54 protein-coding genes (1 of these 54 running past the window's edge) are annotated in these 57,671 nt (G+C 68.1%); 23 read left to right on the top strand and 31 right to left on the bottom strand.

Annotated features, from left to right (window positions below):
- The 5 genes from ABZX92_RS11580 to ABZX92_RS11560 form a co-directional block, all read left to right on the top strand.
- Positions 1–797 carry the 3' portion of an ABC transporter permease gene (locus ABZX92_RS11580; RefSeq protein WP_355556818.1) on the top strand. The gene continues 4 nt to the left of window position 1, outside the view, so 797 of the gene's 801 nt are visible here — the last part of the coding sequence; its start codon lies off the left edge, out of view; it ends in the stop codon at positions 795–797.
- A gap of 48 nt (positions 798–845) precedes the next feature.
- On the top strand, positions 846–1,520 hold the full coding sequence (locus ABZX92_RS11575) for a hypothetical protein (RefSeq protein ID WP_355556815.1): 675 nt from the start codon (positions 846–848) through the stop codon (positions 1,518–1,520).
- A 10-nt stretch (positions 1,521–1,530) separates the two neighbouring features.
- Positions 1,531–2,709, top strand: a complete 1,179-nt coding sequence (locus ABZX92_RS11570; RefSeq protein WP_355556812.1) for an RtcB family protein — start codon at positions 1,531–1,533, stop codon at positions 2,707–2,709.
- A 69-nt stretch (positions 2,710–2,778) separates the two neighbouring features.
- Entirely contained in the window at positions 2,779–3,366 is a 588-nt protein-coding gene (locus tag ABZX92_RS11565) for a hypothetical protein (RefSeq protein ID WP_355556809.1), read from the top strand.
- Positions 3,359–3,955 carry a hypothetical protein gene (locus ABZX92_RS11560; RefSeq protein WP_355556806.1) on the top strand — a complete coding sequence of 199 codons (597 nt, stop codon included), beginning with the start codon at positions 3,359–3,361 and terminating at the stop codon, positions 3,953–3,955. The genes ABZX92_RS11565 and ABZX92_RS11560 overlap by 8 nt, the downstream gene beginning before the upstream one ends.
- 59 nt (positions 3,956–4,014) lie before the next feature.
- Here the strand turns inward: ABZX92_RS11560 and ABZX92_RS11555 are convergent, their stop codons facing one another.
- From ABZX92_RS11555 to ABZX92_RS11530, 6 genes are all read right to left on the bottom strand, one after another.
- A complete protein-coding gene (locus ABZX92_RS11555) occupies positions 4,015–4,356 on the bottom strand; it encodes a hypothetical protein (RefSeq protein ID WP_355556803.1) in 342 nt (113 codons plus the stop codon).
- A 152-nt stretch (positions 4,357–4,508) separates the two neighbouring features.
- Complete coding sequence (locus ABZX92_RS11550) at positions 4,509–8,039, bottom strand: hypothetical protein (RefSeq protein ID WP_355556801.1); 3,531 nt, start codon at positions 8,037–8,039, stop codon at positions 4,509–4,511.
- A 33-nt stretch (positions 8,040–8,072) separates the two neighbouring features.
- Positions 8,073–8,840, bottom strand: coding sequence for a GntR family transcriptional regulator (locus ABZX92_RS11545; RefSeq protein ID WP_045309440.1), 768 nt, complete (start codon positions 8,838–8,840; stop codon positions 8,073–8,075).
- A gap of 31 nt (positions 8,841–8,871) precedes the next feature.
- Positions 8,872–9,705, bottom strand: a complete 834-nt coding sequence (locus ABZX92_RS11540; RefSeq protein WP_355556797.1) for a glutamate ABC transporter substrate-binding protein — start codon at positions 9,703–9,705, stop codon at positions 8,872–8,874.
- A gap of 147 nt (positions 9,706–9,852) precedes the next feature.
- Entirely contained in the window at positions 9,853–12,510 is a 2,658-nt protein-coding gene (locus tag ABZX92_RS11535) for a GNAT family N-acetyltransferase (protein ID WP_355556794.1), read from the bottom strand.
- A 6-nt stretch (positions 12,511–12,516) separates the two neighbouring features.
- Complete coding sequence (locus tag ABZX92_RS11530) at positions 12,517–13,689, bottom strand: acetoin utilization protein AcuC (RefSeq protein ID WP_355556792.1); 1,173 nt, start codon at positions 13,687–13,689, stop codon at positions 12,517–12,519.
- 185 nt (positions 13,690–13,874) lie between these two features.
- Between ABZX92_RS11530 and ABZX92_RS11525 the strand changes: the two genes are divergently transcribed.
- On the top strand, positions 13,875–14,474 hold the full coding sequence (locus tag ABZX92_RS11525; RefSeq protein WP_355556789.1) for a hypothetical protein: 600 nt from the start codon (positions 13,875–13,877) through the stop codon (positions 14,472–14,474).
- A 267-nt stretch (positions 14,475–14,741) separates the two neighbouring features.
- Here ABZX92_RS11525 and ABZX92_RS11520 read toward each other — a convergent pair whose 3' ends face one another.
- The gene (locus ABZX92_RS11520) at positions 14,742–15,629 is read right to left on the bottom strand and encodes a sulfurtransferase (RefSeq protein WP_355556788.1); all 888 of its coding nucleotides are present in this window, start codon (positions 15,627–15,629) and stop codon (positions 14,742–14,744) included.
- Positions 15,630–15,707: 78 nt separating this feature from the next.
- Here ABZX92_RS11520 and ABZX92_RS11515 point away from each other — a divergent pair, with 78 nt between their 5' ends.
- Genes ABZX92_RS11515 through ABZX92_RS11500 form a run of 4 tightly spaced genes read left to right on the top strand, consistent with a single transcriptional unit; the run spans position 15,708 to position 20,578 of the window.
- On the top strand, positions 15,708–16,400 hold the full coding sequence (locus ABZX92_RS11515) for a metal-dependent transcriptional regulator (RefSeq protein WP_355556785.1): 693 nt from the start codon (positions 15,708–15,710) through the stop codon (positions 16,398–16,400).
- Complete coding sequence (gene galK / locus ABZX92_RS11510; protein WP_355556782.1) at positions 16,397–17,569, top strand: galactokinase; 1,173 nt, start codon at positions 16,397–16,399, stop codon at positions 17,567–17,569. The genes ABZX92_RS11515 and galK overlap by 4 nt, the downstream gene beginning before the upstream one ends.
- A gap of 36 nt (positions 17,570–17,605) precedes the next feature.
- The gene (gene galE / locus ABZX92_RS11505) at positions 17,606–18,568 is read left to right on the top strand and encodes a UDP-glucose 4-epimerase GalE (protein WP_355556779.1); all 963 of its coding nucleotides are present in this window, start codon (positions 17,606–17,608) and stop codon (positions 18,566–18,568) included.
- Between the two features lie 6 nt (positions 18,569–18,574).
- Positions 18,575–20,578, top strand: coding sequence for a S9 family peptidase (locus tag ABZX92_RS11500; protein ID WP_355556776.1), 2,004 nt, complete (start codon positions 18,575–18,577; stop codon positions 20,576–20,578).
- On the opposite strand, the gene ABZX92_RS11495 is transcribed toward ABZX92_RS11500, so the two are convergent.
- Positions 20,548–21,591 carry a DUF4192 domain-containing protein gene (locus ABZX92_RS11495; protein ID WP_355556773.1) on the bottom strand — a complete coding sequence of 348 codons (1,044 nt, stop codon included), beginning with the start codon at positions 21,589–21,591 and terminating at the stop codon, positions 20,548–20,550. The genes ABZX92_RS11500 and ABZX92_RS11495 overlap by 31 nt on opposite strands.
- Before the next feature lie 178 nt (positions 21,592–21,769).
- Positions 21,770–23,569, bottom strand: a complete 1,800-nt coding sequence (locus tag ABZX92_RS11490; protein WP_355556771.1) for a Xaa-Pro dipeptidyl-peptidase — start codon at positions 23,567–23,569, stop codon at positions 21,770–21,772.
- A gap of 106 nt (positions 23,570–23,675) precedes the next feature.
- Between ABZX92_RS11490 and add the strand changes: the two genes are divergently transcribed.
- Together add and cutA are read left to right on the top strand one after the other, a co-directional pair.
- A complete protein-coding gene (add, locus tag ABZX92_RS11485; RefSeq protein WP_355556769.1) occupies positions 23,676–24,677 on the top strand; it encodes an adenosine deaminase in 1,002 nt (333 codons plus the stop codon).
- Positions 24,674–24,988 (top strand): divalent-cation tolerance protein CutA, encoded by a 315-nt coding sequence (gene cutA / locus ABZX92_RS11480; protein WP_355556766.1) that lies wholly within the window; start codon positions 24,674–24,676, stop codon positions 24,986–24,988. Before add ends, cutA begins: the two co-directional genes overlap by 4 nt.
- Here cutA and ABZX92_RS11475 read toward each other — a convergent pair.
- The 5 genes from ABZX92_RS11475 to ABZX92_RS11455 form a co-directional block, all read right to left on the bottom strand.
- Positions 24,971–26,995, bottom strand: a complete 2,025-nt coding sequence (locus tag ABZX92_RS11475; RefSeq protein ID WP_355556764.1) for a UvrD-helicase domain-containing protein — start codon at positions 26,993–26,995, stop codon at positions 24,971–24,973. The genes cutA and ABZX92_RS11475 overlap by 18 nt on opposite strands.
- A gap of 79 nt (positions 26,996–27,074) precedes the next feature.
- Positions 27,075–27,878 (bottom strand): carbohydrate ABC transporter permease, encoded by an 804-nt coding sequence (locus ABZX92_RS11470; protein WP_355556762.1) that lies wholly within the window; start codon positions 27,876–27,878, stop codon positions 27,075–27,077.
- Positions 27,875–28,741 (bottom strand): sugar ABC transporter permease, encoded by an 867-nt coding sequence (locus ABZX92_RS11465; protein ID WP_355556760.1) that lies wholly within the window; start codon positions 28,739–28,741, stop codon positions 27,875–27,877. The genes ABZX92_RS11470 and ABZX92_RS11465 overlap by 4 nt, the downstream gene beginning before the upstream one ends.
- Positions 28,742–28,754: 13 nt before the next feature.
- Positions 28,755–29,960: an extracellular solute-binding protein gene (locus ABZX92_RS11460; RefSeq protein WP_355556758.1), complete on the bottom strand. Its 1,206-nt coding sequence runs from the start codon at positions 29,958–29,960 to the stop codon at positions 28,755–28,757.
- On the bottom strand, positions 29,957–30,859 hold the full coding sequence (locus ABZX92_RS11455; RefSeq protein WP_355556755.1) for a carbohydrate kinase family protein: 903 nt from the start codon (positions 30,857–30,859) through the stop codon (positions 29,957–29,959). The genes ABZX92_RS11460 and ABZX92_RS11455 overlap by 4 nt, the downstream gene beginning before the upstream one ends.
- A 99-nt stretch (positions 30,860–30,958) precedes the next feature.
- Between ABZX92_RS11455 and ABZX92_RS11450 the strand changes: the two genes are divergently transcribed.
- Genes ABZX92_RS11450 through lspA form a run of 5 tightly spaced genes read left to right on the top strand, consistent with a single transcriptional unit; the run spans position 30,959 to position 37,059 of the window.
- The gene (locus ABZX92_RS11450; RefSeq protein ID WP_355556753.1) at positions 30,959–31,753 is read left to right on the top strand and encodes a DeoR/GlpR family DNA-binding transcription regulator; all 795 of its coding nucleotides are present in this window, start codon (positions 30,959–30,961) and stop codon (positions 31,751–31,753) included.
- Complete coding sequence (locus ABZX92_RS11445) at positions 31,750–33,045, top strand: 6-phospho-beta-glucosidase (protein ID WP_355556751.1); 1,296 nt, start codon at positions 31,750–31,752, stop codon at positions 33,043–33,045. Before ABZX92_RS11450 ends, ABZX92_RS11445 begins: the two co-directional genes overlap by 4 nt.
- Complete coding sequence (locus ABZX92_RS11440; RefSeq protein ID WP_355556748.1) at positions 33,035–36,016, top strand: glycoside hydrolase family 38 C-terminal domain-containing protein; 2,982 nt, start codon at positions 33,035–33,037, stop codon at positions 36,014–36,016. Before ABZX92_RS11445 ends, ABZX92_RS11440 begins: the two co-directional genes overlap by 11 nt.
- 33 nt (positions 36,017–36,049) lie before the next feature.
- Positions 36,050–36,535 carry a nuclear transport factor 2 family protein gene (locus ABZX92_RS11435; protein ID WP_355556745.1) on the top strand — a complete coding sequence of 162 codons (486 nt, stop codon included), beginning with the start codon at positions 36,050–36,052 and terminating at the stop codon, positions 36,533–36,535.
- A gap of 38 nt (positions 36,536–36,573) precedes the next feature.
- Positions 36,574–37,059 carry a signal peptidase II gene (gene lspA, locus ABZX92_RS11430; protein ID WP_355556742.1) on the top strand — a complete coding sequence of 162 codons (486 nt, stop codon included), beginning with the start codon at positions 36,574–36,576 and terminating at the stop codon, positions 37,057–37,059.
- On the opposite strand, the gene ABZX92_RS11425 is transcribed toward lspA, so the two are convergent.
- The 3 genes from ABZX92_RS11425 to ABZX92_RS11415 are packed head-to-tail and all read right to left on the bottom strand — an operon-like array spanning position 37,031 to position 39,409.
- Positions 37,031–37,696 (bottom strand): endonuclease V, encoded by a 666-nt coding sequence (locus ABZX92_RS11425; RefSeq protein WP_355556740.1) that lies wholly within the window; start codon positions 37,694–37,696, stop codon positions 37,031–37,033. The two genes, lspA and ABZX92_RS11425, sit on opposite strands and share 29 nt — an antisense overlap.
- Complete coding sequence (locus tag ABZX92_RS11420; RefSeq protein WP_355556737.1) at positions 37,674–38,639, bottom strand: DUF3500 domain-containing protein; 966 nt, start codon at positions 38,637–38,639, stop codon at positions 37,674–37,676. The genes ABZX92_RS11425 and ABZX92_RS11420 overlap by 23 nt, the downstream gene beginning before the upstream one ends.
- On the bottom strand, positions 38,639–39,409 hold the full coding sequence (locus tag ABZX92_RS11415; RefSeq protein WP_355556736.1) for a Tat pathway signal sequence domain protein: 771 nt from the start codon (positions 39,407–39,409) through the stop codon (positions 38,639–38,641). Before ABZX92_RS11415 ends, ABZX92_RS11420 begins: the two co-directional genes overlap by 1 nt.
- 161 nt (positions 39,410–39,570) lie before the next feature.
- Here ABZX92_RS11415 and ABZX92_RS11410 point away from each other — a divergent pair, with 161 nt between their 5' ends.
- Both ABZX92_RS11410 and ABZX92_RS11405 read left to right on the top strand, forming a co-directional pair.
- Positions 39,571–39,918 (top strand): metalloregulator ArsR/SmtB family transcription factor, encoded by a 348-nt coding sequence (locus ABZX92_RS11410; protein ID WP_355556733.1) that lies wholly within the window; start codon positions 39,571–39,573, stop codon positions 39,916–39,918.
- On the top strand, positions 39,911–40,459 hold the full coding sequence (locus tag ABZX92_RS11405) for an SRPBCC domain-containing protein (protein ID WP_355556730.1): 549 nt from the start codon (positions 39,911–39,913) through the stop codon (positions 40,457–40,459). The genes ABZX92_RS11410 and ABZX92_RS11405 overlap by 8 nt, the downstream gene beginning before the upstream one ends.
- A gap of 106 nt (positions 40,460–40,565) precedes the next feature.
- On the opposite strand, the gene ABZX92_RS11400 is transcribed toward ABZX92_RS11405, so the two are convergent.
- From ABZX92_RS11400 to ABZX92_RS11385, 4 genes are all read right to left on the bottom strand, one after another.
- Positions 40,566–41,495, bottom strand: a complete 930-nt coding sequence (locus tag ABZX92_RS11400) for an MBL fold metallo-hydrolase (RefSeq protein WP_355556728.1) — start codon at positions 41,493–41,495, stop codon at positions 40,566–40,568.
- A gap of 27 nt (positions 41,496–41,522) precedes the next feature.
- A complete protein-coding gene (locus ABZX92_RS11395) occupies positions 41,523–41,951 on the bottom strand; it encodes a CBS domain-containing protein (protein ID WP_355556726.1) in 429 nt (142 codons plus the stop codon).
- A gap of 137 nt (positions 41,952–42,088) precedes the next feature.
- The gene (locus tag ABZX92_RS11390) at positions 42,089–42,271 is read right to left on the bottom strand and encodes a hypothetical protein (protein ID WP_355556724.1); all 183 of its coding nucleotides are present in this window, start codon (positions 42,269–42,271) and stop codon (positions 42,089–42,091) included.
- A 187-nt stretch (positions 42,272–42,458) separates the two neighbouring features.
- Positions 42,459–43,412, bottom strand: a complete 954-nt coding sequence (locus tag ABZX92_RS11385) for a hypothetical protein (protein WP_355556722.1) — start codon at positions 43,410–43,412, stop codon at positions 42,459–42,461.
- Positions 43,413–43,727: 315 nt separating this feature from the next.
- On the opposite strand from ABZX92_RS11385, the gene ABZX92_RS11380 reads away from it, so the two are divergent.
- Complete coding sequence (locus ABZX92_RS11380; protein ID WP_355556719.1) at positions 43,728–44,486, top strand: DUF4239 domain-containing protein; 759 nt, start codon at positions 43,728–43,730, stop codon at positions 44,484–44,486.
- Here the strand turns inward: ABZX92_RS11380 and ABZX92_RS11375 are convergent.
- From ABZX92_RS11375 to ABZX92_RS11350, 6 genes are read right to left on the bottom strand one after another with little or no spacing between them, the layout of a single operon-like run.
- Positions 44,483–45,142 (bottom strand): EcsC family protein, encoded by a 660-nt coding sequence (locus ABZX92_RS11375; RefSeq protein WP_355556717.1) that lies wholly within the window; start codon positions 45,140–45,142, stop codon positions 44,483–44,485. The genes ABZX92_RS11380 and ABZX92_RS11375 overlap by 4 nt on opposite strands.
- Before the next feature lie 10 nt (positions 45,143–45,152).
- Complete coding sequence (locus ABZX92_RS11370) at positions 45,153–45,989, bottom strand: tetrahydrofolate dehydrogenase/cyclohydrolase catalytic domain-containing protein (protein WP_355556715.1); 837 nt, start codon at positions 45,987–45,989, stop codon at positions 45,153–45,155.
- On the bottom strand, positions 45,989–48,487 hold the full coding sequence (locus tag ABZX92_RS11365) for a PEP/pyruvate-binding domain-containing protein (protein WP_355556712.1): 2,499 nt from the start codon (positions 48,485–48,487) through the stop codon (positions 45,989–45,991). Before ABZX92_RS11365 ends, ABZX92_RS11370 begins: the two co-directional genes overlap by 1 nt.
- Positions 48,488–48,538: 51 nt before the next feature.
- Entirely contained in the window at positions 48,539–49,375 is an 837-nt protein-coding gene (locus ABZX92_RS11360) for an alpha/beta hydrolase (RefSeq protein ID WP_355556709.1), read from the bottom strand.
- A 38-nt stretch (positions 49,376–49,413) separates the two neighbouring features.
- Entirely contained in the window at positions 49,414–50,295 is an 882-nt protein-coding gene (locus tag ABZX92_RS11355; protein WP_355556706.1) for an ADP-ribosylglycohydrolase family protein, read from the bottom strand.
- Positions 50,296–50,328: 33 nt separating this feature from the next.
- Positions 50,329–51,000, bottom strand: coding sequence for an SDR family oxidoreductase (locus ABZX92_RS11350; RefSeq protein WP_355556703.1), 672 nt, complete (start codon positions 50,998–51,000; stop codon positions 50,329–50,331).
- 70 nt (positions 51,001–51,070) lie between these two features.
- Between ABZX92_RS11350 and ABZX92_RS11345 the strand changes: the two genes are divergently transcribed.
- On the top strand, positions 51,071–51,871 hold the full coding sequence (locus ABZX92_RS11345; RefSeq protein ID WP_355556700.1) for a LysR substrate-binding domain-containing protein: 801 nt from the start codon (positions 51,071–51,073) through the stop codon (positions 51,869–51,871).
- Here the strand turns inward: ABZX92_RS11345 and ABZX92_RS11340 are convergent.
- Positions 51,846–52,397 carry a hypothetical protein gene (locus ABZX92_RS11340; RefSeq protein ID WP_355556697.1) on the bottom strand — a complete coding sequence of 184 codons (552 nt, stop codon included), beginning with the start codon at positions 52,395–52,397 and terminating at the stop codon, positions 51,846–51,848. The genes ABZX92_RS11345 and ABZX92_RS11340 overlap by 26 nt on opposite strands.
- An 81-nt stretch (positions 52,398–52,478) precedes the next feature.
- On the opposite strand from ABZX92_RS11340, the gene ABZX92_RS11335 reads away from it, so the two are divergent.
- Positions 52,479–52,961, top strand: coding sequence for an HNH endonuclease (locus ABZX92_RS11335; RefSeq protein ID WP_355556694.1), 483 nt, complete (start codon positions 52,479–52,481; stop codon positions 52,959–52,961).
- Here the strand turns inward: ABZX92_RS11335 and ABZX92_RS11330 are convergent.
- From ABZX92_RS11330 to nrdR, 3 genes are all read right to left on the bottom strand, one after another.
- The gene (locus ABZX92_RS11330) at positions 52,939–53,406 is read right to left on the bottom strand and encodes a hypothetical protein (RefSeq protein ID WP_355556691.1); all 468 of its coding nucleotides are present in this window, start codon (positions 53,404–53,406) and stop codon (positions 52,939–52,941) included. The genes ABZX92_RS11335 and ABZX92_RS11330 overlap by 23 nt on opposite strands.
- Positions 53,407–53,470: 64 nt before the next feature.
- The gene (locus tag ABZX92_RS11325) at positions 53,471–56,296 is read right to left on the bottom strand and encodes a vitamin B12-dependent ribonucleotide reductase (protein WP_355556688.1); all 2,826 of its coding nucleotides are present in this window, start codon (positions 56,294–56,296) and stop codon (positions 53,471–53,473) included.
- A gap of 64 nt (positions 56,297–56,360) precedes the next feature.
- On the bottom strand, positions 56,361–56,831 hold the full coding sequence (nrdR, locus tag ABZX92_RS11320; RefSeq protein ID WP_030464916.1) for a transcriptional regulator NrdR: 471 nt from the start codon (positions 56,829–56,831) through the stop codon (positions 56,361–56,363).
- A gap of 320 nt (positions 56,832–57,151) precedes the next feature.
- On the opposite strand from nrdR, the gene ABZX92_RS11315 reads away from it, so the two are divergent.
- Entirely contained in the window at positions 57,152–57,559 is a 408-nt protein-coding gene (locus ABZX92_RS11315) for a hypothetical protein (protein ID WP_355556685.1), read from the top strand.
- Positions 57,560–57,671: the final 112 nt, after the last annotated feature.

Here is a 57,671-nt window from a genome sequence, read left to right as displayed (position 1 = left end):
AGCTGCTCCAAGCACTCGCGGACGGCTCGGTCGTCGCCAAGCGCAACCTGATCAAGATCAGGCGCGTGCCGGACCTGCTGGTGTTCTCGACCGCGGCGCCGATCATGTTCGTGCTGCTGTTCACCTACGTCTTCGGCGGCTCGATCGAGATTCCCGGCATGGACTACCAGGAGTTCCTGATGGCCGGGATCTTCGCGCAGACCGTGCTGTTCGGCGCCACCATCACCGGCAGCGGCCTGGCCGAGGACATCACCAAGGGCATCATCGACCGGTTCCGCTCGCTGCCGATGGCCCGCTCGGCGGTCCTGGTCGGCCGCACCACGTCCGACCTGGTCAACAACGCGCTGGTCATCGTCATCATGATGATCACCGGCGTGATCGTCGGCTGGCGCATCCACTCGTCACCGCTGGAGGCGCTCGCCGCGGTCGGGATCCTGCTGCTGTTCGCCTACGCGTTCTCGTGGGCGATGGCGTGGATCGGGTTGCTGGTGCGCAGTCCCGAGGTGTTCAACAACGCGAGCTTCATCTTCATCTTCCCGATCACCTACATCGCGAACACGTTCGTGCAGGCGGAGAAGCTGCCGTCGGTGCTGCGCCACATCGCCGAGTGGAACCCGGTCTCGGCCGTCACGCTGGCCGCCCGTGAGCTGTTCGGCAACACCTCTCCCCTGCAGCCGGCGCCGGACGTGTGGCCGCTGCGGCACCCGGTGCTCGCGTCACTCGGCTGGGTGGTGGTCTTCCTGCTGATCTTCGTTCCGCTGGCCAACTACCAGTACAAACGCGCAGTGGCCCGCTGAGTGGAACGGGGTATGCCGCACGACTCCAGGACCAATACGTTGTGCCCCATGCGAAAGCTTCTGGTGGCAGTCACGTCGGTACTGGCGATCACGGTCTCCACGGGCACGGCGGCGGGCGCACCGCTGCCGTGCCCGGAGATCTTCGCGACGAACAACACCGCGATCATCACGGATCCGGGCGACCCGCGCCTGCAGGACAAGCTGGTCAAGTTCGACCGCGAGGTCCGCGGCATCGTGTTCGCGAACGGCGGCCTCACCACCCGCTCCACGCTGCTCGACGGCGTGTTCTGGTCAGGTGATCTGCAGCAGACGACGTTCGAACGCTCCCGCAAGTTCGACGTCACCCTCGGCGAGGAAAGCCTGCGCCACACCGCATCGACGATCAGCAAGCAGTTCAGGCAGGAGTCGGTGCTGACGTTCCGCTTCCTCGCCGCGAACTCGCCGAAGGTCGACGCCGTCCAGGTCGAGTTCGACGGCATCACCGCGCAGCAGGTCCGCGACGGCCTGCTGAAGGACGCGGTCGCGCGCGAGAAGCTCGGCGGCGGCAGCGTCACGTTGCAGAACAAGGCGATCCTCATCGCGGACGTCAACGACCTGCCGACCGTGCGCGCATTCGTCGGCAACCTCGGTGGCGACATGAGCAAGGCCAAGGTGCGCAAGGGCGCGTGGGAGTTCGTGAGTGCGGAGGAAACTCCTTTGTGGAACAAGCAAAACGCGGCCTAACCTCGTAGCCATGGCAGCAAACCTCGTCCGCGGCAGGAACGTGGACATCCGCATGTGGACTCGGCCCGACGAGGTCGAGGAGTTCGCCATGCAACAGCTTCAGAACATCTCCGCGCTGCCGTGGGCCGTCAAGCACATCGCCGTGATGCCGGACGTGCATTACGGCAAGGGCGCCACGGTGGGGTCGGTGATCGCGTTGCGCGACGCCGTCTCCCCCGCTGCCGTCGGCGTGGACATCGGCTGCGGCATGACCGCCGTGCGCACCTCGCTCACGGCGAGCGACCTGCCGGAGACACTGCGTGGGCTGCGGTCGCGCATGGAGGCCAAGGTTCCCGTCGGATTCGGGCAGCACAAGGCGACCGCCTTCACCGAACGGGACGCGTCCGACTGGGCGCCGTTCTGGAGGAAGTTCGACGACCTCACGCCCGCCGTGAAGGCGCGTGCCGACAAGGCGTTGCACCAGATGGGCACGCTCGGCGGAGGAAACCACTTCCTCGAGGTCTGCCTGGACACCGACCAGAACGTGTGGGTCATGCTGCACTCCGGATCGCGTGGCATCGGCAACGAGCTGGCGCAGCACCACATCGCGGTGGCGCGCACGCTCGCGCACAACGCCGAGCTGCCGGACCCGGACCTCGCCGTGTTCCTCGCCGGCACGCCGGAGATGGCGGCGTACCGGCACGACCTGTACTGGGCGCAGGACTACGCACGCCGTAACCGCGCGGTCATGCTGCGTCTGGTCTGCGACGTGCTGCGCACCGAGTTCCCGCACGTCCGGTTCGAGGAGCCGATCTCGTGCCACCACAACTACGTGGCCGAGGAGACGCACTTCGGTGAGGACGTGCTCGTGACCCGCAAGGGCGCGATCCGGGCCGGACGCGGCGAGCTGGGCATCATCCCGGGCTCGATGGGCACCGGCTCGTACATCGTGCGCGGTCTCGGGAACCCGGACTCGTTCGAGTCGGCGTCGCACGGTGCCGGCCGGAGGATGTCGCGCAACAAGGCCCGCAAGACGTTCACCACCAAGGATCTCGCCGACCAGACAAGTGGTGTCGAGTGCCGCAAGGACTCCGGCGTGGTGGACGAGATTCCGGGCGCCTACAAGGACATCGACACCGTGATGGCGAACCAGTCCGACCTCGTCGAGATCGTCGCGAAGCTCAAGCAGGTGGTTTGTATCAAGGGTTGATGTTTTCATTGTGAGCACGTGGGAAGCCTCCAGACAGCTAGAGACATTTGCCTGTCTTGGAGGTTTTCCATGTCAACGGGCGCCATCATCGCCCTGGTGGTCGCGATTCTCGTGGTGCTGGTGGTCCTCGCCTTCGTGCTGAGGCCCGCCATGCAGCGCAAGAAGCTGCGCGACCGCTTCGGCCCCGAGTACGACCGCGCGGTCTCGGACAGTGACAGCAGAACCGCCGCGGAGAAGGAGCTCGCCGAGCGGGAACACCGCCACAGCGAGTTCGACCTGAAGCCGCTTTCCCCGTCGGCGCAGGACAGTTACCGCCGGCACTGGGCAGACGTGCAGGCCAAGTTCGTCGACTCGCCGGACAAGGCGATCGCGGACGCCGACCGACTGGTCACCGATCTGATGGCCGAGCGCGGCTACCCCACCGAGGGTTACGAGGCGCAGCTGAGCGTCCTGTCGGTGGAACACGCTCGCACGCTCGAGCACTACCGCAAGGCGCACGACATCTCCGAGCGCCAGGAGATCGGCGAGGCGAGCACAGAAGACCTGCGCACCGCGATGGTGCACTACCGCGAGCTGTTCACCGACCTGCTCGAACACGGGGCGGGTCCGCGCAAGGACCGTGAAACCGCCTCGCGGAAGGAGAAGACGGATGTCTGAGACGCCCACCCACGCGGCGGTTCCCACGCCGGCAGCCACTCGGCCGCAGCAGACGGAACGGCAGGGAGAGGGGCGCGCGGAAGACCGCACGCCGTCGACCGACCGCATGCCGCAGCAGTCGCAACGCACTGACCTGCGCACTGACCAGCGTGCCGAGCAGCGTGCCGAGCAGCGCAGCGATCAGCGCGGTGCAGAGCGTGCCGAGCAGCGTGCCGACCAGCGCGGTGCTGACCGTGCCGAGCAGCGCGATGAACAACGCAATGAGCAGCGCGAGGAACGACGCGGCGAAGAGCGTTCGGAACAGCGCCCTGAACACCAGCGCGTCGACCAGCAGCGCACCGAGGCACAGCGCCCGTCCAGCAAGCTCGAGGACGAGTGGAAGGCCGTGCAGTACGAGTTCGTCGACGACCCGAAAGCGGCCGTGCGCAAGGCGGACGACCTCGTGAAGCGGGCGATCGAGGAGCTCACCACCCGTCACCGTTCACTCGCGAAGCAGCTCGAGGGGAACGGCGACCAGCAGACAGAGGACCTGCGACTGGCCCTCCACCGTTATCGGGAACTCTTCAAGTCGCTCGTCGCTGCCAAATAGGAATCGCAGCCCCGGCGCCGTGGCCGTAACAGGTGACGGCGCCGGCTGGCACGTCCGCGCTAGCTGGGCAGCTCGCGGATCTCCATCTCCAGCACGTCGATCTCGTCGCTGATGGCCTCGTCGAGCATGTCGTCCAGCAGCTTGCGGCACTCCGTCGACCCGCATCGCGGCAGCCCCGCGCCGAACCGCGGCACCTGCTCCCACCACACCGCCGGGTTGTTCCAGAACGACCCGGAACCCTGATCGACACCTTCGAGGCAACGCAGCTTCTGGTCGCTCTCCGGAAGAGCCCGCACGAACTCGATGAACAACGCCAGCGCGTCGTGATTGCTCACCGGGACCGCGCCGTAGCCGCGCAGGCAGTCCTCGAGCTCAGCGAGGAACTCGGCCTTGAAGGACACGGCACACCCCCGCTCTTCCGCCCCGTTGCGGTCATCCTGAGTTCGTAGCACCAACAATACCTCCGCGACTTGAACGGGAAACGAGTGCGAACGGGCGGTATCTTCCTGCGCGCAAAAGAGGTCCGGTGACCCGCAGTCACTTCGCCGAACCGTTACGCGCCCTCGTGGGCGACGTATCGAGACACCAGGAAACCGTTGTCCAGCTTGACGATCTGGCCCACGACCAGCTTGTCGGCCGGGTCCGCGCCGGACAGGCCGCTCGCGCCGGGAGGGGCGAACGTCAGCCTCCCGGACGCGCCCGGGAAGTCACTCAAAGTGCGCAGCTCGTCGAATACCTCTTCTCGTGACGCCCCAACGCGAGTTGACCGGGCGACGACGCTGACGGCGTCATAAGCGAGAAGAATGTGTCCGTTGGGGCCCGAAAGGAAAGCCTTCCTCGCATGTCGCTTCTGCGCGGCCTCGTAGGTGGTGAAGAACTGTTGCGTCGGCTGGGGAATCGGCTCGCTGCCGGGCGTCCACGCGAACGTCGTGAAGTAGAGCCTGCCGTCGGCGAATCGTTTGATGTCTTCCAGATCCGTGAAGTTCGTCGTCTCGAGCTGCGTCAGGTCGTCGCCGCCGAACACCACCGGGTCGGTGCAGTTGCTTCGGCTCAGCTCGGTCAGCAGCCCGCCGACCTCCGCCGTGCGGCCCGTGTAGAGGATGAGCGGGTTCGGCGACTTCTGACAGATCGTCTTCACCACGCTGCCGAGCTGCGCCGCCACCTCCTTCGCCGTGTCGTCGTAGTCGTGGATTTCCGGCCTGAGCACGTCTTGGAACTCCTCGGCGAGATCCGAGCTGTACTCGTCCCCGGCGCTGCGCATGAGGTGCAACGGGCGGCCGCGCAACGCTTCGGTCCGGTCGATGATCCGCGCTGCGACCTGGGCCTGGCGCTTGTTGGACGGCGCGACGCGGAAGAAGTAGGGCTTCGGGCTGAAGTGCGTCGACGACAACGACGAGCCGACCATCGGGATGCCGTTCGGGTGTTCCTTCGCCGGCCCCAGGATGCCGAGCGCGGACAACGTCGTGGCGCGGCTCTGCCCTAGGCCGGTCACGGCGACCACGTTCGGATCGCGCTCGGCATAAGCGCGGATCTCTCCCGCGACCCTCTCCGCGTACTTGGACTCGCCGCCCAGGTTCGCGAGAACCAGACGCACCAACGGGTTGCGGCCCAGCCCGTCCAGCTGGTTCCAGTCGCGCTGGGCCAGATACGCGCCACGCAGCTCGTTCACGCCGGCGGACAGGTCGCGCTTCACCCGCTCGTTGGAGCTGAGCATCGTGGCGACGACGATGGTGACGACGCTGCGGTCCTGCACCTTGGCGGCGCGGTCGTTCTCCTCGGCGATGAGCTTGGCGAGCTCCTCGACCTCGGCGTCGTCGTTGTTCTGCAGCGCCGGGTCACCGTAGGCGAACCTGCCCGGTTTCTCGCTCAGGCCAACGCATTGGACACCATCCATTTTGGACAGATGCGGTTTCCTTCCCGCGAGGTCCGCGACGAGCTCGCGGGGTTCGTAAATGCCATAACGCAAGCAGTTGTTGCTCGTCTGGAGATAGAAAGCCGCTCCGTACAAGACGAGCAGCGTGACGACGAGGTAGACGGCCACGCGGCGCAACGAAGTACGGCCGGGCCAACGCCGTGGGTACGGGTACTGGGTGATGCTGGACGAGCGCGGCAGCGACACCGGAGGCGAGGCGGGTGTGTTGTGTTCGAGCGCGCGTTTCGTTGTGCGGTAGGCGGTCAGGCGTTCTTCGGCGCCGTGGAGATCCTGGTGGGTGCGCAACACCCGGTCGTACATCTCGACCGTCGGGCGCACGATCCGGCTGCGAGAGCGCAGTTCCCAGGTCGCGATGACGGCGTCTTCCAACTGGCCGGTCTCCGGTCGCACCACCCGGTCGTAGCGACGGTGGAGATTGCGCTTCGTCCCGGTGCGCAGGCGTTCCCACCACGTGATGGGCTGGTCCTCGTACTCCGGTTCGCCCTCACCAGGCGGCATCGGGGCCTCGGCGATCGCGGCCAGTTCGGCGATCCAGCGGTCGCTGCGCTCGTCCACGTGCGGACGCAGGCGATGCGCGACGAGGTGGACTTCGCCGAGCGCGAGTGCGTGGTACAGCGCGTCTTCGCGTTGCCCGAGGCTGTCGTAGCGCTCCTTCAGCAGCCGGTGGACGTTCACGTGCGAGAACGGCTGGCCTTCGGGAACCTCGCGAAGCCTGCGCGCCAGAAGGTCGCGCAAAAGGGGATGCAGTACGAAGTTCTCGCCCTGCTGGCTGACGAAACTGAGCTGCGCCAACAGAGCGCGCATGTTCTCCGCCGACCACGTCGAGGGCAGCAGTGCGCGGATCACGTGCCGGTCGAGCAGGCGTGGCGCGGCCAGACGGGCGAAGATCTCGCGCGCCGCCTCGCGCTCCGGCATTTCCTCGGCACCCGGAATCCGTTGGAAGAAGCGGAGAAGCAGGTAGTCGCCGACCGTGGCGTCCTGGAACGTCGTGGTCTCGTCGACCGGCAGCCGTTCGTCGAACACGGAGCGCACCGACGGCAGCACCTGGTCGCGCGCGAACACGAACTGCACCAGCTGGATGGCGAGCCGCACGGCGAGCGGGTGGCCGTGCGTGACCTCGTGCAGCTCCTCGACGAGCGCCTCGGACTCGACCGTGCTGTTGCGGGTGCGGTTCCACTCGGCGAGGAACTGCCGCGTCTGCGCCGGCGTGAACGGTTCGAGCCGCACCGGCTTGAACACCGGGGAGTCGGGCAAGGCAGGAGCCGACTGCTTGGTGGCGATGACCAGCAGCGGCACGTGCGGTTCCTGGGCGCGGCGTTCGGCCAGCAGGCTCAGGAAGTCGGTGGCGCGCGCGGCGGGGCGCGGCCGTTTCGGTGGCAGATAGGAGTCGATGCCGTCGAGGAGGTCGGCGCCGTCGAGCAGCAGCAGGCTGTTCATCCTGCGGTAGCGGCGGAACCGGTAGGCGGCGGTGATGTCGGCGAGGAACGCGGCGACGAGCAGCCGGTCGATCTCCAGCGTGTCGCCGGCGCGGTTGAGGCTCCACATGTGCACGAGCGCGGCGTCGAACTTCGGCCGTCCGACGTAGTTCTCGAACCACCTCAACGCACTCGCGACGCGTGGCCCGCCCAGCAGCCACCGCAACGGCCGCGGTGCGACGACGGAAAGTCCGATGAGCCACAGGAGAAGCGGCCTGAGGACCTTCCCGAGGCCTTGCGCGGGCGGCAGCACCTCGACGACCTCGGCGGCGTCGGCGACCGCGACGAGCCGGGTCATCTGCTTGGCGGCGAGCTCACGGGCGCGGTGGTGCGGGTCGTCGGTGGGCTCGTTGTGCAGCGCGAGCCGGGCAAGGTCGTAGCGCGGCAACCGCATCCGGCCGAACTCGGCGTGCCGGTAGGAGCGCAGCTGCTCGGCGGCGACGTCGAGGATGTCCTTGCAGGAACGGGAGCCGGCCTTGTCGAGGTCGACCCTGGCCGTCGGCGCGTCCCGGTAACGCCTCCGGACGTGGTCGAGCAGCGACGTCTTGCCGCTGCCACCGGGGCCGAACGCGACGATCACCGGCAGGGTGGCGCGTTTCCTGCGTTCCACCAACGACTCCACCAACGCGGTGATGTCGTCTCTCCCGACGAGCCCGATCTCCGGTTCCAGCGCCATGATCCTCAGACGCTGGCGGGGCTGGTTCTGTTCCTAACGATCCGCGTGCAAACGGGCGACAAAGCTGAACCTGTCGCCGCGGTACAGCGAACGGGCGCGTTCGATCGGGTGACCGTCCACGTCGTAGGACACGCGGTGCAGCAGCAGCATCGGCAGCGCGGGGTTCGTGCCGATCAGCAACGCCTCGCGGGGCGTGGCGAGGACCGTCTCGACGCGTTCCTCGGCCTCGGCGAACCGGACGCCGAGCCGTTCGGTGAGGCACGCGTAGAGCGACCCGCCGGGGTCGAGCTTCTCCAGGAGGTCGGGGAAGCGGCGCAGGCTCAGGTACGTCGACTCGAGGCCGATGCGCTCGTCGTCGGCGAGCAGCACGCGTTCGAGGTGCACGACCGGGTCGCCCGGTTCGAGCATCAGGTCGCGCGAGAGCCCCTCGTCGGCGCTGATCTCCTCGATCGTGATCACCGTGCGGGTCGGCTCGACGCCCTGACGGCGCATGCCCTCGGTGTAGCTGACCAGCGACAACGGCTGGACGAGCTTCGGCGGCGCGACGAACGTGCCGCTGCCCTGGCGGCGGATCAGCTTGCCTTCGAGCACCAGTTCGCTGACGGCCTGACGGAGCGTGACGCGCGACACGGAGAACCGTTCGGCGAGCTCTCGTTCGGACGGCAGGACGGTACCTTCGCCGAGGTTCTCGACGAGGTCGAACAGCTCGGCCTTGACCGCGTAGTAGCGCGGGACACGGCCGTGTTCTGGGATGCCCGCGCGAACGGGTCGATCAGCGCGGTGCGGCGGCACTCGGTTCACGTGGCGTGAGCATACGTCACACCTTGTGTGATCAGGGGGCCAGCTTCGGCGGGTCGGGGATCTTGTAGCCGGAAGATCCGATGTTGGCCTCCAGCGACTTGCGCCAGGCACCCGTGTCGATCATCTTCTGCAGCGCGGCCTGGACCTTGGACTTGCTGGTCGGGTCGTCGCGGTGCAGGCCGACGCCGTACTCCTCCTTGCTGAACGGGTCGCCGACGACCCGCAGCAGCTCGGGGTTCTGGGCCGCGTAGCCCGCGAGCAGGACATCGTCGGTGGTGACGGCGTCGACGTTGTTGGCCAGCAGCGCCGTGACGCAGTCGCTGAACTTCGCGTACTCGACCAGGTTCACGTCCTTGGCGAACTGGTCGCGCACGTAGGCGGCGGACGTCGAGCCGGCGGTGGAGCACAGGCGCAGGCTGGCGTTGAGCGACTTCGGGCCGTCGATGCGGGTCTCGTTCATGCGCACCAGCAGGTCCTGGCCGGCGACGAAGTACGGGCCGACGAAGTCGATCAGTTCCTTGCGCTTGTCCGTGATCGAGTAGGTGGAGACGACGAGATCGGCCTCACCGCTGGTCAGGAGCGTCTCCCGGTTACCGGGCTGCGCTTCCCTCCAGGTGATGTTCTTCTCCTCCACGCCGAACTCGTTCGCGATGTACTTGGCGACGTCGACGTCGAACCCGCGGTAGCTGCCGTCGAGCCTGCGCACCGCCATGCCGGGCTGGTCGTACGAGACGGCGATGGTCAGGCGGTCGTTCTTGCTGGCCCTGCCGACGATCGTGTTCTCGTCGGCGCTCGCGCACGAGGAAAGGAGCAGCACAGCCGCACTTGTTGTCGCCAGCAGGCGGAGGAGCGCTCTCGGCGTCATTCGTCCCTCTTACAGCACGGAATCACGGGCATACGCCAGCGCATCATCGGTGACGCTGCTGGGCGATGCCGGGAAACCTAGGCGGCGATCGGACGCATGTCCATACCCCGGAGCGAATGAGACGACGGAATCGTTGCCGTACCCCGATCAGCGCAAGCGGCGCGGACCGGCGTCGTGCAGGGACGGAGGTGGGCCGATGACGATGCGCGCGCTGCTGACGAAAGCCCCTGCGGCAGAAGCAAGAACGGGTTCCAGCTTGAGTGAGCGGACCTCCGGGAGGTCCTCCGCCAGTGCGGCCAAACGGAGTATCAGTTCCTGAAGTGCTTTCAGGTCCGCGGGTTCGTCGCCGCGGTAACCGGTGAGCAGCGGGGCGGCTTTCGGTGCGGCAACGAGTTCCGCCGCGTCGGTGTCGGTGAGGGGTACCGCCCGGTAGGCGCGGTCGCCGAGGAGGTCGCTCACGAGACCGGACAGTCCGAACCAGACCAACGTGCCGAAGCTCGGGTCGTCCTGCAGGCCGAGGACGCAGCTGACTCCCTTGGGCGCCATGCGTTGCACGTACACGCCCGGTTTGCCGCTCAGTTCCGCGAGGTCGTGGTATGCCGCCTTGACCGATTCTTGTTGCGCGATGTCCAGTCTGACGCCGACGAGATCCGTGCGGTGGCGGAGGCGTTCGGTGGTGGCCTTCATGGCGACCGGGTAGCCGAGCTCGTCGGCGGCTTTCGCTGCTTCCTCGGCGCTGTGGGCGATGCGGAACGGGACGACGTCGATGCCGTAGCAGTCCAGCAGTTCGACGGCCTTGAGGTCGTCCAGCAGCCGTTCGGACTCCGGGTTGTCCACAATGGACCGGGCGCGTTCGGTGTCGATGCCTTCCGGGCGCGTGAAGTGGCCTTGGGGTGCGGCGCGCCAGCGGGCGTAGCGGATGACGCGGGCGAGGGCGAGCACGGCGCGTTCGGGACTGGCGTAGCTGGGGATCGAGCCTCGTCCGGGCATCCTGAGCTCCTCCGGGATGCCTTCAACGGCGAGGAACGTGGAGACGATCGGTTTCGTGCCGTGCGCGGCTTCCTTGAGTGCGCGCGCATAGGCGGCGCCGGGAACGGCGATCGGTGGCACGAACACGACGACGAGGGCGTCCGTGTCCGGCCGGTTGAGCGCCTCCTGGACGGCCTTGGCGAACTCCTCCGGGGTGGCCTGGGCGCCGACGTCGACGGGGTCGCCCGCGAGGTCCAGGTCCTGGGCGAGGAGGGTGTCGGCGGCGAGCAGGCCGATGGCGGTGGAGTTGCCGACGACGGCGACGCGCTTGCCCTTGGGCAGCGGCTGGTGGGCGAGCAGGAGCGCGGTGTCGAACATCTGGGCCAGCGTCTCGACCCTGATCACGCCGGCCTGCTCGAACAGCGCCTGGACGCTCGCCTCGTCGACCTTCGCGGCGGTGGCGGCGAGGCCGGGGACGACGGCGTGGCGGCCGGACTTGACCGCGACGATGGGCTTGGTGCGGCCGAGCCTTCTGGCGAGTCTCGCGAACTTGCGCGGGTTGCCGAACGACTCCAGGTAGAGCAGGACGACGTCGGTGGCGGGGTCGGTCTCCCAGTACTGCAGCAGATCGTTGCCGGAGACGTCGGCGCGGTTGCCCGCCGAGACGAACGTGGAGAGCCCGAGACCCCATCCGGCGGCGTTGGCCAGGATCGCGGTGCCGAGGGCGCCGGATTGGCAGAAGAAGCCCGCACGGCCTCTCGTGGGGAGCTTCGGGGCGAGGCTCGCGTTGAGCCTGACCTTGGGGTCGAGGTTGAGCACGCCGAGCGCGTTCGGGCCGACGACACGCATGCCGTGCGCTCTCGCCTCGGCCGCGAGCCTGCGTTCGGCTGACAGCCCGTCCGGACCCGTCTCGCCGTAGCCGCTGCTGACGACGACGAGCGCCTTCACACCCTTGGCCAGGCACGCGTCCATGACCTCGTCGACGCTGGCAGCGGGGACGGCGACGACGGCGAGATCGACGTCGTCGGGGATGTCGAGCACGGTCGGATAGGCCCGCACCCCCCGGACCGCGCGGTGCTCGGCGTTGACCGGGTAGACGGGGCCGTTGAAGTCGGCTTCGAGGAGGTTCTTGAGGACCGCGTGGCCGATCTTGGTGGGGTCGGTGGACGCGCCGATGACGGCGACACTTTTCGGGTGCAGCAGGTTGTGCACGCTGCGGGCCTCGGCGGCCTGCTCGCGGGCCCTGGCGACGGCGACGGACTCGTCGGTCGGGTCGATCGCGAACTCCAGGTGCAGCACGCCCTCCTCGAACGCCCTGCTGACCTGGTAGCCGGCGTCGCGGAACACCCGGACCATCTGCCCGTTCTCCGCCAGCACCTCGGCCTCGAACCGCACGAGTCCGACCTCTTTCGCGGCGGCCGCGAGATGCTCCAGCAGGATGCTGCCCAGCCCTCGCCCCTGGTGCCCGTCCTCGACGACGAACGCGACCTCGGCCGACTCTCCCCGGCGATCATCACCTGGGAGCCGGTCGAACCTGCCGACCGCGACGATGTCGTCGCCGAGCAACGCGATCAGCGCCACCCGGTCGTGGTGGTCGACGGTGCTGAACCGCTCGAGGTCGCGCTGCGGGATCCGCGGGTAGGGCCCGAAGTAGCGGAAGTACCGCGTCCGCTCGGACAGCCTCCCGTGGAACTCCCGCAGCTTCTCACCGTCGTCCGGCGTGATCGGTCGCAGGTGGACGGTGCCGCCGTCGCTGAGGACGACGTCCGCCTCCCACTGCCGGGGAAAGTCGAACGGATCTCTGCCCGGCGCGACTTCTGGGCCGTTTTCTGGCACTGGATTTCAGTCCCTGGGGTCGTCGGGATCAAGTCCGTGCAACGGGAACACCGCACGGCGCGTGTCGCGGATCGCCTTGTCCACCGGCTCCTCCACGTCGCCGCCCCACGGCTGGTGCCCAGGGTCGCACTCATCCGTCATCGACGCAGGCAACGGCCAGCCGGGTGCGATGCGTGTCGCATGCGCCATCCAGTCCGCGGGCAACGGCCGGTTCGGATCCACATCGCGGTCGAGCACCGTGGCCAGCAGGTGCGTCCACGACCGCGGCACGACCCTGAGCAGCTCGTACCCGCCACCGCCGAGCGCCAGCCACTTGAACCCGTGCTCGTTCACCAGCTCCCGGAACGCCTGGTAGATCGCCCGGTGCCCGTCCACGCTCAGCGACAGGTCCGCGAGCGGGTCCTCCTTGTGCGTGTCCACACCGCACTGCGTGACCAGCACCTGCGGCCGGAACGCCTTCAGCAACGCCGGCACCGTCGCGTGAAACGCCCGCAACCACGCCCCGTCCTTCGTCCCCGCCGGCAACGCGACGTTGACCGCCGCCCCCTCGGCTCCCTCGCCACCGACCTCGCCGGCCCACCCGGTCCCCGGCCACAGGCTCATCGGATGCTGGTGCAACGACACCGTCAACACGCGCGGGTCGTCCCAGAACGCCGTCTGCACCCCGTCCCCGTGGTGCACATCGACATCCACGTACGCAATGCGCTCCACTCCGTTGCGCAACAGCCACTCGATGGCCACCGCACAGTCGTTGTAGACGCAGAACCCAGCCGCGCTGTCGGGCATCGCGTGGTGCAGCCCACCGGCGATGTTGACCGCCCGATCCGCCTCACCGGACGCAATGGCCCGCGCCGCCGCCAGCGACCCGCCCACCACCAACGCCGAAGCCTCGTGCATCCGCTCGAACACGGGATTGTCCGGCGTCCCCAGCCCGTGCCCGACATCCCACCCGGCCGTGGGCGCAGCCTGCACCGCACTCAAATACCCGGGCTTGTGCACCAACTCGATCTCTTCATCGCTGGCCGCCTCAGGCACCCGCAGCTCAACGCCCTCGAGCACTCCGAGCGCCGTCGCGAGCCGCACGGTGAGATCGAGCCGGACAGGATTCAGCGGATGGTCGCCACCGAGGTCGTACCCGAGGAAGGACCGATCCCAGACAACAGCGGCTGGCTTACCCATGCCCAGCAACCTACCCACCGATCGGCCCAACCGGTGATCACGTCCCTGAGGGTCACATCTCGGTAGCCCGTTCACCGCCACCCCGTGCCCAGCCAACCGATGCCGCCTACAGTGCCCACTCGCGAGCCCGCCCCACCGGCACGCACCCGCGGAACCATTCCCATCGAACAGGGGTCAGAGGCGACATGCACCTGCGAGCAGCGGCAATCCTCCTATCGCTGACCCTGACCCTCGCCGCCGTCACGGGCTGCAGCGAGCAGATCAAGGGCGCCGCCTCGGCCGACCCCAACGCCGCCGAGGCCCCCGCGACCACCACCCCGAAGAAGCCGTCCACCAGCACCTCGGCCTCCAAGCCGGCCGACCCCACCGCCCCCAAACAACAGGGCGACGTCAAGATCACGACCAAGAAGAAGGTCACCGGCCTCGAAACCTGCGGCGTCCTCAAAGCCGCTGACATCGAAGCCGCGACCGGCGGCAAGTCCTCGGCGGACGGCGGCTGCATCCACACCACCACCGGCCCCTCGACCGTCATCACCCAGATGGTCACGGTCCCGGACGTGGTGGACCAGGACGGCGAGAAGAAGCAGATCGAAATCGGCGGCAACACCGCCTGGCAGGTCAGCGCCTCCAAAGAGGACTGCCAGGTCACCGTCATGCTGACCGACGACCCGGCCGCCATCACCCCGGCCTTCTCGGTGAGCGTCCTCGCCATCGAGGAACTGGACACCTGCGCCGCGGCCCTGAAACTCGCCACCCAAGGCTTCGAACGCATCCCGAACGCCTGACCCCCACCGGGCCCGACCGCCCTAAGTCACCCGAGCCTGGCCTCCACAAGGCCTACCCACGCCTGGCCCGGCTCGCCAGCCGCCGTAGTTCCGCGTGCGCCGGCCTTGCCGACGCCAGTACTGCCCACATCAGGTCCACCAGCGGCACTTCTTCCCACACCGGCCTGACCAGGCGCCCGTCAGGTCAGGCACCCATCGCGTCAGGCTTCGGTCACAGCAGGCATCGGTCACAGCAGGCATCGGCCGTCACCTCAGGTGGTCGTCACCTCAGGCGCCGGTGGCGACATCCCGGTCCAAGGCGCACCAGTTGGACCACGACCCGGCGTACAGCGCCGCCGGCTTCTCGGCCGATGTGATCCCGGCAACCTCCAGCGCCAGCACGACGGACGAGGCCGTCACACCAGACCCGCAGTACGCCCCCACGGCCACGTCGCTCGACACGCCGATGCCCCTGAACCGCTCAGCCAGCTCGGCCGCACCGAGCCACCGCCCGTCGGCACCGACGTGCCCGGTCGTAGGCGCGTTGAGCGCGCCCGGGATGTGCCCGGCCTTGGGGTCCACCGGCTCGGTCTCACCGCGGTAGCGCGCCGCCGCCCGCGCGTCGAGCAGCACACCCTCCCGCGCCAGCGCCGCCGCCTCGTCCGCGTCCAGCACCGGCATCTGCCCAGGCCGCACCACCACGTCGCCGGCGGCATCACCCACGATGCCGCCCTCTGGATCACCCGCGGCGTCACTCTTCTGGGGCGTGGGCACCTCCGCCGTCACGGGCAAGCCGGCCGCCTCCCACGCGGCGAACCCGCCGTCCAGCACCGCCACCTCGCCGTACCCGGCCCACCGCAGCAGCCACCAGACCCGCGCGGCGACCGAGCCGTCCCCCGCGTCGTACGCCACGACCTGGCCGCCCTCGCGCACGCCCGCGCGGCGCAGCACCTCCTGCAGCTGCCCCGGATCCGGCAGCGGATGCCGGCCGCCGACGCCAGGCGGAGACGACAACTCGGTGTCCAGATCCACGTACACCGCGCCAGGCACGTGGCTGACCTCGTAGTCTTGGCGTCCGGGTGGTCCACCGAGACGCCACCGGACGTCCAGCACGACGGTGGCCGGCCGCGCACTCAGCGCGTCGGAGAGGGCCTCAGGAGTGATCAAGGGATGCACGACTCACATCCTGCACCCGCGCGGACACCTGTGTCCCCCGGCACGACTACCATCGACACCATACGAAGGGGAGCGGGTGTGAACGACCTCATCGACACCACGGAGATGTATCTCCGCACGATCTACGAGCTCGAAGAAGAGGGCGTGGTGCCTTTGCGCGCCCGCATCGCCGAGCGTCTGGGCCAAAGTGGACCGACGGTGAGCCAGACCGTGGGCCGCATGGAGCGCGACGGCCTGGTCGTCGTGGCGGAGGACCGCCACCTCGAGCTCACCGAGCAGGGCCGCAACCTCGCGATCGCCGTCATGCGCAAGCACCGGCTCGCCGAGCGCCTCCTCGTGGACATCATCGGGCTCGAATGGGAGCACGTGCACAGCGAGGCATGCCGCTGGGAGCACGTGATGAGCGAGGCGGTCGAGCGCAAGCTGATCAAGCTGCTCGGCAACCCGACCACCTCGCCCTACGGCAACCCGATCCCCGGCCTCGACAAGCTGGGCGACGGCGAGCCCGCCCCGCCCGCCGAGGCGGACCTGGTGCGCGTCGACGAGGTGGCCCGCCGCGGCGGTGGCCGCGTCGAGGTGCGCCGCATCGCCGAGCACGTCCAGCTCGACCCGGACCTCATGGCCGAGCTGAAGGACGCCGGCGTGGTGCCCGGCGGCACCGTGCAGGTCGAGGCGCTCGGTGGCGCCAAGGTCGTCCAGGTGCGCGGCAACGGCACCGTGGCGGAGCTCGACCCCGCGGTCGCCCACGCCGTCCTGGTGCTCGCCCGGTGACCCAGGCGGCACCGGCGGAGAAGGCGGCCGCGGCGTTCCAGCGCCTGCACGGACGCACTCCCGACGGGGTCTGGTCGGCGCCTGGCCGCGTCAACCTCATCGGCGAGCACACCGACTACAACGACGGCTACGTGCTGCCGTTCGCGTTGCCCCACCGCATCGCGGTCGCGGCGTCGCCTCGCGCGGACGGCGTGCTGACCGTCAGCACGCTCGGCGACGACGGCGGGGTGCAGGGCGCGGACCCGGTCGCGATCGCCGACCTAGTCCCCGGAGCCGTCAAGGGGTGGGCCGCGTACCCCAGTGGCGTCGCCTGGGCCCTGCGGGGGCAGGGGATCGACGTCGGCGGCGGGGCGGACCTCGTCCTCGCGGGCGACGTGCCCGCCGGGGCCGGTCTCTCCTCGTCGCACGCCCTTGAGTGCGCCGTCGCCCTCGCCCTGCTGGGGCTCGCCGGCGTCGACGCCGAGCGCCCCGACATCGCCCGCTGGGTACAGCGTTCCGAGAACGAGTTCGTGGGCGCACCGACGGGCATCCTGGACCAGACGGCATCGCTGTGCTGCGTCGAAGCGCACGCCCTGTTTTACGACGTGCGCTCCGGCAAGTCGGAACAGATCCCGTTCGACGCGGCTGCCAGCGGACTCGAGGTGCTGGTCGTCGACACCCGCGCCAGCCACTCCCACGTCGACGGCGGCTACGGAGCCCGGCGGGCCGGCTGCGAGCGCGCCGCGGGCATCCTCGGCGTCCCCGCGCTGCGCGACGTCGACATCGCCGAGCTCGGCGACACGCTCGTCCGGCTGCCCGAAGAGCTGCGTCCGCTGGTGCGGCACGTCGTGACCGAGAACGACAGGGTCCTGCGCACCGTCGAGCTCCTCCGCGCGGGCGAGCTCGCCGGCATCGGCCCTCTCGTCTCGGCCTCCCACGCGAGCCTGCGGGACGACTACCGGGTCTCCTGCCTGGAGCTCGACGTAGCCGTCGCCTCCGCCATGGCCGCCGGGGCTCTCGGCGCCCGGATGATCGGCGGCGGCTTCGGCGGCTCGGCCATCGCGCTCGTGCCCGTCGAACGGCACGACGAGGTCGAACGGGCCGTGCTCGGCGGCTTCGCCTCGCGCTCGCTCACGCGGCCGAGGCTCTTCACGGCGGTTCCGTCCGCGGGCGCGGGCAGGGACCGGTAGCGAACAACGATCTCGACCAGGAATGCGAGGACTGTGGTGAAGCTGCTCGTCACGGGCGGGGCCGGATACGTCGGCAGCGTGTGCGCCGCCAGGCTGCTCGAAGCCGGACACGAGGTGGTCGTCCTCGACGACCTCTCCACCGGGCACGAGGACGCCGTCCCCGCGGGAGCGCGCTTCGTCCGGGGCGACATCGCCGAGGTGATCGGCGACGTCCTCGCAGAAGGGTTCGACGGCGTTCTGCACTTCGCGGCCAAGTCCCTGGTTGGCGAGTCCATGCAGGACCCCGGCAAGTATTGGACGGGTAACGTCCTTACGGCGATCCGCCTGCTTGATGCGATGAAGGATCACGGCACGCCGAAGCTCGTCTTCTCCTCGACCGCCGCGACGTACGGCGAGCCGCGGGAGGTGCCCATCCCCGAGACCGCGGCGACCGCGCCCACCAACACCTACGGCGCCACCAAGCTGGCCATCGACCACGCGATCACGTCGTACGCCGCCGCGCACGGCCTGGCGGCGACGAGCCTCCGGTACTTCAACGTCGCCGGCGCCTACGGCAGCATCGGCGAGCGGCACGCGACCGAGACCCACCTGATCCCGCTCGTGCTGCAGGTCGCGCTCGGGCAGCGGGAGCACATCTCGATCTTCGGCGAGGACTGGCCCACCGAGGACGGCACCTGCGTCCGCGACTACATCCACGTCACGGACCTCGCGGACGCCCACCTCCTGGCGCTCGACCACGCCACCGCCGGAGAGCACCGGATCTACAACCTCGGCAACGGCCTCGGCTTCTCCGTGAAGCAGGTCATCGACACCTGCCGCGAGGTCACCGGCCACCCGATCCCCGCCGTCGTCGCCCCCAGGCGCGCCGGCGACCCGGCCGTCCTCGTCGCCTCCGCCGAGCGGGCCCGCACGGAGCTCGGCTGGAAGCCCGAGCGCGCCGACCTCACCGGAATCGTCCGCGACGCGTGGGAGTTCACCCGCGCCCGGCACGGAGCCTGATCCGGCATGACCGACTTCGCCTCCTTCGAGAGCTACAACGCCACACCGAGGCTCACGTCGCTCGCGCTGTCCCCGGACGGCACGCGGCTCGTCACCGTCGTCTCCACGCTCGCCGCTGACGGCAAGACGTGGCAGGGCGCTCTCTGGGAGGTCGACCCCACCGGCGAGCAGGACGCCGTCCGGCTCACCCGCTCCGCCAAGGGGGATTCCTCGCCGGTCTTCGCACCGGACGGGTCGCTGCTGTTCCTCTCGGCGCGCCCGGACCCGCTCGCGAAGCCGGGCGAGACCAAGGAGCAGAAGGCACTGTGGCGGCTTCCGGTCCACGGTGAGGCCGCCGAGGTCCTGCGGCCGGGAGGCGGACTCGGTCAGATCCGCGTCGCGGGCGAGACGCTGCTGTTCACGTCGTCGGCGTACCGCTTCGCGGAGTTCGGCGACCAGGACGACGCCAAGCGCAAATCCCGCGAGGACGCCGGGGTGACAGCGATCCTGCACGAGTCGTACCCGATCAGGTACTGGGACTCCGACCTCGGCCCGAGTTACCCGCGCCTGTTCGCGGCTCCGCTCGTGGACGTCGCCACCGAGAAGGTCACCACCCTCAGCGAGGACGCGGAGAGCAGGCTCAGCGACGAGGACATCGCGCTCAGCCTGGACGGGAAGTGGGCCGTCCACGGCCACGGCGTCGACGTCAGCGCCTCCTACGGCCGCCGGACCGAACTGGTGCTCGTGGCAACCGACGGCAGCTCGTCGCGCGTCATCGCCTCCGAGGACGGTTTCTCCTTCTACGAAGCGGCTTTCACGCCCGACGGCACCGCCGTGATCGCGATCCGGTTCCGCGAGTCCACCGCGGACTCCCCGTATCGGCGCGACCTCGTGCGCATCAGCGTGGCGGACGGCTCGATCACGCCACTCGCGCCAGGCTTCCAGGAGGAGCCTGACCACCCGGTGGTGAGCCCGGACGGGTCCGCGGTGTTCTTCACCGCGAGCCACCTCGGGCACCAGCCGGCGTGGCGGCTGGACCTCACGACCGGCGAGATCACGAAGCTGACGATCTCGGGTTACTACAGCGACGTGGTCGTGAGCCCGGACGGCAAGACGCTGTACGCACTGCGCAACTCGGTCGACCACCCGCCACAGCCAGTGCGGTTCGCGACCACCGGAGCCGACCAGGACCCGGAACGGCTGCGCGCGCCCGGCGCCCTCGCCTCGGTGCCCGGCACCCTCACGGAGATCTCCACGGTCGTCGCCGACGGCCGGACCGTCCGCGCCTGGCTGGTGCTGCCGGAAGGCGCCTCCGCCGACTCCCCCGCCCCGCTGGTGCTGTGGGTCCACGGCGGCCCCGTGATGAGCTGGAACGGCTGGACCTGGCGCTGGAACCCGTGGCTGATGGCCGCCCGCGGCTACGCCATCCTGCTGCCCGACCCCGCCCTGTCCACCGGGTACGGGCCGGAGTTCATCGAGGCCGGTTGGGGCCGCTGGGGCGCCGAGCCCTACACCGACCTCATGGCCATCACGGACGTCGCGGTCGAGCGCGCTGACGTCGACGCGTCCCGGACCGCTGCCATGGGCGGCTCGTTCGGCGGCTACATGGCCAACTGGATCGCCACCCAGACCGACAGGTTCCGCGCGATCGTCACCCACGCGTCCCTGTGGCACCTCGACGCCTTCTCCGGCGGCACCGACAGTTCCTACTTCTGGATGCGGGAGATGGGCGATCCCCTCACCCAGCCGGAGCGGATCCAGGCCAACTCCCCGCACCTGCGGGTCGCCGACATCAAGACTCCGATGCTCGTCATCCACGGGGACAAGGACTACCGGGTTCCCATCGGCGAGGGGCATCGGCTGTACTTCGACCTCGTCCGCCACGGGGTCACTGCGAAATACCTCTACTTCCCGACCGAAAACCACTGGATCCTCACCCCCGGCAACTCTCGGGTCTGGTACGAGACGGTGTGGGCCTTCCTGGCCGAACACGTCCTCGATCAGGACTGGGAACGGCCGGAGCTGCTCTGAGCACGGCCGGCGAGCAACCTGCGGGCGTCGTCCAGGTACTTGGTGGACAGCGCCCGCATCTCCTCGGGCGGGAGTCCTGCGCTGAGGGCGCTGCGCAGCAGCTTGGTCAAGGAATGGCCGGGGCAGGCGTTCTCGGCCGCGTCGAGTGCGATGGACGCGATTCCGCCGTCACCGCGCTGATAGGCGTAGAACGCGAGCAGACACGCGGGCTCCGCACGTTCCGGTGCGGGGCACGACCTGGTGAGCTCGAGCCAGAGCCGTTCGGCGGTCCTGGACGTTGTGTGGGTGGCGAACGCCATGCTCGCGTCCCGCACCTCGGGTACGGCCAAGGCTCTGGCCAGCGCGACGATCTCGGTGTCCGGCAACGGTCCCTTGCGATCCGCCGCGGCGTCGATCGCGTCGCGGACCCGATGCAGCTCGGCGCCCGGATCAGGTTCGCCGGAACTCGTCATGAGCTCGTCGAGCAACGCGGATCGGCGTTCCAGTGCCTCGGGATGGTCCAGCGCGGCGATCGCGGCCATGGCCGCGCGCGACTCGAACGTCACGTTGCCCTCGTGCGCTGACGCGGCGGCAAGGGCGGACAGCCCGGGATCCGGAAGTGTTCCGTGACAGTCGATGTCGAGGTAGCAGAGCCACTGCGCGTCCTTCTGGCACGAAGGCAGCCACACCGCTTCGACGACCTCGACGCCCACCCCGCCGAGCTTGTTCCTGAGCGCGGCGACCAGCGGTTCGTGCGGCAGTTCCTCGGGCATGTGCGCGCACGGCGGGCACACCACGACCAGGATCACGTCCGTCGCGCCGTGTTCAAGCAGCGGCGCTTCCAGTTGTGCCGCAAGCATTCCTCTATGTCGTGGACGCGGCAGGTCCACGCGCATGGTCATGCTGATCACGTTGTCCTTCAGCACCAGCACGACGAGAGAGTCGGACGGGTGGAACCCCATCAGGTGCGGGATCGCGGCGTAGAGGTCGTCGGCGCCACGGACTCGGATCGGTTTCGGGAGGGTTGTGGGCATGGACCCACAGTGGTCGTCGGGGTGGGGGGTCAAGTGGGGTTGGCGCGAAGTTGTGGACAAGTCAGCGGGTGTGGACAGGTTGAGATCTTGGAGTGCCTGGAAGCGGGGTCTTGTCGGGGGTGGGTGGTAGGTTGCCGCGCTGCGGTCCCTGAGTCAGGACCGCAGCGCGGGCATCACGTCAGATCGTCTGGAACACCGCGCGCCAGCCACCCACGACGGGCAGCTCGACCGACGTGCGGGCCAGGTCCAGCGACAGGCCGACGCCCGGCTTCGGGCGCAGCGTGTAGTCGTAGTCGCTGGAGATCAGCACGAACTCGAGCCGGTGCCCGGTCTGCAGGACGTAGTCGTCCGGCACGATGGGCACGTCGACGTCGTAGAACTTGCCCGGCTTGATCGGCGACGTCTTGTCCGGCCGCTCCCGGTTCTGCGGGTCGGTCGAGCCACGCGTGATGACGTACGACTTGCCGTCAGGAGCCCGGTCGACGAGCAGTGTCGTCACGTTGGCGGCGGGCCGGTCGAACGCGATCCGCAGGTGCGCGGTCGACTTTCCGGACAGCCGCAACGACTTCCGCGCAGGCTCCGTGGCGTACGACAGCCGGTTCGGCGAAGACGCCTGGTCGATCAACGACTCCGCCGTCTTCGTCGCGTCGTCGGTCAGCTTCTCCACCCCGTGGCCGGGCCGGATCCCGAGGCCTCCCTTGGCGGATCCGCCCGTGGACAACCGCAGCCGCACGCCGGACGTGCCGGGTGCCGGCCAGTCCTTCTCGTCGACCCACGTCTTGTCCTCGCGCTGGATCGTCGCCTTCGGCTCCTTGTCGATGCCGTTGCGGTGACCCCACAGGTACTGCGTGAACCAGCGGTTCAGCGTGCGCCGCCACTCGACCGAACGCAGCGTGTCGGGGTCCGTGTGCCCGGACTGGTGCAGCCAGATCTTGTGCGGCACACCCACCTTCTTCAACGCCGAGTACCACTGCTCGACGTGCGTCATCTTGACGTTCGTGTCGTTCAGCCCGTGCACGGCGAGAACGGCCGCACGAACGTTGCGGACGTCGTTCAGGTAGTTCCGCTTGTCCCAGAACCTGGTGTAGTCACCGGTGACGCGGTCCTGGTCCTTCGCGATCTCCGCGATGATCGGCTTGCAGATCTCGCGGTCCGCGCGGGTGTAGACGTACTCCGCGAGCACGTCGGCGTCCTCGCCCTGGAATGTGCCGGGCGCGACGACAGCACCATCGGCGCGGTAGTAGTCGTACCAGCTGGAGATCGCGGCGATCGGCACGATGGCTTCCAGACCGCGCACACCCGTGGAGGCGACGGCGTTGGGCAGCGTTCCGTTGTAGGACACGCCCATCATGCCGGTCTTGCCCGTCGACCAGGTCGCCTTGATGGCCTCGCCGGTTGCCGTACGCGCCGTCGCACGGCCGTTGAGCCAGTCGACGACGACACGGGCACCGATCGTCTCGTTGACGTCACCCGTTGTCGGGCAGCCCGTGGACTTGCCGGTGCCGAGCGATTCGGCGTAGACGACGGCGTACCCGCGCGCGATGAAGTAGGCCTCGTAACGACCCGACGTGATCGGGTTCGGACCGAGGGCGGCGGTGACACGTTCGTCGGAGGATGCCTTCAGCAATCGGCCATCGCGCTTGTCAGGCACGTACAGCTCGACGTCGACGTTGTGGTTCGCGACGTCGTTGCCACCGGAGAAGTACGGGCTGACCATGTAGACGACCGGGACCTTGAGGCCGCGTTCGGTGGCTCGCGGGCGGACGACCTCGGTGTAGACCTCGTCGTCCTTGCCGTCGCGGTCGCTGTCGACCGGCGCCCGGACCCAGAGGCTCTCCTTCACCACGTCCTTCGGGTCGAAGACAGGTTGCGCCTCGCCGTCGGAGAACACGGGTCCCTCGGCGGCTTGGGCCGTCGTCGGAAGGAAAGGCAGGACAAGCACCGCTGCCAGCAGTGCGACTCTTCGTGCGCCCCTCACGAGGCACCCCCAATGCAGGCCAGGTACAGGGATTCGCCCTGCACCCTTCCCGTTGACTGCAAGACATGTCACCCGTCTATCGGCTCTTGACCTGAGAGCATGGGCCGTGCACATTTCCGACTTCGTCCACGCGCTGCCGAAAGCCGAGCTGCACGTCCACCTCGTGGGCGCGGCCTCTCTCGACACCGTCCTCACACTTGCCCGTCACCACCCCGACGGACCGGTGCCCACCGACGAGGCCGCGTTGCGGAAGTTCTACGAGTTCAGGGACTTCCGGCACTTCATCAACCAGTACGGCGTCGTCAACGACCTCGTCACCACCGGCGAGGACGTCCGCACTCTCGTCGTCGGATACGCGCGGGACGCCGCGCGAACCAATATCCGATATGCAGAGCTCACGATCAGCGCGACGAGCCATCTGCGGGCCGGCATCGCGCCAGACGAACTCGTCGAGGCGCTCGCGGCAGGCCGGGAGGAAGCGCTCGCGGTGCACGGCGTGGCGCTGCAGTGGATCTTCGACATCCCCGGCATCTGGGACCGCGACTGGGGCATGACGAGTGCGCGGTTCGCGTCCGAGTACCGGCCAGAGGGTCTGGTGGGGTTCGGGCTGGGCGGGTTCGAGTCGGACTCGCCGCGGGCGAAGTTCCGGGAGGCGTTCGCGATGGCGCGCGACGCCGGGCTGCACATGGTGCCGCACGCCGGTGAGACGACGCCGCCGAGCGAAATCTGGGCCGCGGTGCACGACCTGCGCGCCGAGCGGATCGGGCACGGCGTGAGTTCCGTCCAGGATCCCGAGCTGCTGCGGCACCTGGCCGACGAGGGTGTCGTCGTCGAGGTGTGCCCGACGTCGAACATCCGCACCGGCGCGGTGAAATCGTTGGACGAACACCACCTGCCGCGACTCGTGGAGGCCGGGGTGCCGGTGACGATCAGCACCGACGACCCCGGCATGTTCCACACCGACCTCGACCGCGAGTACCTGCTGTGCCACGAGCGGTTCGGTTTCAGCCACGACGAGCTCGCCGGGCTCGCGCGCGCCGGAGTGCGGGCGTCGTTCGCGCCGACCGAGTTGAAGGACCAGCTGTTGAAGGAGATCGACGCCCTATGACCGGTGCGTGTGTGGTGACGACGACTGTCGACTCGGCCGACGCCGCGGAGTCGTTGGCCAAAGGGATCGTCGAGGCACGGCTCGGCGCGTGCGTGCAGATCGTGCCGATTCGCAGCGTCTACCGGTGGGACGGCGAGGTGTGCGTCGAGGCGGAATGGCAGTGCGTCGTGAAGACGTCCGCTATCCGCGGCGACGACCTCGTCGCGCACATCAAGGCGCATCACACCTATGACGTGCCCGAGGTCGTCGTCACCCCCGTGGTCGGGGGCAACGACGCCTACCTCGCCTGGGTCTCAGAGGAGACCTCGTAGGTGACGCGGCAACGGCTCGGTGTGCAGGACGCCGAGCCGTTGCGTCGCCCTCGTCAGCGCCACGTAGAGCTCGCTGGGCGACATGTGCTGCGGTTCGACGACGAGGACGACGTCGAACTCCAGCCCCTTCGATGCGCGCGGGGACATCCAGCTGCCGCCGATGACCGCGATCGTGCGGCCGTTGCGTGCACGGCCGTGCGCGTCGAGCTCGTCGCGCACTGCCGCCGATATATCAGTCACGCGGCGGGCCCACGGGCGGACGCCGCTCTTGCGCACCGACACCGGCGCAGACGCGTCTGGGTCGACGAGCTTCAGGACCGGGGTCGCGACGGCCATGATCTCGCCGGGCGTGCGGTAGTTGACCTCCAGACGGCGGTAGGCGAACCGGTCGAACACCGAGCCCCAGCTCCGCACCCCACCCGCGGCCTGACGCTGGGCCAGATCGCCGACTACGGTCATGGACCTGTTGGGGCACCGGCGCAGCAGCACGCGCCAGTCCATTGCGGACAGCTCCTGCGCCTCGTCGACGACGACGTGTCCGTACGTCCACGTGCGGTCGTCAGCTGCCCGTTCGGCAAGTGAGCGGTGGTCGCGCACCTCGTGCCGCACGGCGAGCACGTCGGCGTTGACGAAGTCGGTGACGATGTACTCGTCGTCGTCCGCGCGTTCGTCGATGGAGAGAACATCCATCACGCCGCGCGCGTATTCGAGTTGTTGCTCCTCTTCACGCTTCGCAGCGCGCTCGGCGGCGCCATCGGACCCGAGCAGTTCGGCGAGCTCGTCGAGCAACGGCACGTCGGACACCGTCCACGCGTCGGCGTCCTCCCGGTACAGCTCCGGCGCGCCGATCCGGAAGCACCGGCCCCGGTACAGGTCGGCGAGCAGCTGCTCCGGGGTGAGCCGCGGCCACAACCTGTCGACAGCGTCGCGCAGTGCTTCGCTGTGCCGGAGCTCGTGGCGCACGTCCTCCTCGATCTCCGGCCAGTCGACACCGATCAGCCGCAACGCCGGTGCGACGAGCTCCTCGGCGAGCGCCAGGAAGAAATACTTGCGAGCGGCGTTGTGCGGGAGCCCGTAGTACCGCGTCTTCTCGCGCGCGACGGCGGCGACGTGCGCGTCGAGCGGGACGACGACGTCCTCCAGCTCGATCTCGACGGGCTCGTCCGGCAGCTCTTGCCGGTCGGCGACGGCGACAGCCAGCAGGTCCAGAACTGATATATCGCCTTTCAGCCGTTGCAACGACGGGGTGTCCTCGACGTCGGCGATGACGCCGGGATAGAGCTCGCCAGGCGTCGCGAACACCACGTCGGTCTCGCCCAGCGAGGGCAGGACGTCACCGACGTAGCTGAGGAAGCCGGTGTTCGGGCCGACGATCAGCACGCCGTGCCGCGACAGACGTTCACGACGCGTATACAACAGGTATGCCACGCGGTGCAGGGCTACGGCGGTCTTGCCGGTGCCCGGACCGCCCTCGATCACCAGCACGCCGGGACTCGAGTAGCGGATGATCTCGTCCTGCTCGGCCTGGATGGTCGAGACGATGTCGCGCATCGTCGCGGTCCGCGGCGCGTTGAGGGCGTCGAGCAGCGCTGTCATGTCGGACAGCAGTTCGTCGTCGTGGAAATCGCGCAGCTCCCGGTCGCGGACGCGGAAGTGGCGGCGCAGCACCAGGCCTTCTGGGTTCGCGGCGGTCGCGGTGTAGAACGGCCGTGCCGCCGGCGCCCGCCAGTCCAGCAGCAGCGGTTCGAAGTCGTCGTCGAACAATCCGACGCGTCCGATGTAGGTGCATTCACCTTTCGCGGAGTCGATGCGGCCGAAGACCAGCCCCTCCTCCGCCGCGCGGTACTTCCCGACCTCCCTGGTCAGCACCTGCACGGCGGCTTCGCGGTCCAGCCTCTGAGTGGTGCCGTCCCGCAGCGCGGTCGCAAGGTCCGCAGCCGCTTTGTTCCGTTCCTGGTCGAGCTTTTCATACAGAGAGGTGATCCGTGCCTGTTCGCTCGCCAACACCTTGCCCCCTGTGATACAATAGTTCTGTCTTCCCGGAAAATTCATTCCGAAAATACAAAGCCATTCTTTGTATCACAGTTCAGCCGCGCACGGCACCCTTTGCGAGATCCGCGATGAAATTGCGTGCGCCGATGAGGAAGACGATCAGCAGCGGAATCACCGCGAGCACCGTTCCCGCCATCAGCATGCCGTAGTCGGTGTCGTGCGTGCGGTTGAGCTGGCCCAACGCGACCTGCAGCGTCACCTCGTCCGGGTCGACCAGGACGACGAGCGGCCACAGGTAGTCGTTCCACACGCTGATGAACGTGAAGATGCCGAGGAACGCGAGCGCTGGCCGCACCACCGGCAGCCCGACGTGCCAGTACTGCCGGAAGAATCCGCAGCCGTCGAGCCGCGAAGCCTCCAGCAATTCGTCGTGCACCGCACCCGAAATGTACTGACGCATCCAGAAGATGCCGAACGCGTTGATCACCGCGGGCACGATCAGCGCTTTCAGGGACCCGACCCAGCCGAGCTGTGCCATCACCACGAACTGCGGGATGGCGGAGAGCTGCGGCGGGATCATCATCGTGCCGAGCAGCAGCACGAACAGCGCGTTGCGGCCGGGAAAGCGGAACTTGGCGAACGTGAAAGCCGCCAGCGAGTCGAACACCAGCACCAGCACCGTGGCGCCGGCGGCCGCGAGCACGGTGTTCAGCATCGACCCGAAGAAGTCGATCTCCTCGAACACCTTGCCGACGTTGACGAGCAGCTCGCCGCCCGGCGTCAGCGCGGGCGGGAACTTGAGGATGTTCTCCGTCGCGTTGGTCGCCATGACGACCATCCAGTAGAACGGGAACAACGACACCAGCACGCCCAGCACCAGCACGACGTGACGCTTCACGGCCTCTCCCCCTGCTGCACGAGCCGCCAGTTGATGATCGAGAAGACCAGCACGACCAGGAACAGGCCGACGCCGATCGTCGCGCCGTAGCCGAAGTCGTTGTGCTTGAACGCCTGCTGATAGAGGTAGAGCACCATCGTCAGGCCGGACTGTCCCGGCCCGCCCTCCTCGCCGACGAGGATCTGCGCCTCGGTGAACGTCTGCAGCCCGCCGATCGTCGACGCGATCACGGTGAAGAGGATCACCGGCTTCATCATCGGGATCACGATGCGCCACAACACTTGCCAGCGGCTCGCACCGTCCACAGTGGCCGCGTCGAGCACCTCGCCCGAAATCGCCTGCAGCCCGGCGAGGTAGATGATCGCGTTGTAGCCGGTCCACTGCCACACGATCAGCGCCGAGATCGAGACCTTGATGCCCCACTCGCTCGTCAGCCACGGCACCGCTCCCCCGCCGATCCACTCCAGCACGGCGTTGAGGAGGCCGAAGTGGCTGCTGAAGATCGACCCGAACACGATCGCGACCGCCACGAGCGACGTCACGCTCGGCACGAAGTACGCGATCCGGTAGAAGGTCGTGAACTTGATGGACGAGTGCAGCACGTAGGCGATCACCAGGCCGAGGAACAGCGTCGGCACCGTGGACATCACCCATATCTCGAGGGTGTTCACGAGAGAGAGCCAGAAGATGTCGTCGGTGACCAGGAACTTGAACTGGTCGAGCCCGACGAACTTCATCTCGCCGATGCCGTCCCACATGTGGAACGCCAGGTAGCCGAGGAACACCATCGGGAACAGCCCGAATACGCCGAACAGCAGGAAGAACGGCGAGATCGCAAGGTACTGCGGCAGGTACTTCCTCATAGCCGGCACCTCTTCATGTCAGCCCCACGTGGTCGGCGATCCTGCGGGCCTTGTGCTGCACGTCGCGCCACGCCTCCTCGGGTGGTTTGCCGACGGTTTCGACGTTGGCGAGCTCGTCGTAGAACAGCTGCGCGAGCCGCGGCTCCCACGGACTCATGTACGCGACCGGTACCTGTTTCGCGGACTCGGCGAACGTGTCGACGATGATCTGGCCGCCGAAGAAGTCGTCCGGTTGCCGCAGGTCAGGGCTTGCGAACGCGTCCGGAGTGGACGGGAACAGGCCGAGCTCGAGGAAGCCGCGCACCTGCTGTTCCGGGGTCAGCAGCCAGGTGACGATCTCGAACGCCTTCTCGGGTTCGCGGCAGTACTTGGTGATGCTGAGGAACGAACCGCCCCAGTTCGCGGCGCCACCGGGTGTCGGAGCGACTCGCCACAGTCCCTTGGAGTCCGGTGCGCCGGCTTTCAGATCTGCGGCGGCCCACGACGCGCCGATCATGCTCGCGACCTCGCCGGTGGTGAGGGCGGCGTTGACGTCGGGGCTGCCGTCCTGCATGGCGGCGTTGATGCCGAGCTGGTGCGCCTTGATGGCCAGGTCCCAGGCGTGCCTGACGTGGTCGTCGCCGCCGATATATTGCTTCTTCTCGTCGACGAGCTGGCGCTTCGACTGCGCCATCACCATGTTGTAGACCAGGCGGAGGTTGAGGATCATCGACGCGTCCTGCTTCAGGACGACGCCGGCGTCGAAGTAGTCCTCCCAGGTGCGGATGCTCTCGGCTTTGACGCCGTGGCGCTCGAAGACGTCCTGGCGGTAGTAGAGGCCTGTAGGCCCGGTGTCGATCGGGAAGCCGATCATGCGGCCTGCCGCGGTGACGCCCTGCTGCCACTTCCAGTCGAGGTACTGCGGCTTGAACCTGTCCGCGCCGAGCGTCCGCAGGTCCACGAACTCCTCGGCGTTCGGGAAGAACGCGGAGATGTCCTCGCCCTTGAGACCGGTGATGTCGGGAACGTGGGACTTGCCGGCGAGGTTCGTCATCAGCTTCGCCTTGAACTGCGCGCCGGCCTTGAGAGGGCGTAGTCCGGGGAACCTCGTCGTGGCCTCTTCGAGCGACTTCTCGCTCAGGCCACCCGACCACATCCACAACGTCATGCCGTCGCGTGACTCGGTCGCGCATCCCGCCGCGGCCAGACCCATCAGCGCGAGGAACGCCCGCCTGTTCATGCGAGCACCGTCCCCACGATTTCAGGCAACGTCGGGGCGGCCGTCGCACCGCCGGGCCGTTGCACCGAGATCGCGGCGGCCTTGTTGGCGAACTGCAAACGTTCGCGCAACGGCATGCCCGTCAACGTCGCGTGCACGAACGCCGCGCCGAACACGTCGCCGGCGCCGGTGCTGTCGACGCAGTCAACGTTGATTCCGTCAACCTCTGCGTGCTCACCAGTCAATTTGTCCACTGCGAGTGCACCTCGCGCGCCTCTCGTGACGACCGCGATGGGGACGACGTCGGCGAGCTTCTTCAGTGCGTTCCGCGGCGTTTCGGTGCGTGTGTAGGCCATCGCCTCCACCTCGTTGGGCATGAACGCGTGACAGTGCTCGAGTTGGCGCAGCAGCTCCGGCCGCCACTGCTGCGTCGGGTCCCAGCCGACGTCGGCGAAGACCAGCCCCGGAAGATCCAGAACTGATATATCGGCGACGGGGTCGAGGTGCACGATCGACGCCTTCGTCGACGGCATCGATTCCTGGGTCGTCGTGTGCAACGTTGGCGGCGGCGTGCCGTGGGTGATGAGGGCGCGGTCGTCGTCGTAGGACAACGCGACCGTCACCGGCGTCGCCCAGTCCGCGAAGCGTTGTGAGCAGGTGAGGTCGACGCCCTCGTCCGCGAGGAAGTCCCAGCAGAGAGTGCCGTGGGCGTCGTCGCCGAAAGCCGCGGCCAGCACCGGCCTGATGCCGAGACGGGCGAGGGCGACGGCGAAGTTCGCGATGCCGCCCGGCCCGCTCGCCATGCCGCCGGTCCAGAGCTCCTCGCCCGGTGTCGGCGGCTTGGGCAGTCCGGTGAAGACCAGGTCGTAGAAGAGCAGTCCGAACAGGTAGACATCGTTGTCATCCCCGACATGGCGCACACTGACCCCTTCCAATGTTGCGCAAGAGCGTGCGCTAGACGTGCGCGAGTTGGCAAGAGTTTGCTCAAGTTTGCGCGACTTGGGAGGTACGGTGGCCGCATGCTTCCCCAGAGCAGACGCGAGCTGATCCTGCGCACACTGCGCGCGGACGGGCCGAGCGAGGTGCGCTCGCTCGCCGACAAGCTCGGCGTCAGCCAGGCGACGATCCGCCGTGACCTCGAACAGCTCGACGCCGACGGCAAGCTGACCCGCGTGTACGGCGGCGCCATGACGCTCGATCCTGGTGAGGTCGACAGCGACGACGTCGACGACCCGTTCGCTGAAGTCGCCACCGAACGCGCCGAGGACAAGGACGCCGTCGCACGCGCGGCCGCGGCGATGGTTCGGGACGACGAGACCGTGCTGCTCGACATCGGCACCACGATGCACCGGCTCGCCCATCACCTGCATGGCAAGCGGATCACCGTCATCACGAGCAACCTCGCCGTGTTCGACGAGCTGCGCGACGATGCCGACATCGAACTCGTCCTGCTGGGCGGCATGGTGCGGCGGCGCTACCACTCACTGGTCGGGTTCCTCACCGAGGACAACCTGCGGCAGGTCCACGCGGGCCGGCTGTTCCTCGGCACCAGCGGTGTGCGGGGCGACGGCGCCGTCATGGACACGACGCTCGTCGAGGTGCCCCTCAAGCGCGCCATGATCAAGGCTGCGGACCAGGTCGTGCTCGTCGCGGACGGCGGGAAGTTCCCCGGCGTGGGCGTCGCGCGTGTCTGCGGACCCGACGACCTCGACGTCGTCGTCACCACCGCGTCGGCCGACCCGGCGACGCGGCTCGCGCTGGAGGAAGCCGGAGTCGGAGTGGACGTGGTCCCGATGGATATGAGGAACGCATGAAGCTGGTCATCCTGGGCGGCGGCGGCTTCCGCGTACCGCTTGTATACCGCGCGTTGCTCGCTGATCGGTCGCCCGGCCGCGTCACCGAGGTTGTACTGCACGACCTCGACGCCGTCCGGCTCGCCGCTGTCGGCGGCGTCCTGGGCGAGCTGGCGACTGATATATCGGATGCACCGTCGGTGACGACGTCGACGGACCTCGACGAAGCACTCCGGGGCGCCGACTTCGTGTTCTCCGCGATCCGGGTCGGCGGGCTCGACGGACGTGCGGCCGACGAGAGCGTCGCGGCCGGTTGTGGCGTACTCGGACAGGAGACGGTCGGCGCGGGCGGCGTTGCATACGGGTTGCGTACCGTGCCCGTCGCGCTCGACATCGCGCGCCGTATATCAGTTCACGCGCCAGACGCGTGGGTCATCAACTTCACCAACCCCGCCGGCATGGTCACCGAGGCGATGTCGGCACACCTCGGCAACCGCGTCATCGGCATCTGCGACTCCCCTGTCGGACTCGGCCGCCGAGTCGCCCGCGCCGTCGGCGCCGATCTCGAGGACGCGTGGCTCGACTACGCCGGGCTCAACCACCTCGGCTGGCTGCGTGGCGTCCACGTGCACGGGCGCGACGTGCTGCCCGATCTGCTCGCCGACACGGAGCGGCTGGAGTCGTTCGAGGAGGGCAAACTCTTCGGCGCGGAGTGGCTGCGGACGTTGGGCGCTGTTCCCAACGAGTACCTGCACTACTACTACTTCACGCGGGAGGCGGTGGAGTCCGGCGCGTCACGCGGGGCGTTCCTGCTGGAGCAGCAGAAGCAGTTCTACGCGGCGCCGTCGCTGGAGAGCTGGGAGCGGACGCGCCTCGAACGCGAACAGACCTACATGGCCGAGACCCGCGACGACGAACGTGACACCGACGACCTCGACGGTGGCGGCTACGAGCAGGTCGCGCTCGACCTGATGCACGCCATCGCCTCTGACAAACGCACCACCCTGATCCTCAACGTGCCGAACCAGACAACGCTGTCATGCCTGGATTCCGACGCCATCGTCGAAGTGCCGAGCCTGGTCGACGCCAACGGTGCGCGGCCCATCGCGGTCAGCCAGGTGCCCGGCGAGGGCGTCGGACTCGTCACGGCGCTCAAGGTCGTCGAGCGCGCCACCATCCAGGCCGCTATCAGCGGCGAGCGCGCGCACGCGGTGAAGGCGCTGGCGCTGCATCCACTCGTCGACTCCGTCAGCGTCGCTCGCAAGATCGTCGACACGCACCCGTTCCTGTCTGGAGTTTTCCGTGCACGATGACCGGCGGCTCGTGGAGGACCGGCTGTCGCGGGCGCTGACGACCCGCGTCATTCCGGCGATATATCAGTCGTCCGTCCCGTTCAGCGTCGAGATGTGGCGGGTGCCGGACGAGCCGATCCCGTTCGCGCGGGCGATGGGAGACGCCGTCTGGGAACCGTTCGAGATCGGTGACAGGTGGGGTGCGCCGTGGTCGACGACGTGGTTCCGCGTCAAGGCGACCGTCCCCGAGGAGTGGCGAACCTTGCGCGTCGAGGCCGTCTTCGACCTCGGGTTCGAGGACGCGTGGCCCGGCAACCAGGCGGAAGCGCTTGTATACAAGGTGGATGGAACGCCCATAAAGGGTGTGGCGCCCCGCAACAAGCACGTTCCCGTATCCGATATATCAGTCGAGTTCCTCATCGAGGCCGCGGCGAACCCTGACATCCTCAAGCACGACTTCCAGCCCACTGCGTTCGGCGACAAGAAGACCGCGCCGCCGGCGCCGATGTACCGGCTGGACAAGGCGGAGCTCGCGGTCCTGAACGAGTCCGTCTGGCACCTGAGCCTCGACCTCGAGGTGCTCAGGGACCTGATGCTGGAGCTGTCCCTCGACGACCCGCGCCGTCACGAGATCCTGCGCGCCATCGAACGATCACTCGATGCCCTCGACCCGCACGACGTGCCGGCAACCGCGCAGCAGGCGCGCAACGAACTCGTCGACGCCCTGAGCAGGCCGGCCCACGCGAGCGCGCACACGCTGTCGGCGATCGGCCACGCCCACATCGACTCCGCGTGGCTGTGGCCGTTGCGGGAGACCGTGCGCAAGGCATCCCGCAGCTTCGCGAACGTCACCTGGCTCGCGACCCAGTACCCGGAGTTCGTGTTCGCCGCCTCGCAGGCCCAGCAGTACGCGTGGGTCAAGGAGCACCAGCCGAAGATCTACGAGCGCATGCAGGAGGCCGCGAAGAACGGCCAGTGGCGCCCGGTCGGCGGCATGTGGGTCGAGTCCGACGCCAACCTCCCCGGCGGCGAGGCCCTCGCCCGCCAGCTGACGCACGGCAAGCGCTTCTTCTTCGACGAGTTCGGCGTCGAGTGCGAGGAGGTGTGGCTGCCCGACTCGTTCGGCTACACCGCGGCGTTCCCGCAGTTGGCGGTTCTGGCGGGCGCGAAGTGGTTTCTCACCCAGAAGCTGTCGTGGAACCAGACGAACAAGCTGCCGCACCACACGTTCTGGTGGGAGGGCATCGACGGCAGCCGCGTCTTCACGCACTTCCCGCCGGTCGACACCTACAACGCGGAGATCCTCGGCAAGGAGCTGTCCCACGCCGTCCGCAACTACGCCGAGAAGGGTCGCGGCACCCGGTCGTTGCTGCCGTTCGGGTTCGGCGACGGCGGTGGCGGCCCCACCAGGGACATGGTCGAACGCGCCCGCCGTCTGAAGAACCTCGAAGGCTCCCCCAAGGTCGAGATCGAGCCACCGCACGAGTTCTTCCGCAAGGCACAGGCCGAGTACCCGGACGCGCCGGTGTGGTCGGGCGAGCTGTATCTGGAGCTGCACCGCGCCACCTACACCACGCAGTCGCGCACTAAGGCCGGCAACCGCCGCAGCGAACACCTGCTGCGCGAGGCAGAGCTGTGGGCCGCGACCGCCGTCGTCCACAACGGACACGACCACCCGTACGACGAGCTCGACGCGCTGTGGAAAACCGTGCTGCTGCACCAGTTCCACGACATCCTGCCCGGCAGCTCCATCGCGTGGGTGCACCAGGAAGCCGAGCAGACCTACGCGGACGTCGCGGAACGCCTCACGAAGATCACGCGCGCAGCCCAGGATTCGCTCGGCGGCGGCGTGTTCAACACGAGCCCACGCGACCGCGCCGAAGTCGTCCTCAACGACGGTAAGCCGATCTTCGTGACCGCACCCGCGTCCGGCATCGGCACCGAGGGTGAGCCCACGAACCCGGTCACCATCAACGGCCGTGTGCTCGACAACGGCCTGGTGCGCGTGGAGTTCGACGAGAACGGCCTGATGACGTCGGTCATCACCAACGGCCGCGAAACCCTCGCCGGACCGGGCAACCTGCTCCAGCTCCACCCCGACTTCCCGAACTACTGGGACGCCTGGGACATCGACGCCCACTACAAGCGCAATCACACCGACCTCGTCGACGCGGACGAGGTGACGTTCGAGAGCCACGGCCCGCTGCGCGCCACGGTCAGGGTCGTCCGCTCGTTCGGCCGGTCCGAGGTCACCCAGCTGATCTCGCTCAACGCCGGCTCGAAGCGGATCGACGTCGACACCGAGATCGACTGGCACGAGTCGGAGAAGATCCTCAAGGCCACGTTCCCGCTGGACGTCCACGCCGAACGGTCCGCCGCGGAGATCCAGTTCGGGCACGTCCACCGCCCCACCCACACCAACACCAGCTGGGACGCCGCGCGATTTGAGGTGTACGCGCACCGGTGGGTCCACGTCGCCGAGCCGGGCTTCGGCGTCGGCGTGCTCAACGACTCCACCTACGGCCACGACATCACACGGCACGGACGCGCGACCGTCGTGCGGTTGAGTCTCGTGCGCGCGCCGCACATCCCGGACCCGCACGCGGATCAAGGCATGCACCGATTCCGTTATGCGCTGCTCCCTGGCGCGGACGTCGGCGCCACTCTTGCGGAGGGCTACGCACTGAACCTGCCGCTGCGCGTGTTGCCAGGCGCGGCGAACCACAAGCCGTTGGTGTCCATCGACTCTGATGGCGTGGCCGTGGAGTCGGTGAAGCTCGCCGATGACAAGTCCGGCGACGTCGTCGTCCGGCTGTATGAATGCCTCGGCGGACGGGCGCGGTTCACGCTCACGCCTGGTTTCGACTGCGTGCGCGCGCACGTGACAGATCTGCTCGAACGACCGCAACAGATCGTGTCGCTGGAGGACATCGAGCTGCGGCCGTTCCAGATTCTCACCCTCAGAATGGGACGACTGAAGGCGACCGAGTGATGTCCGGGTGGTGTCCGCGCTAGCTTCGGCCGCGTGGACACCGACCTGTTGCGGCAGCTCAACGACGACATCTGGCACCCGTTCCAGCTCGCCTACGCGAAACTGGACGCGCCGGCGTTCCTGGAGCTGCACGCGCCCGAGCTGATCCGCGCGGGCGGACCGGCCAAGCAGGTGTCCGGGTTCGCCGACTACTCCGCCCAGCTCGAGAAGTGGTTCACCGAGCTCGCGGACCGCGGCAGCTCGGTGACCATCGCGTTCCGGTTCGTGGAGCGCATCGCGTCGAAGGACCTCGCGAGCGAGCGCGGCATCTTCCACATCGTGTCGAAACGCGCCGACGGCGACGAGCGCGCGTTCTACGGCCGCTTCCACACATATGCGCGTCGCACCGACGGACGCTGGCGCATCTGCTCCGACTACGACACCGACGAGCGGCCAGCGACGCTGGAGGAGGAGTTCCACGCCGCGGTCGACATCGACGACGTCGAGGCGTTCAGCACACACGACATCGCAAGGGTCTGATGCAGGGCGGCGGCGTCCTTAACTACGCTCGACCACAAATGGACACCACCACCTCTCGCCGCGTGCCGCTCGTGATGGGCATCGCCGTGTTCGTGCTGCTGCTGGACCAGGCCACGAAGTACTGGGCCGAGAGCGCGCTGACGGGCCACGCGCCCATTCCCGTGCTCGGCGAGTTCCTGCAGCTCAGGCTCCTCTACAACCCCGGTGCCGCGTTCTCGATCGGCGCGGGGTCGACGTGGATCTTCACCATCGTGGCGGCCGTCGCCGTTGTACTGCTCGCGCGGTACGGCCTGCAGCCGCAGACCAAGCTCCGGGCAGCCGCGCTCGCGATGATGCTGGGCGGCGCGACGACGCACCTGCTCGACCGGCTGTTCCGGCCGCCGGGCTTCGCGCGCGGGCACGTCGTCGACTTCATCGACTACAACGGCTGGTTCGTCGGCAACGTCGCGGACATCGCACTGGTCTGCGGCGCGATCCTGCTCGTGCTGCTGAGCTTCACGCCGACGAAACAGCCTGCTTCGTGAGCGCGTCCGCGCGACGGGTGGTCTCGGGCAGCCGGTAGCGCGGGGCGAGCCGCAGCACCTCGGCGCACGCCCGGTCCAGGTCGATCTTGTGGCCGACCGACACGAACACCGGCTTCACGCCGTCCTGCGTCCGCACCGCCCTGCCGACGACGTCCCTGCCTTGTGGACCTTCCATGACGAGGTCGCTCATCGACCCGCGGGCGTGGCCGGGCGGGTCGAACTCGCCCATCGCGTTCTTGGCGACCCCGATGCTCGGAATCCCCGTGTGCACGCCGAGGTGGCACGCCAGACCGAACCTGCGCGGGTGCGCCAGCCCCTGACCGTCCGCTACCAACAGGTCCGGCGTGACCGTCACCTGATCGAGTGCCCGCAGCAACACCGGCATCTCCCGGAACGCGAAGAGCCCGGCAATATATGGGAAGTCCGTCGTGTCCTCGACGACCACCTCGTCCAGCACGACCAGCGACTTTGCATCGAACACCACGCAGACGCCCGCAACTGTGTCATTGCTACGGTAGCCGACGTCGAGGCCCGCGACGGTGTCTACACGCAGGTCAGGGGCACTGGTAGTGATCACCTGGGTGCGCAGGCGTTCTTGCAACGCGACGGCGTCTTCAACCGTTCTGGGCCACTCCACGGGCGACAGTGTGCCGTGACGTGTCGTAGTGGGCGGCGAGGAGGTCGTCGCCGAAGTCACCCGAATGACGACGCCAGACGGTGTGGACGTGGTTCGCCTCGTTGGCCGTGTTGTCGTACTCGATGAGCAACTCGGGCCCCTGGATCCGGTAGTAGTGGCCCTCGCCGCGGCGCAGCGAGCCCTCCCACGAGAAGTGCAGGCGTTCCGGGTCGATGCGGGCGAACTCGTCGTCGGCAAGCTCGAACGCGAGCCGGTCGAGGTAGAAGCGGACGATGTCGACGAGCAGCTCCCCCGCCGGCCTGCCGAGCTGCGCCGGGGTCACGCCGACCGGTTCGGACGGGCTGACGCGCGGCGAGTTGCCGCTGCGGATGTCGTGCGGAGCGGTGTCCGACACGACGGCCAGGCGGCGGGCAGTCGGGCCCATGCGGTCGAGGAGCTCGCGGGCCAGTTCTTCTTCGAGGCGCAGCGGCTGGCCGACGACTTGGCCGCGGTAGGTGACGCGGGCCGGGTTCGCGCCGAGAAAGAACGGGGTCGCGGAGACGCGGCCGTCGGCGACGACGACGTTGACCGACAGGTGGTGCCCTTCGACGCGCCATCCCCACGGCTCGTCGCCGCCGGGCGTGCCGAAGAGCACCGTCCAGAAGTCGCCGCTGTGCCGGTCGCGGTTCCCACCCTCGCGGTGGTCGAGCACGTCCTCCAACGCCATCACCGCTGCGGCCTGGGCGTAGGCGTGTGGGCTGAGGACCGTGGCCAGCATTCCGTGTACCGCCTTGCGCTGGTCACGGCGAAGCTCGCCGAGTACGAGACCCGCTCGTGCACCGGGTGTATACGCCCAGCGGTGCCTCAGGTCGTCGTCGGTGACCGCGCGAATGCCGTGTTCGCGCTGGTCACCGGCGAGCAAACCAATATATTGGTGCGTGGCGTCAGTGACGTCGTGCAGCATCATTCGAACTTATAGGCCTTGAGGTTGCGGAGCAGCAGGTAGCAGTTCTGCAGTGAGCCCGAGGTGTCGCCGAGCGAGCGGTAGATGCCCCATTTCGGCCGCAACCGGTCGTCGAGCCACGTGTCGACGTTGTCCTTCGTCGCGTCGAGCACGGTCCGCCCGCCCTCGCGGACGACCCAGCGGACGCGACCGGTGCCGTTGCCGACCTTGATCTCCACCTCGGTGTCGATCCACTTGTTGTGCAGCGGTTCGAGGTCGACGTTGCCGACGAGCACGTTGCCCTCGGTGATCTTGAACTCGATCTTCTGCACACCGCCGGTGCGGCGCAGCGACATGACCGTCACGGGTGAGGAGCCAAGACCGGGCATCTTCGTCTGCATGATGTGGGTGAACGAGGTCGTCGACTTCAGCGAGCTCGGGATGAACATGGAGTAGGTCCACTTCCACGTCTCACCGTTGTCGATCTCGAGGTTCTGGCCACCCGCCCTCATGCCGCGGACCTCGTTGCGCTGCCGGTCGGTCGACGTGTCCCGGTCGCGCGTGTGCATGTCGAACCGGTAGTCGTTGCCTGACACGTAAATGTGCTTCGTGCCCGGATGCGAGCCTGCCCGGTCGTCCTCGACGCCTTCGAAAGCGCCGAGCCCGTCCTTGTTCGCCTGTGGACTCCACCTGAGCTTCCAGGTGGCCGCCTGCGCGAGCCCGGAGCCACCCATGAGCAGCGGAACCGCTGCCGCTCCACCGATCAACGCCGAACGCCGAGAGATCTCCACGCCCGTTCCTCCCCAACATCCATGGCGGCGGATTTAGGGAAAAGGTCTGCACCAACTCCGGTGCGGGCGTGATCACATCATCGGTTGACCCAGGAGTCAATCTTCTCTCCGGCGAACGCGTCTCGACTTGTGACCAGCTCAGGTGTTAAAACCATTACGTAATGAAGATGCCACATGATGACGACGCCATCTGGCGTGCCCTGGCGAACCCGCTGCGGCGCGCGATCCTCGACGTCCTGCGCGCCGGCCCGCACACCACGGGCGAGTTGGTGGAGGCGCTCGAGACGAGCCGGCACGTCGTCATGCAGCACCTCGGTGTGCTCCGCGAGGCCGATCTGGTGCTCGTGGAGCCGCGGGGCCGGAAGCGGGTCAACCACCTCAATCCCGTGCCCATCCAGCAGATCCACCAGCGGTGGGTCGCGCACTACGAGCAGAACTGGGCAGCGGCGCTGGTCGGCCTGAAGCACGCGGTCGAGGGCGCCGGACAGGAGGATGAGGACGTTGGCTGAACCGGGCCCGGACATGGGCACAGAGCTGCTGCACAGCATCGTGATCGCCGCGCCCATCGAGAAGGTGTGGGCGGAGATCACCAAACTCGACGGCAAACAGCGCGCCATGATGGACGCCGTCCTCGACTCGAAGCTCGAGCCGGGCGCGCCGCTCTACTACCGATCGACCGACGGCAAACGCGTCTTCGTCGTCGGGCGCGTCGTCGAGGTCGACCCGCCGCGGCTGCTCTCCCACACGCAGCGGCTCACCATGCGCGACGACCCGTGGACCGTCGTGTCGTGGGAGTTGGAAGAGATCGACGGCGGCACACGCGTCACGCTGCGTAACTCCGGTTGGCCCGCGGACGTCAAGCGCCTCGACAAGGTCGACACGACCTGGAAGAACATCCTCGCCGCGCTCAAGCAGGTCGTCGAGTCCGGCGACGTCGGCGCCGGCCTGAGGTTCCAGTACGCGATGATGCGCGCCTTCATGTGGGCGATGCCGGCGGCCACGAAGTCCGAGAACGTCCCCGAGCCGCCCGGCATCGACAGGGCCGGCTAAAACGCGAATCCTGCTTTTGCAATGACTCTTTGGACGACGTCGTCCAAAGAGTCATTGCTAAGCGGCAGGTCAAGGGGTAGCTGGTCAACCGATATATTGGATGTGGCTAGGCGTGGCAGGCGATGGGGCCGCCGTGCAGAGCCATCATGTCCATCCAGACGGCCGAGAGTTCCAGGCGTTCGGAGAGCGGCTTGCCGTCGAGCTCGTGGTAGGCGCGGTGAAGGTTGCCGACCAGGCGCTCGGATTCCTGCCAGGTGGAGAAGCGGGATTCGCCGGCCTCGTTCACCACGTCCAGCGGGGACTTGGAGGCGGCGTGACCGGCGGCCGCCAGTGAGGACAGGTAGGTCGTGTAGTCGGCCAGATCGTCCAGGACGCGGTTGATCTCGGCGCCGCGCAGTAGCGGACCGTGACCGGGCACCACGACGGATGCGTCGAACGAGCGCAGGAACTCCAGGGCCGACTGGTAGCCGGTGATGCTGCCCTCGGCGAGGAACGGCTGGCCGCCTGCGAAGACCAGGTCGCCGGTGAAGAGGACGCGTTCGGCGGGAAGCCAGACGACGGTGTCGCCGCGGGTGTGGGCCGGGCCGGGGTGGTGGAGCTCGACGACGCGCGAGCCGAGGTGCAGCGTCAGCGACGAGGTGTAGGTGAGGGACGGCGGGCGCACCTCGATGTGGCCGTAGTCCGGACCGGTCAGCACCTGGGCGGCGATCAGGCCCGCGGCGAGCACCTCTTCGCGGCACGCGTCGTGGCCGACGATCACGGTCGACGGCGGCACGAGCCAGTTGCCGTAGGTGTGGTCGCCGTGGTGGTGGGTGTTGATGACGTACTGAGGGTCCGACGAGGACACCGACGCCACCGAGGCGAACAACGCGCGGTTGCGCGCCTCGGTGGACGTGGTGTCGACGAGCAGCAGCGTGTCGTCGGAGCCGACGACCACGCCGGTGTTGTTGATCATCCAGGAGCCGTCGGGCTGGATGTAGGCGTGGACGCCCGCGGCGACTTCAACCAGTTCGGGCTGGCCAGCAGAAGGATTCACCCGATCAAGCGTAGTCACCTGACACGGTCAGCCCTGGGCGATGTAGGCCTGGAGCTGGTCGGCAGACTGCTCCAGCTGTCCGATCCGGCTCTTCACGACGTCGCCGATGCTGACGATGCCGACCAGCTGCCCGTCGGACAGAACGGGCACGTGGCGGAAGCGCCGTTCGGTCATCACGACCGTCAGGCTGTCCACCGTGTCCGACGGGGAGCACGTGAAGACGTCGGCTGTCATGATCGCCGACACGGGATAAGACAGCAGGTCAGCGCCCGTTTCGTGCAAACGGCGCACGACGTCGCGCTCGGACACGATCCCGGCGACGCCACCGGCGCCGACGACCACGATCGCGCCGACGTTGTGTTCGGCCAGGGCTCTGAGCAGTTCGGACACAGAAACATCCGGGTCGATCGTCGCAACCGCCGATCCCTTGGTGCGCAAAACGTCAGCGATCCTCACCTGGCGCCTCCGATCCTGTCGGTCCGGTAGCACCTCAGGCTAGATCGGATTCGGACAGAACGGGAGATCAAGCGCACAAAGAGAGCAGGGGACGCACGAGTGCGTCCCCTGCGGTGTCGCGCCTGGTTCGGCGTCGGCTACGCGGATCCTCCGCGGCGACGGGTCGCGAACTGGCGCGGCTGGACCACCGGCACCCGCTGCTGTGGCAGCTGGAAGTGCGCGTTCTGGTCGTGCTTCGCCCGCTTCTGCGCACGGCGTGCGGCGCGGTTGGTGGGCTCTTCCGGGGTGGTGGCCGGGTCTGGCGGGGTGGTGGCAGGCATGCGAAAGCCTCCTCATGACGAGGGCGTGCAAAGGACACGGCGAAAGTCGGGCCGTGGGAGAAGGACCCGCGGAAGGGTCACCAAAGGCGAGCAGCGTCGCGAGGGCAGCGTCAAGAGCGCCGCGGAGTTCCATCAGATGATGAACATGCCGCAACGGTAGCGACGCCGCCGGATCACGCCAACCGATTTATCCGCGGGCCCGGGCAGCGGCCGCGCCGGCGCCCAGCATCACCAGGATGATCGTGACCATCGCCCACTTGCGGGACTTCGTCAGCGGTGTGGACTCGGCCTTCAGCGACAGGTCCCTTCGCGGCTCCGGCTTCTGCCGCGCCGCCCGCACCGGAATCGGTTGCGGCGGAACGGAAGGCGGCGTCGTCGTCACGACCGGAGCAGGCGGCGGAACGACCGGGGCGGGAGCCGGCGCCGGTGGCGCGGGAGGCTTGGGGGCGGGAGGGGGCGCAGGTACCTCGGGGCGCGGCGCGGGTGGTTCGGCGCGCGGCGGCATCGGGTTCGGCAGGCAGCCCGCCGCGTCGATCACGCTCATCTCCGGGCCCGCCGACAGCTCCACCGCCGTGTCGGTGATCCGGTACACGCGGCTGCGGCCCTGGTAACCGTTGTTGGTGGCGAAGATCGTGCCCGCCGAGTCGATCACCACAGCGCCGTACGTCGACCTGCCCGGCAGCTCCTTGATCTCCTTCGTGCTCAGCACCCGGCCGGAGACCGGGTCGAACGACACGACCTCGCCCGGTCCCCAGCCCGCTGCCGACACCCCGGTCAGCTTTCCGGCCGCACCAGCCGTGAAGTCGTCCAAAGCCAAAGCAGGCCAGTCGAGCACGACGGAGCGCACGATCTTGAGGTATGTGGGGCTCTCCGGGTCGATGTCGATCGCACGCAGACTTGCGTTGTCGCGCACGTAGAAGGTGGTGCCGACGACCGCGCCCGCGGTCACGTCGTCGGTGCGGAACCACTGCGCGTCAACAGGTCCGAGGTCGCTGACCGCGCCCTTCTGGTCGATCAGCACGACGTGCGACGGGTTCTTCCACCAGGCGTGGCCCTTGGAGGTGAGTCCAACCAGACGGCCCAACGCCGCCGAGTACCCCAGCGCGTTCACCGCGTAGTCCAGCCGGGCTATCTCCGTCACCCCACCGGATGACGCGTCCAGTTTCGTGAACGTCGACAGTGCGCCTCGATGTGATGAACGAACTTGAAACGCGTCACAGTTCGGCGGTGCAGCATGAGCAACGGCGCTGGTGAACGGCGCGGAAAGCACCAAAAGAGACGAGATGGTGCTCAACGCAAGCAAATCCTGCCGCCACCGGAATGGAGCAGTCCAATACGACAACCGGGTATCAGTGCTGTTGCCGCGCATTCCCACCTGACCATTAGCCGTTAACCAGACCGTGCTGTACCGGCCACAGTAGACCGTGGTCTAATCCCACACCAGAAAGGAGCCGAATTGAGCATTTACGTCACCGGCCTGCTCTGGGTTCTCGGTGCTGCCGTACTCTCCACCATCCTCGTCGTCATCGCACGTCGGTTCGGCTCGGAGGAAGTCGGCGAGAAGAACCTCGGCGCCGGCGGTTCGGTGTTCAGCATCGTCGCCGGCCTGCACGCCGTCCTGGTCGCGTTCATCCTCATCTCCCTGTTCGACGCGTCCAACAATGCCGAGGAACAGGTGCAGAGGGAGGCCAACGCGCTCGTCGCCGTCGACTGGTCGTCGGACTCGTTGCCGGCGCCCGCGAAGGACAAAGTGGAGCAGCTGATCCGCGACTACGTGTCGACCGTTGTGGACGACGAGTGGTCGCACATGCGCGAGGGCGAGGGCGTCGACAACAAGGGCTGGACCACGTTGAACCAGCTCAGGGACACGATCGCGACGGCGGCACCGGACGGCGACTGGCAGGAGGACCGCAAGACCGAGGCGGCGAACCAGCTGTGGGAGGTCTACCAGGCGCGGCAGGAGCGGCTGGACGCGGCGGGCAACGGGGTCAACCCGGTCGTGTGGCTCGCGCTGCTGATCGGCACCGGGCTGTCGCTGCTGTTCCCGTACCTGTTCGGCGGTCCGAACCTGATCTCGCAACTGCTGATCACGATCACGCTGAGCTCGACGCTGGTTCTGCTGTTGTTCGCGATCTACCAGATGCAGAACCCGTTCAGCGGCGGTGTGGCCATCCCGCCGGACGCGTTCAGCGCGGCGCTGGACCGGCTGAGCTAGCGCGAATCGGTCATTCCGTCCGCTTCTTCGATCTCCACGGACAGCACCTCGCCGTCGATGACCTTCGGCAATACGTCCGTGCGGGCGAAGTAGCGATTTGCGAATGCGCCGACCGCTCTGGTAGAGGCGGCGTCGACGCCACCGCCGATGACGCCGCCCAGTACCGGAACGCCCTTGGCCGCGAGGGTGCCGATTTTCTTTGTACCGTATTTTGTAATAAGCGCCGACGCGGCCTTCTTGGTGAACTGCTTGATGCCGACCTTTTTGAACAGCTCGGTTCCTGCGTTGCCGAGCAGGCACAGCAGGATGGCCGTCTGCACCTCTTCGCTGTCGACGTCGTGGCCGCGCAACGACGCGATGGACGCGATGAGGTGCGTCTGGATCACGTAGGTGGCCGCGACGTTGGACGGCAACGAGATCGGCAGCGTGATCAGGCCGCCGAGGTTCGTGATGAAGCCCTGCGCGCCCGCCAGCGCCACGTGCGTGCGGATGAGGTGCTTGATCGCGGCGGTCTCGTCGCCCTTCTTGACGAGCGCGTCGGACGCGGCCTCGCGTGCGCTCTTGAACGGGCCGAACCCGTCCACACCGGCGCGCAGCAGGTAGTCGGCGATGCCCTGCTGGACCTTGCTCAGCTCACCCTTGGATTCGTCGGCCACAACCCCGAGATTACGCGTCCAGCTCACGCCATGCGGCGTCAACGGTCTGTTCCAGCAGAACCGCGATGGTGGTGGGACCTACTCCTCCGGGAACGGGTGTGATCAACGCGTCCGTCACCGCGTCGAAGTCGACGTCGCCGACATTGCCCTCGTTGTAGCCGGCGTCGATGACGACCGCGCCGGGCTTGATCCAGTCGCCCTGGACGAACCTGGGCTTGCCCACCGCGGCGACCACGATGTCCGCCGTGCGCACGATTTCCGGCAGTCCGGCGGTCTTCGAGTGGCAGATCGTGACGGTGGCGTCCCTGGCGAGGAGCAGCATCGCGGCGGGCTTGCCGAGGATCGGGCTGCGGCCGATGACGACGGCGTGCTTGCCGGCGATCTGCACGTCGTACGCGTCGAGCAGGCGGAGGATGCCGCCGGGCGTGCAGGAGACGAACTCGCTGTGCCCGAAGGACATTCCGGCGAACGAGTGCATCGTGACGCCGTCGACGTCCTTGTGCGGCGCGATCGCCTCGAACGCCGCGCGCTCGTCGATGTGGCGCGGTACCGGGTGCTGCAACAGGATGCCGTGCACGCCGGGATCGTCCGACAGCTCGCGGATCTTCGCCACGAGCTCGTCGGTCGTCGTCTCCTCCGGGAGGGCCACGTGGCGGGACTCGAGTCCCGCCTTGTGGCTCCGGTTCTGCTTCATTCGCACGTACGTCACCGATGCCGGGTCTTCGCCGACGATCACCGTGGCCAGACAGGGTTTGCGGCCAGTGCGTTCGGTGTAGCCGGCGGCCTTCTCGGACGCCCGCCGCACGATGTCGCGCGCGAGCTCGGTTCCCCGCATCAGGTTCGTCATCAGTTCTCGAGTGTAGTGACCGCTCCCGTGCTCCCGTCCACGGTGATCCGCTCACCGGTCTTGATCCGTGTCACAGCCTCCCGAACCCCCACCACCGCGGGGATTCCGTACTCGCGGGCCACGACCGCGCCGTGCGAGTTCGAGCCGCCCATCTCCATCACGAGACCGCCCGCCGTCAGGAACAACGGTGTCCAGCCCGGATCCGTCGACGGCGCCACGAGAATCTCTCCGGGTTCGAGGTGCGCGCCGACCGGGTCCATCACGACGCGTGCGATGCCGGTGATCGTGCCCGCCGACGCCGGAGTTCCGACGAGGTCGCCCTCGACCGGCGCGCCGTGGTGCACGGCTTCCGGCTCGGTGCCGTCCGAGAGCTGGACGCGCGGGATGTGCCGGCGCCGCATCTCGCGGTCGTAGACCTCACGCCGCTCCGCCACGATCGCCCGCAGATCTCCTTCCGCGGAGCGCATTTCCTCGAAGTCGAGGAAGTACACGTCGTCGGCCTGGGCGAGCCTGCCCTGGTCCGCCAGCGAGGTGCCGAGGTCCGCGATCCGCTTCCGCAGCGCGCCGAACAGGGTGATGATCAGGTACTTCGGGTACTCGCGCAGGCCCGCGAGCAACCTGGTGCGGCGCAACGCGAACCGCACGAACCAGCCGCGGCCCCACGCACGTCGTGCCAGGGTCTCGATCATCGCTTCGGCTTCGGCGGCGCCACGGGCGAAGATCGCGTCCGGAGCGGCCTTGTCGTCGTCCACACGCAGGTAGTTCCGCACGACGCCGACGACGTGGGCCGGGTCGTCGGACCACCGGGGCAGGCCGAGGTCGATCTCCGCGACGGCCCTGTGCCCCCACTTCGCGAGGAACCGGTCCAGCGCCGCCGGGCGTTCGCCGTTCTGGAACTGCCGCAGTGCGACGGGATCGCGCCGGATCTCCTGCGCGAGGTCCCACATCGCCATGTCCATCTCGGTGGTGATGTTGTTCGGAAGGCCGCGCAGGACCGTCTGCAGTTCGCCCGGCTTCGTCTTCACGACCTTGCCGACGAGACCGAGCATCGCGAAGCCGACCAGCGCGGTGGGCGCGAGGCGGGGCAGCACCGGGATGACGCACTGCTGCAACGCCTGTTCGATCGAGAGGCTCGCGGACTTCTCCAGGATGTCGCGTTCCATCAACAACGCGGTGCGCACGGCCTTCTCCGGATTGACCAGCGCCTTCCCCGCGACGACCGGCACGCGGAACCGGCGGGCCAGCCGCAGCACTCGCTTGAGGGCAGGCGTCGGCGAGGAGTTCTTGATCGCGAACCGCGGGTCGTCGAACAGGCCGCGCAGCACCTCGGAGGAGCGCGCCTCCATCACGCCGAGCAGCCGCGTGACGAACTCGCGGCCCACCTTGCTCTGCAGAACCTTGGTGACGTCGAAGAAGATGCGCTCGCCGTTCTCCACATAGGACTGGCTCTTGGGGTCGCCGATCACGATCTCGAAGGCGGACTTGGCGATCTCGCGGAACGCCGCCCGTCCCATCGGCGTGATCGGCCGTTCGAGGCCCTGGGCGAGACTGAAGCAGAAGTAGACGTGCGCGTTGCCGTCGGGGTTGTGGGGCAACGGGAACAGCGTCGTGATCGGCCGCGCCTGCGTGACGTGGAGCTCGCCGTCGGCGTCGATCGCCCACTCGGTGTCCTGCGGCGAGCCGTAGTGCTGCTGCACCTTGCGGCCGAGGACGGCGAGCGCGTGGATCTGGCCGTCGGTCAAACACTGGTCGGAGTTCTCGCCGACCTCGACGTGCTCGGTGCCGCCGCCGGGCAGTGACCGGATGAGGAACTTCTTGTCCCCCAGCCGCTTCTCGACGATCTCGCGCCCGTCGACGACGAAGTGGTCCGGGTTGACCGCGCCCGAGACGACGGCCTCGCCGAGACCGGGGCTCGCGTCGATGACGATCTGGTCCCGCTTGCCGGTGACCGGGTTCGCCGTGAACATCACGCCGGACACCGCGGACTGCACCATCCGTTGCACCACAACGGCGAGGTATGTGGTGGTGTGGTCGATGCCGTTCGTCTCGCGGTAGCTGACGGCGCGGTCGGTCCACAGCGAGGCCCAGCAGCGGCGCACGGCGTCGATCACCGCGTCCTCGCCGACGATGTTGAGGAACGTGTCCTGCTGGCCCGCGAAGCTCGCGAACGGCAGGTCCTCGGCCGTGGCACTGGACCGCACCGCGACCGGGACGCCGTGACCATCTCCTGGGCCGAGCTTGCGGTACTCGGCGACGATCTCGTCCCTGATCGCCTGCGGCACCGGGGTTTCCACGAGCATCCTGCGGGCGTTCTCCGGGGTGGTGCCGGCCAGTTCGTCGGCCTGCGCGACGGCGCGGTAGGCGTCCGTGGTGACGCAGAAGCCCTGCGGCACCGGCAGGCCCGCCCTCGTCAGCTGTCCGAGGTTCGCCGCCTTGCCTCCCACGACGGCGAGCATCGTGCCGTCGATGGCCCCGAAATCCACGCAGTAGTCGTCCATGACGCTGAGGTTACGAGCGTCCGGCCAAAAACTCAACACGTGATGAATAAATCACGCCGTCGGAGTGAAGCCCCTGATCAGCGCGGCGATCTCGGCCAGGTCCTCCTCCAGCGCGAAGTGGCCGGTGTCGAGCAGGTGCAGCTGCGCGTCCGGCAGGTCGCGCAGGTACGCCTTGGCGCCGGGTTCGATGAAGAACGGGTCGCCCCGGCCCCACGTGATCAGCGTCGGCGGCTGGTGTTCGCGCAGGTAGGCCTGCCATTCCGGGTACTTGGCGACGTTGGTGTGGTAGTCGAGGAAGAGGTCGATCTGGGGCTGCGGGCGCAGGTCGAGGTAGTGCTGGTCGAGGGTCCACGTGTCGGGCGAGATCGTCTCCGGGTCGCGGGCGCCTTCGAGGTAGCCGAACTTCGTGTACCGCAGGGCGAGCAGGTCGCGGGCGGCCTGCGGGTCGCGGTTGGCGACGAAGCCCTTGGCCAGGTCCGACAGGCCGTCCTCGTAGGCGTTGCCGTTCTGGACGATCAGGCCCTTGACCCACTCCGGGTGCCGCGTCGCGATGCGGAAGCCGACCGGGGCGCCGAAGTCGAAGACGTACATCGAGAAGCCGGTGAAGTTGATCGCCTGCAGGAACTTCTCGATCGTGTCGGCGAGGAAGTCGAACGTGCAGGGCCGCTCCGGGGCGTCGCTGTGGCCGGAACCGGGGTTGTCGGGCGCGACGATGTGGAAGTCGTCCTTGAGTTCCTCGATGAGCCGCGCGTACTGGTGCGAGGCAGACGGGAAGCCGTGCAGGAGCAGGAGTTTGGGCGCGCTCGGGTCGCCGGCCTCCCGGTAGAAGACCTTGAGGCCGGCGACATCCGCGAACCGGTGCCTTGTCACATGCTTCGATACCGTCATGACGCATTAGGCTAATGCGTAACAGGCTAGTTGTACAGTTAGCGACGCACCCAGTCCGGAAGGTCTTCGCGTTCCGCGACCCACTCCGGCGGTGGTGCGGCGGCGATGCCGCCGACGATCGCGGCTGTCGTGTCGACGTCTCCCCCAGCCTGCACGCAGGTCGTGATGGCCTTGCGGTAGTCGTCGAGGTGGCGCGCGGCGACCCACAGCGTGAACGGCACGGTGTCCTGCGCTGTGACGCGGGAGCCGTTGCCGAGGACGTACGCGGCTTCCTCAGCGCTGCTGATCGTGCGCGCCTTCTCGATTCCCTTGCGTACGAAGGATTTTCCTTCGACGTGGTCGAGCACGCCTGCGAGCAGGTCCGGCTTCGTGCCCGTCAGACGAGCTCTGGCCGCGATGGCCGCGGCGTGTGCGACGGCGACTCCGCCAGCGATTCCCTCCGGATGTTGATGGGTGACCTCGCTGACCTGGATCGCTTTGACCGTAAGGGTTTCCGGATCGTCGGCGTAGTAGGCGCCGAGCGGGGCGATCCGCATGGCGGCGCCGTTGCCGCACGAACCCTGACCGTTGAACGCGCTCGCGGCCGCCTCTTTCCACGGCGTGCCTTGGCGAATCTTGCGCAGGATGGTGAACGCCCCCGCGCCGTAACCGCGGTAGGGCTCGCAGCGGTCGGCGAACGTCGCCGCGAGCCGGTTCTGGTCGATGTCACCGTGATCGCGAAGCTCGGCGACGAGATTGCAGGCCATTTCGGTGTCGTCGGTCCACTCCCAGGGCCCTCGTGGCGGCTTGCCGGCCACGAGGTCGGACAGCGAGCGGCCGACCATGAAGAACTGTGCGCCCAGAGCGTCGCCGACGGAGAGCCCGTCCAGCGAGGCGTATGCGAGGTCCAGGCGCGCACGAGTGTGCAGAACAATGCGCATCACCTGCGATTTTACCTGGCCTCGCAACGGATTTCAGGCGAGCACGGTGCCTCCGTCGACCGTCAGGATCGTGCCGGTCGCCCACTGCTGCGTCATCAGGTACAGGAACGCGTGCGCGATCTCGTCGACCTCGCCGACCCGCTGCAACGGCAGCGTCTTGCCGACGTCGGTGTAGAGCTGCTCGGCATCCGGTCCCCACAACGGGCTGCGCACCACGCCGGGGCTGACCGCGTTGACCCGCAACGGAGCCAGCTCGACCGCGAGTGCCTTGGTGAGCGCCTCGACCGCGCCGCAGACGCTCGCCGCGACCGCCCAGCCCGGTCCCGGCCGGTCCTTCGCGATGCCCGTGGTGAGCGTGATCGACGTGGTGACCCGCGCGGCTTTGACGACGTCGAGCACGCTGAAGTACCTGAGGCCGAAGAAGGTCCTCGCGCGGTCGCGGTCGAAGTCTTCGAGCGTCATCAGCTCCAGCGGCTCCCCCGCCGTGTAGACGAGGTGGTCGATCTCGCCGATGGCGTCGAAGGCCTTGGTGATGGCGGTGGGATCGGTCAGGTCCGCCGCGTGGTGGGCGAAGCCGGGCTGCGGTTTGCGTGAGACGACCGTGACCTCGGCGCCCGCATCCAGTGCTGCTTTCGCGGTGGCCAGGCCGATTCCCGAGGAGCCGCCCAGGATCGCGACCCGCTGTCCGTCCAGTGTGGATTTCATGGCTCCAGCGTGCGCCGGGTGCGGGCGCGTGGTCCAAGACCTGCTCGGTCGTCTGTCATACCCTGGGGGTATGGACCTGGACCTGCGGAAGCTGCGGTACTTCGTGGCGGTCGCGGAACACCTCAGCTTCGGCCGCGCGGCCGAGGCGCTGCACATCGCGCAGCCCGTGCTGTCGCGGCAGATCCGCGCGTTCGAGGCGGAGCTGAAAGTGCAGCTGTTCGACCGCTCGTCGAAGGGCACGTCGTTGACGCCGGCCGGCACGCAACTGCTGGCCGACGCACGGCCGTTGCTCGCGTCGGCGTCGGCGTTGCTGCGGCGGGTGGGCGTGGCGGACACGTTCACGGTCGGGTTCATGCCTGGCCTGATCGTGACGCCCGCGGTGCGCGTCCTGACCTCGCGGCATCCAGGCCTGCGGGTCGAGGTGCTCCGCACGACGTGGGAGGACCAGGTCGAGGTGATCCACGACGGCCGGGTGGACGTCGGCTATGTGCGGTTGCCGGTGCCTGGGACAGGACTGACCGTGGTGCCGCTGTTCACCGAGCCCCGCGTGGCCGTGGTGCCCGCGACGCACCGGCTGGCGGGCAAGGAAAGCGTGCTGGAGGCGGACCTGTCCGGCGAGCGGCGTGTGCAGCACACCGACCCACCGGGGTTCCGGTCCGTCGAGGAGAAGCTGGAGCACGTCGCGATGCACGGCGGCGTGGCCGTGCTGCCGTTGTCGACCGCGGTGTTCTACTCGCGCGACGACCTGGTGCACGTGCCGATCGAGGACATCGCGCCGAACGAGGTGGCGCTGGCGTGGGCATCGCACCGGCACACGCCGTTGATCAAGGAGTTCGCGGAGATAGTTACCGCGACAGCCCGGCAGGTGTGAACACGAAGCTGTCGCGGAACCCGCCATCACCGCGCCGCGTCGCCATCAGCCGCAGCTCCGGCATGAAGTGGAAGAACACCAACGACCCCGACCGGTCCGGATAGCCGAGCGTCTTCGAGTACTTGGGGTTCGTGCCGCCCAGCCACAACGGCGGCTCGCCGTACTCCTCGATCACGTCGTCGAGCACGCGGTCCCGTTCGCCCAGCACACCAGGAATCCGGCTGTCCGCGTCGAGCGACAGCCAGCCCTGCCGGTGCGCGAGATCCGCGTACACCGACGCCATGACGTCCTCGCTGCGATGACCGAGCACGTCGTGCACCGCGCCGCTCACCATGGCCGCGTTGGCCGCCCCGCGCGCCACAAGTGCGTCCAGCTCGGTCTGCCAGCGGTCGGTGCGGTCGTCGGCGAACGCCAGCGCGTCCAGCAGCGTCAGGATCACCGGCTCGCCCCCGTACATGCCGGGGCGGCGGACGGCGGCGTTCAGCTGGCCGAGCAGGTAACCGCGTAAGTCGTCGAACGAGCGCATTCCCGTTGTTCTATCAGTTGCGCGGAGGTGAAACGCAATCGCCTTCGACACCGACAGGGAGGTCAACATCCGGGAGGTCGCATGATCGTCAGCAACGAGCAGATCGCCGAGCACTGGGGCGAAACCCACGAACGGTGCTGGCGCTGCGGCTACCAGTCGCGGCTGGAGCAGTGCCACATCGTCCCTGCGTCACTGGGCGGCGGCGACTCGCCTGACAACCTCTTGCTGCTGTGCGGCCGGTGCCACAACGAGGCGCCGACCCACCAGGATCCGCAGTACATGTGGCGGTGGCTGCGGGCAACGCGCACCGAGTCCCACGACACGTACTGGACGATGCGCGGCTGGGAGGAGTTCGAGGTCATGTTCGGCCGCAAGCCGCTGGCGTGCTTCACCGATGCCGGCGACCTGACGACCGAGTGCCGCGAGCTGGCCGCCGACGAGTTCGCGAGGACCGTCGACCGCTTCGGCGAGGGCCTCAACCCGTCCACGATCGCGTGCATGATCGCGGAGATCGAGAAGAAGCTGGCGGACCGCCACGGCATCACGCTTCCGGACGCGGCCTGACCAGCAGCGCGGCTACCCAGTCGAAGACCTTCGGGTCCCCGAGACCGGACGCGGTGAGCCACTGCGCCGCGCGCCTCGCCTGCTCCACGTCCTGGATCAACCCGTGCGGTCCTGGCACGACATCCGTCGCGGCACGGACGTCCTCCACGAGACCGCCGAGGCACCTCCACGTGTGCCAGCAGCTCATGTCCGGATCCATGCCGACGAGCTCGCACCCGAGCACGTCGCCCGCGGGCATCGGTTCCGCGAGTCGCGGCGCGGGGACGTCGTCGCGGTGAAACCCCACCGCGAAAACGTGAGTGCCGGGCGTCTCGGCGCGCACCCGCTCGGCCTGCGCGCGGTCGCTGTACAAGGTCTCCTCGGCGACGTCCACCACGCAGTCGCTCATCGACACCAGACCGGGCTCAGCCGTCGCCACCCGCCAGCCCGCGAACACGAAATCCATCGCTCCCCCGGAAACGACGGGTGGGCGGCCCCGAGGAGTCGCCCACCCGTCACATCACCTCAGATCAGCTGCAGCCGGACGTGCTGCCGCAGCCCTCGCACAGGTAGCAGGACCCGGCCGGACGCATCTTCGTGCCGCACGTCATGCACAGCGGCGCGTCAGCGGCCTTGCCCAGGTGCAGCTCCAGCAGCTCGGTCGAGCTGCCGACCTGCTTCGGAGCAGCGGCGGCCTCGACCTGAGCCGGAGAAGCCTCCACCGAACCGCGCAAGCCCTCGATGTCCACTTCGGACGTCGTCGGCGCGGCACCGTACTCGCCGGCCACCTGCGCCGACCGCTCGTCGGCCGTGAAGATGCCGAGCTGCGCGCGCTTGTCGTAGGACAGGTAGTCCAAAGCCAAGCGGCGGAACAGGTAGTCGAGCACCGAAGTCGCGATCCGCACGTCCGGGTCGTCCGTCATGCCCGCCGGCTCGAAGCGCAGGTTCTGGAACTTCGAGACGTAGAACTCCAGCGGGATGCCGTACTGCAGGCCCACCGAGATGGACATCGAGAACGCGTCCATCACACCGGCCAGCGTCGAACCCTGCTTGCCCAGCTTGACGAAGATCTCGCCCAGGCCGTTGTCCGGGTACGAACCGGCGTGCAGGTAGCCCTCCGCGCCACCGACCGTGAACGACACGGTCTGCGACGGGCGCTTCTTCGGCAGGCGCTTGCGGACCGGGCGGTACTCGACGACCGTCTCGGTCTTGGCCTCGGCGCCCTTGTTCGCGCCCTTGCCCGCTGACAGCGGCTGGCCGACCTTGCAGTTGTCGCGGTAGATCGCGAGCGCCTTCAGGCCGAGCTTCCAGCCCTGGTAGTAGATCTCCTCGACCTCCTCGACGGTCGCCGACTCCGGCATGTTGACCGTCTTGGAGATCGCGCCGGACAGGAACGGCTGCGTGGCCGCCATCATCCGCACGTGGCCCATGGGCGCGATGGAACGCTCGCCCATCGCGCAGTCGAAGACCTCGTAGTGCTCACGACGCAGGCCCGGCGCGTCCACGACGTGACCGTGCTCGGCGATGAACTCGACGATCGCCTCGATCTGCTCGTCCTGGTAGCCCAGCGACTTCAGCGCGCGCGGCACCGTCTGGTTGACGATCTGCATCGAGCCGCCGCCGACGAGCTTCTTGAACTTGACCAGGGCCAGGTCCGGCTCGATACCGGTGGTGTCGCAGTCCATCATCAGGCCGATGGTGCCGGTCGGCGCCAGCACGGACGCCTGGGCGTTGCGCCAGCCGTTCTTCGCGCCGATCTCCAGCGCCTGCTGCCACGCCTCGGTCGCGACCTTGTGCACCGACGAGTCGTTCGCGTGGTACGTGCGGATCAGGTCGTTGGCGGCGGCGTGCTTGCGCATGACGCGCTGGTGCGCGGTCTCGTTGCGCTTGTAGCCGTCGTACGCGCCGACGATGCCCGCGAGCTCCGCGGAGCGGCGGTACGACACACCCGTCATCAGCGACGTGATGGTCGCCGCGAGCGCGCGGCCACCCTCGGAGTCGTACGCGTGGCCGGTCGCCATCAGCAGCGCGCCGAGGTTGGCGTAGCCGATGCCGAGCTGGCGGAACTTGCGGGTGGTGTCCGCGATCGGCTCGGTCGGGAAGTCCGCGAAGCAGATCGAGATGTCCATCGCGGTGATGATCAGCTCGACGGCCTTGGCGAACGTGACGGCGTCGAACTTGCCGTCGTCACCGAGGAACTTCATCAGGTTCAGCGACGCGAGGTTGCAGCTGGAGTTGTCCAGGTGCATGTACTCCGAGCACGGGTTGGACGCGGTGATGCGGCCCGACTCGGGGCAGGTGTGCCAGTCGTTGATCGTGTCGTCGTACTGGATGCCGGGGTCGGCACAGGCCCACGCGGCCTGGGCGAGCTTGCCGAACAGCGACTTGGCGTCGACGTGCTCGATGACCTCACCGGTCTGACGCGCGCGCAGGCCGAAGTCCGAGCCGTTCTCGTAGGCGTGCATGAACTCGTCCGACACGCGGATCGAGTTGTTCGCGTTCTGGTACTGCACCGACACGATGTCCGCGCCGCCGAGGTCCATGTCGAACCCGGCGTCGCGCAGCGCGCGGATCTTGTTCTCTTCCTTCGCCTTGGTCTCGATGAACTCCTCGACGTCCGGGTGGTCGACGTCGAGAACGACCATCTTGGCCGCGCGGCGGGTGGCGCCACCGGACTTGATGGTGCCCGCGGACGCGTCGGCGCCGCGCATGAACGACACCGGGCCGGACGCGGTGCCGCCGGAGGACAGCAGCTCCTTGGAGGAACGGATGCGCGAGAGGTTCAGGCCGGCACCGGAGCCGCCCTTGAAGATCAGGCCCTCCTCGCGGTACCAGTTCAGGATCGACTCCATCGTGTCGTCGACCGCGAGGATGAAGCACGCGCTGACCTGCTGCGGCGAGCTGGTGCCGACGTTGAACCACACCGGCGAGTTGAAGCTGAACACCTGGTGCAGAAGCATGTAGGTGAGCTCGTGCTCGAAGATCTCGGCGTCCGCGTCGTTCGCGAAGTAGCCGTGCTCCTTGCCCGCGCCCACGTAGGTCTTCACCACGCGGTCGATCAGCTGGCGCAGCGACTGCTCGCGCTTGTCGCTGCCGACGGCACCGCGGAAGTACTTGCTTGTGACGATGTTGGTGGCGTTCACCGACCAGAAATCGGGGAACTCGACACCGCGCTGCTCGAAGTTCACCGAGCCGTCGCGCCAGTTCGTCATGACGACGTCGCGGCGCTCCCACGTGACCTCGTCATAGGGGTGGCGGCCTTCGGTGGTGTAGACGCGCTGGACCTTCAGCGCGGCAGGCTTGGCAGCCGCCCGTGCGGCTGTCTTCTTGGCTGAGCCGCCGACGGTCTCGGTCACGGTGGATCTCCCTCGTGCTGGTGCTTAGAAAGTTGGTATACGCACACGCTGTGGAGCGCGTGGATCACTGCTCGGCCGGTGCTTCCTCGGCTCTGGCAGTGCGAAGATCGAGGATTTCCTTCTCGAAGTCCTCAACGGACGAGAAGGACCTGTAAACGCTCGCGAAACGCAGATAGGCGACCTCGTCGAGCTCACGCAGGGGGCCGAGAATGGCGAGGCCCACCTCGTGGCTGGCGATCTCCGCGCATCCCGTCGACCGGATCGACTCTTCCACTCGCTGGGCGAGCTGCTGGAACGCGTCCTCGTCGACCGGGCGGCCCTGGCACGCCCTGCGCACGCCGACGACCACCTTGTCGCGGCTGAAAGGCTCCGTCACCCCGGAGCGCTTGACCACGGCGAGAACCGCTTCTTCAACCGTGGTGAACCTGCGGCTGCAGCTGTTGCAGGAGCGACGGCGACGGATCACCTGGCCCTCGTCGACCTCGCGGGAGTCGACCACCCGCGAGTCCGAATGACGGCAGAACGGACACCGCACGTCTGTTCACCCCTCCCCGGCGCAGCACTGATCGCAACAGCCACACAGGGGGCGGGGTTACCCACAACCTGTGGACTACTTACAACCATGTAACCACTAGATGTAGGGGTAGAACCTAGATCGCAACGCAAGAGGTTGCAACTCGACACGGCGTGTCGGGCGACACTCGGATGGAGGAATCCTGAGTGAACTGCGGCTACTACGCACCGGCGTCGGTGCGTGACCGCCGCGCAACCTCCGCGGCGATCCTCGCGTGATATTCCTGTGACGTGTCACTCGGGTGGCGCAACGAGATGAGGGAGATCGTCTTGGGGTCTGGGGTGAAGAGGGCCGGCTTGCTGGCCCTGCTGGTGGCCGCGAGCGGGGTACTGGCACCCGCGGCACAGGCAGCCACCGCGTCGGTGACCGTCACATGCGAGGAGGGAGCGTTCAGCGGCAAGTTCACGCTGACCTACGACCTCGGCGAGGAGTACCGGCTCCGCAAGGGCCGGGGCTCGGCCGGTCCGTACATCGCGGACACCGGTGCGATGCACGTCAAGGTCTACCACCGCGTCGGCACCGCGCAGAGCACGGTGCTCTCGAAGTCGAAGACCGGCCTGAGGTCGGACCAGGACGGCGAGGTGCCCGTCAACGGCACGACCGTGGCGCGCACCGGGCGCGCTACGGTCGAGGTGAAGTTCGCCGACAGCAGCGGCGTGAAGTGCACCGCCGAAGGAGACCTTCGCTGAGGTATCTCCTGCTCGGACCGGTCACGGTCCTCGGCCGACACCCTCTGGTCGCAGCGCCGGGAGTGGGAGGGCTTCACCACCCGGATGCGTCACCACGCATCAAGGCTCGCCG

This window comes from Lentzea sp. NPDC006480, assembly GCF_040611995.1.
Taxonomy (GTDB): domain Bacteria; phylum Actinomycetota; class Actinomycetes; order Mycobacteriales; family Pseudonocardiaceae; genus Lentzea.
The sequence above is the reverse complement of the archived record's forward strand: the minus strand, read 5'-3'. Positions and strand labels throughout refer to the sequence as shown.

Bases quoted from the DNA above. Each gene is read 5' to 3' on its own strand.
- ABZX92_RS11335 (WP_355556694.1), top strand. From the start codon at position 52,479: ATGATCGTCAGCAACGAGCAGATCGCCGAGCACTGGGGCGAAACCCAC.
- ABZX92_RS11360 (WP_355556709.1), bottom strand. From the start codon at position 49,375: ATGACGGTATCGAAGCATGTGACAAGGCACCGGTTCGCGGATGTCGCC.
- cutA (WP_355556766.1), top strand. From the start codon at position 24,674: ATGACCGGTGCGTGTGTGGTGACGACGACTGTCGACTCGGCCGACGCC.
- ABZX92_RS11500 (WP_355556776.1), top strand. From the start codon at position 18,575: ATGACCGACTTCGCCTCCTTCGAGAGCTACAACGCCACACCGAGGCTC.
- ABZX92_RS11340 (WP_355556697.1), bottom strand. From the start codon at position 52,397: ATGCGCTCGTTCGACGACTTACGCGGTTACCTGCTCGGCCAGCTGAAC.
- ABZX92_RS11345 (WP_355556700.1), top strand. From the start codon at position 51,071: ATGGACCTGGACCTGCGGAAGCTGCGGTACTTCGTGGCGGTCGCGGAA.
- ABZX92_RS11570 (WP_355556812.1), top strand. From the start codon at position 1,531: ATGGCAGCAAACCTCGTCCGCGGCAGGAACGTGGACATCCGCATGTGG.
- ABZX92_RS11410 (WP_355556733.1), top strand. From the start codon at position 39,571: ATGAAGATGCCACATGATGACGACGCCATCTGGCGTGCCCTGGCGAAC.
- ABZX92_RS11330 (WP_355556691.1), bottom strand. From the start codon at position 53,406: ATGGATTTCGTGTTCGCGGGCTGGCGGGTGGCGACGGCTGAGCCCGGT.
- ABZX92_RS11390 (WP_355556724.1), bottom strand. From the start codon at position 42,271: ATGCCTGCCACCACCCCGCCAGACCCGGCCACCACCCCGGAAGAGCCC.
- ABZX92_RS11465 (WP_355556760.1), bottom strand. From the start codon at position 28,741: ATGAGGAAGTACCTGCCGCAGTACCTTGCGATCTCGCCGTTCTTCCTG.
- lspA (WP_355556742.1), top strand. From the start codon at position 36,574: ATGGACACCACCACCTCTCGCCGCGTGCCGCTCGTGATGGGCATCGCC.
- ABZX92_RS11540 (WP_355556797.1), bottom strand. From the start codon at position 9,705: ATGACGCCGAGAGCGCTCCTCCGCCTGCTGGCGACAACAAGTGCGGCT.
- ABZX92_RS11365 (WP_355556712.1), bottom strand. From the start codon at position 48,487: ATGGACGACTACTGCGTGGATTTCGGGGCCATCGACGGCACGATGCTC.
- ABZX92_RS11370 (WP_355556715.1), bottom strand. From the start codon at position 45,989: ATGACGAACCTGATGCGGGGAACCGAGCTCGCGCGCGACATCGTGCGG.
- ABZX92_RS11550 (WP_355556801.1), bottom strand. From the start codon at position 8,039: ATGGCGCTGGAACCGGAGATCGGGCTCGTCGGGAGAGACGACATCACC.
- ABZX92_RS11560 (WP_355556806.1), top strand. From the start codon at position 3,359: ATGTCTGAGACGCCCACCCACGCGGCGGTTCCCACGCCGGCAGCCACT.
- ABZX92_RS11495 (WP_355556773.1), bottom strand. From the start codon at position 21,591: ATGCCCACAACCCTCCCGAAACCGATCCGAGTCCGTGGCGCCGACGAC.
- ABZX92_RS11460 (WP_355556758.1), bottom strand. From the start codon at position 29,960: ATGAACAGGCGGGCGTTCCTCGCGCTGATGGGTCTGGCCGCGGCGGGA.
- ABZX92_RS11350 (WP_355556703.1), bottom strand. From the start codon at position 51,000: ATGAAATCCACACTGGACGGACAGCGGGTCGCGATCCTGGGCGGCTCC.
- ABZX92_RS11575 (WP_355556815.1), top strand. From the start codon at position 846: ATGCGAAAGCTTCTGGTGGCAGTCACGTCGGTACTGGCGATCACGGTC.
- ABZX92_RS11565 (WP_355556809.1), top strand. From the start codon at position 2,779: ATGTCAACGGGCGCCATCATCGCCCTGGTGGTCGCGATTCTCGTGGTG.
- ABZX92_RS11355 (WP_355556706.1), bottom strand. From the start codon at position 50,295: ATGCGCATTGTTCTGCACACTCGTGCGCGCCTGGACCTCGCATACGCC.
- ABZX92_RS11525 (WP_355556789.1), top strand. From the start codon at position 13,875: ATGCACCTGCGAGCAGCGGCAATCCTCCTATCGCTGACCCTGACCCTC.
- ABZX92_RS11420 (WP_355556737.1), bottom strand. From the start codon at position 38,639: ATGCTGCACGACGTCACTGACGCCACGCACCAATATATTGGTTTGCTC.
- ABZX92_RS11450 (WP_355556753.1), top strand. From the start codon at position 30,959: ATGCTTCCCCAGAGCAGACGCGAGCTGATCCTGCGCACACTGCGCGCG.
- ABZX92_RS11530 (WP_355556792.1), bottom strand. From the start codon at position 13,689: ATGGGTAAGCCAGCCGCTGTTGTCTGGGATCGGTCCTTCCTCGGGTAC.
- ABZX92_RS11445 (WP_355556751.1), top strand. From the start codon at position 31,750: ATGAAGCTGGTCATCCTGGGCGGCGGCGGCTTCCGCGTACCGCTTGTA.